This window comes from Ruegeria sp. O6 (genome assembly GCF_056535045.1).
Genome location: NZ_JBQERM010000005.1, coordinates 102,378 through 157,866, shown reverse-complemented (window position 1 = coordinate 157,866; position 55,489 = coordinate 102,378). Strand labels below are relative to the sequence as shown.

General features: G+C 57.5%; 60 protein-coding genes (2 of these 60 only partly in view). 33 read left to right on the top strand and 27 right to left on the bottom strand.

Annotation, left to right across the window (positions count from 1 at the left end):
• On the top strand, positions 1-925 hold the 3' portion of the coding sequence (locus ACR0DY_RS09000) for an amino acid aminotransferase (protein WP_480539449.1). Its footprint begins 260 nt before the window's first position; only the last 925 of its 1,185 coding nucleotides appear in the window; its start codon lies beyond the left edge, outside the window; it ends in the stop codon at positions 923-925.
• A gap of 71 nt (positions 926-996) precedes the next feature.
• Here ACR0DY_RS09000 and ACR0DY_RS08995 read toward each other — a convergent pair whose 3' ends face one another.
• Both ACR0DY_RS08995 and ACR0DY_RS08990 read right to left on the bottom strand, forming a co-directional pair.
• Complete coding sequence (locus ACR0DY_RS08995) at positions 997-2,322, bottom strand: ammonium transporter (RefSeq protein ID WP_480546248.1); 1,326 nt, start codon at positions 2,320-2,322, stop codon at positions 997-999.
• Between the two features lie 33 nt (positions 2,323-2,355).
• The gene (locus tag ACR0DY_RS08990) at positions 2,356-2,694 is read right to left on the bottom strand and encodes a P-II family nitrogen regulator (protein WP_209507249.1); all 339 of its coding nucleotides are present in this window, start codon (positions 2,692-2,694) and stop codon (positions 2,356-2,358) included.
• 259 nt (positions 2,695-2,953) lie between these two features.
• On the opposite strand from ACR0DY_RS08990, the gene ACR0DY_RS08985 reads away from it, so the two are divergent.
• Positions 2,954-5,128, top strand: coding sequence for a transglycosylase domain-containing protein (locus ACR0DY_RS08985; protein ID WP_480483880.1), 2,175 nt, complete (start codon positions 2,954-2,956; stop codon positions 5,126-5,128).
• Between the two features lie 75 nt (positions 5,129-5,203).
• On the opposite strand, the gene leuB is transcribed toward ACR0DY_RS08985, so the two are convergent.
• Positions 5,204-6,307 (bottom strand): 3-isopropylmalate dehydrogenase, encoded by a 1,104-nt coding sequence (leuB, locus tag ACR0DY_RS08980; protein WP_209507247.1) that lies wholly within the window; start codon positions 6,305-6,307, stop codon positions 5,204-5,206.
• Positions 6,308-6,398: 91 nt separating this feature from the next.
• On the opposite strand from leuB, the gene ACR0DY_RS08975 reads away from it, so the two are divergent.
• Positions 6,399-6,926, top strand: coding sequence for a redoxin domain-containing protein (locus ACR0DY_RS08975; RefSeq protein ID WP_267364240.1), 528 nt, complete (start codon positions 6,399-6,401; stop codon positions 6,924-6,926).
• A gap of 3 nt (positions 6,927-6,929) precedes the next feature.
• Here the strand turns inward: ACR0DY_RS08975 and ACR0DY_RS08970 are convergent, their stop codons facing one another.
• Positions 6,930-7,823 carry a LysR family transcriptional regulator gene (locus ACR0DY_RS08970; RefSeq protein ID WP_209599231.1) on the bottom strand — a complete coding sequence of 298 codons (894 nt, stop codon included), beginning with the start codon at positions 7,821-7,823 and terminating at the stop codon, positions 6,930-6,932.
• A gap of 84 nt (positions 7,824-7,907) precedes the next feature.
• On the opposite strand from ACR0DY_RS08970, the gene ACR0DY_RS08965 reads away from it, so the two are divergent.
• On the top strand, positions 7,908-8,810 hold the full coding sequence (locus ACR0DY_RS08965; protein ID WP_480546246.1) for a Rossmann-fold NAD(P)-binding domain-containing protein: 903 nt from the start codon (positions 7,908-7,910) through the stop codon (positions 8,808-8,810).
• Here the strand turns inward: ACR0DY_RS08965 and ACR0DY_RS08960 are convergent.
• From ACR0DY_RS08960 to ACR0DY_RS08935, 6 genes are all read right to left on the bottom strand, one after another.
• Complete coding sequence (locus ACR0DY_RS08960; protein WP_480483883.1) at positions 8,807-9,835, bottom strand: endonuclease/exonuclease/phosphatase family protein; 1,029 nt, start codon at positions 9,833-9,835, stop codon at positions 8,807-8,809. The genes ACR0DY_RS08965 and ACR0DY_RS08960 overlap by 4 nt on opposite strands.
• The gene (locus tag ACR0DY_RS08955; protein ID WP_480546244.1) at positions 9,832-10,662 is read right to left on the bottom strand and encodes a hypothetical protein; all 831 of its coding nucleotides are present in this window, start codon (positions 10,660-10,662) and stop codon (positions 9,832-9,834) included. Before ACR0DY_RS08955 ends, ACR0DY_RS08960 begins: the two co-directional genes overlap by 4 nt.
• Positions 10,663-10,995: 333 nt before the next feature.
• Positions 10,996-11,601, bottom strand: coding sequence for a 3-isopropylmalate dehydratase small subunit (gene leuD, locus ACR0DY_RS08950; protein ID WP_480483885.1), 606 nt, complete (start codon positions 11,599-11,601; stop codon positions 10,996-10,998).
• A gap of 41 nt (positions 11,602-11,642) precedes the next feature.
• A complete protein-coding gene (locus tag ACR0DY_RS08945; RefSeq protein ID WP_480483886.1) occupies positions 11,643-12,185 on the bottom strand; it encodes an HdeD family acid-resistance protein in 543 nt (180 codons plus the stop codon).
• A gap of 37 nt (positions 12,186-12,222) precedes the next feature.
• A complete protein-coding gene (gene leuC / locus ACR0DY_RS08940) occupies positions 12,223-13,626 on the bottom strand; it encodes a 3-isopropylmalate dehydratase large subunit (RefSeq protein WP_480483887.1) in 1,404 nt (467 codons plus the stop codon).
• A gap of 43 nt (positions 13,627-13,669) precedes the next feature.
• A complete protein-coding gene (locus ACR0DY_RS08935) occupies positions 13,670-13,765 on the bottom strand; it encodes an isopropylmalate isomerase (RefSeq protein WP_245220657.1) in 96 nt (31 codons plus the stop codon).
• A 116-nt stretch (positions 13,766-13,881) separates the two neighbouring features.
• On the opposite strand from ACR0DY_RS08935, the gene ACR0DY_RS08930 reads away from it, so the two are divergent.
• The 4 genes from ACR0DY_RS08930 (at position 13,882) to ACR0DY_RS08915 (ending at position 16,760) form a co-directional block, all read left to right on the top strand.
• Positions 13,882-15,234, top strand: a complete 1,353-nt coding sequence (locus ACR0DY_RS08930) for a mechanosensitive ion channel family protein (RefSeq protein ID WP_267365897.1) — start codon at positions 13,882-13,884, stop codon at positions 15,232-15,234.
• Positions 15,235-15,398: 164 nt separating this feature from the next.
• A complete protein-coding gene (rsfS, locus tag ACR0DY_RS08925) occupies positions 15,399-15,758 on the top strand; it encodes a ribosome silencing factor (protein ID WP_209599225.1) in 360 nt (119 codons plus the stop codon).
• 44 nt (positions 15,759-15,802) lie between these two features.
• On the top strand, positions 15,803-16,273 hold the full coding sequence (gene rlmH / locus ACR0DY_RS08920) for a 23S rRNA (pseudouridine(1915)-N(3))-methyltransferase RlmH (protein WP_480520078.1): 471 nt from the start codon (positions 15,803-15,805) through the stop codon (positions 16,271-16,273).
• A 1-nt stretch (position 16,274) separates the two neighbouring features.
• On the top strand, positions 16,275-16,760 hold the full coding sequence (locus tag ACR0DY_RS08915) for a flavodoxin family protein (protein WP_480520076.1): 486 nt from the start codon (positions 16,275-16,277) through the stop codon (positions 16,758-16,760).
• A gap of 3 nt (positions 16,761-16,763) precedes the next feature.
• Here ACR0DY_RS08915 and ACR0DY_RS08910 read toward each other — a convergent pair whose 3' ends face one another.
• Entirely contained in the window at positions 16,764-17,111 is a 348-nt protein-coding gene (locus ACR0DY_RS08910) for a hypothetical protein (RefSeq protein ID WP_480520074.1), read from the bottom strand.
• 35 nt (positions 17,112-17,146) lie between these two features.
• On the bottom strand, positions 17,147-17,857 hold the full coding sequence (locus ACR0DY_RS08905) for a DUF599 domain-containing protein (protein WP_480520150.1): 711 nt from the start codon (positions 17,855-17,857) through the stop codon (positions 17,147-17,149).
• A gap of 80 nt (positions 17,858-17,937) precedes the next feature.
• Here ACR0DY_RS08905 and ACR0DY_RS08900 point away from each other — a divergent pair, with 80 nt between their 5' ends.
• From ACR0DY_RS08900 to ACR0DY_RS08870, 7 genes are all read left to right on the top strand, one after another.
• The gene (locus ACR0DY_RS08900) at positions 17,938-19,377 is read left to right on the top strand and encodes an FAD-linked oxidase C-terminal domain-containing protein (RefSeq protein WP_480546242.1); all 1,440 of its coding nucleotides are present in this window, start codon (positions 17,938-17,940) and stop codon (positions 19,375-19,377) included.
• A gap of 49 nt (positions 19,378-19,426) precedes the next feature.
• On the top strand, positions 19,427-20,527 hold the full coding sequence (glcE, locus tag ACR0DY_RS08895) for a glycolate oxidase subunit GlcE (RefSeq protein ID WP_480483893.1): 1,101 nt from the start codon (positions 19,427-19,429) through the stop codon (positions 20,525-20,527).
• 4 nt (positions 20,528-20,531) lie between these two features.
• Entirely contained in the window at positions 20,532-21,845 is a 1,314-nt protein-coding gene (gene glcF / locus ACR0DY_RS08890) for a glycolate oxidase subunit GlcF (protein WP_480488163.1), read from the top strand.
• A 120-nt stretch (positions 21,846-21,965) separates the two neighbouring features.
• A complete protein-coding gene (locus ACR0DY_RS08885) occupies positions 21,966-22,757 on the top strand; it encodes a trypsin-like serine peptidase (protein ID WP_480483895.1) in 792 nt (263 codons plus the stop codon).
• Entirely contained in the window at positions 22,754-23,569 is an 816-nt protein-coding gene (locus tag ACR0DY_RS08880; protein WP_480483896.1) for a trypsin-like serine peptidase, read from the top strand. Before ACR0DY_RS08885 ends, ACR0DY_RS08880 begins: the two co-directional genes overlap by 4 nt.
• A 122-nt stretch (positions 23,570-23,691) precedes the next feature.
• A complete protein-coding gene (locus ACR0DY_RS08875) occupies positions 23,692-24,159 on the top strand; it encodes an Hsp20 family protein (RefSeq protein ID WP_209599221.1) in 468 nt (155 codons plus the stop codon).
• 170 nt (positions 24,160-24,329) lie between these two features.
• Positions 24,330-25,256: a DMT family transporter gene (locus ACR0DY_RS08870; protein WP_209507228.1), complete on the top strand. Its 927-nt coding sequence runs from the start codon at positions 24,330-24,332 to the stop codon at positions 25,254-25,256.
• Between the two features lie 167 nt (positions 25,257-25,423).
• On the opposite strand, the gene ACR0DY_RS08865 is transcribed toward ACR0DY_RS08870, so the two are convergent.
• Positions 25,424-26,899, bottom strand: a complete 1,476-nt coding sequence (locus ACR0DY_RS08865; protein WP_480483897.1) for an NAD-dependent succinate-semialdehyde dehydrogenase — start codon at positions 26,897-26,899, stop codon at positions 25,424-25,426.
• Positions 26,900-27,184: 285 nt separating this feature from the next.
• On the opposite strand from ACR0DY_RS08865, the gene ACR0DY_RS08860 reads away from it, so the two are divergent.
• From ACR0DY_RS08860 to ACR0DY_RS08835, 6 genes are all read left to right on the top strand, one after another.
• Positions 27,185-28,264: a coiled-coil domain-containing protein gene (locus ACR0DY_RS08860; protein WP_267365200.1), complete on the top strand. Its 1,080-nt coding sequence runs from the start codon at positions 27,185-27,187 to the stop codon at positions 28,262-28,264.
• A gap of 298 nt (positions 28,265-28,562) precedes the next feature.
• Positions 28,563-29,681: a hypothetical protein gene (locus tag ACR0DY_RS08855; protein ID WP_480546240.1), complete on the top strand. Its 1,119-nt coding sequence runs from the start codon at positions 28,563-28,565 to the stop codon at positions 29,679-29,681.
• Between the two features lie 55 nt (positions 29,682-29,736).
• On the top strand, positions 29,737-31,668 hold the full coding sequence (locus ACR0DY_RS08850; RefSeq protein ID WP_480483901.1) for an AAA family ATPase: 1,932 nt from the start codon (positions 29,737-29,739) through the stop codon (positions 31,666-31,668).
• Between the two features lie 417 nt (positions 31,669-32,085).
• Positions 32,086-33,423, top strand: coding sequence for a DUF6638 family protein (locus ACR0DY_RS08845; protein ID WP_480483902.1), 1,338 nt, complete (start codon positions 32,086-32,088; stop codon positions 33,421-33,423).
• 1 nt (position 33,424) lies between these two features.
• Entirely contained in the window at positions 33,425-33,691 is a 267-nt protein-coding gene (locus tag ACR0DY_RS08840; protein WP_480483903.1) for a hypothetical protein, read from the top strand.
• A 10-nt stretch (positions 33,692-33,701) separates the two neighbouring features.
• Positions 33,702-34,346, top strand: a complete 645-nt coding sequence (locus ACR0DY_RS08835) for a DUF1523 family protein (RefSeq protein WP_480483904.1) — start codon at positions 33,702-33,704, stop codon at positions 34,344-34,346.
• A gap of 53 nt (positions 34,347-34,399) precedes the next feature.
• Here the strand turns inward: ACR0DY_RS08835 and ACR0DY_RS08830 are convergent, their stop codons facing one another.
• From ACR0DY_RS08830 to ACR0DY_RS08805, 6 genes are all read right to left on the bottom strand, one after another.
• On the bottom strand, positions 34,400-35,494 hold the full coding sequence (locus ACR0DY_RS08830; RefSeq protein WP_480483905.1) for a flagellar basal body P-ring protein FlgI: 1,095 nt from the start codon (positions 35,492-35,494) through the stop codon (positions 34,400-34,402).
• Positions 35,491-36,498 carry a flagellin gene (locus ACR0DY_RS08825; protein ID WP_480483906.1) on the bottom strand — a complete coding sequence of 336 codons (1,008 nt, stop codon included), beginning with the start codon at positions 36,496-36,498 and terminating at the stop codon, positions 35,491-35,493. Before ACR0DY_RS08825 ends, ACR0DY_RS08830 begins: the two co-directional genes overlap by 4 nt.
• 2 nt (positions 36,499-36,500) lie before the next feature.
• Entirely contained in the window at positions 36,501-37,952 is a 1,452-nt protein-coding gene (gene flgK / locus ACR0DY_RS08820) for a flagellar hook-associated protein FlgK (RefSeq protein ID WP_480898121.1), read from the bottom strand.
• A 33-nt stretch (positions 37,953-37,985) separates the two neighbouring features.
• Positions 37,986-39,281: a flagellar hook protein FlgE gene (locus ACR0DY_RS08815; RefSeq protein ID WP_267366907.1), complete on the bottom strand. Its 1,296-nt coding sequence runs from the start codon at positions 39,279-39,281 to the stop codon at positions 37,986-37,988.
• Between the two features lie 91 nt (positions 39,282-39,372).
• Positions 39,373-40,212 (bottom strand): flagellar motor protein MotB, encoded by an 840-nt coding sequence (locus ACR0DY_RS08810; protein WP_480483908.1) that lies wholly within the window; start codon positions 40,210-40,212, stop codon positions 39,373-39,375.
• 88 nt (positions 40,213-40,300) lie between these two features.
• Positions 40,301-41,638, bottom strand: coding sequence for a FliI/YscN family ATPase (locus ACR0DY_RS08805; RefSeq protein ID WP_480546238.1), 1,338 nt, complete (start codon positions 41,636-41,638; stop codon positions 40,301-40,303).
• A gap of 87 nt (positions 41,639-41,725) precedes the next feature.
• On the opposite strand from ACR0DY_RS08805, the gene ACR0DY_RS08800 reads away from it, so the two are divergent.
• From ACR0DY_RS08800 to ACR0DY_RS08760, 9 genes are read left to right on the top strand one after another with little or no spacing between them, the layout of a single operon-like run.
• Entirely contained in the window at positions 41,726-42,112 is a 387-nt protein-coding gene (locus tag ACR0DY_RS08800) for a FlgB family protein (RefSeq protein WP_480483910.1), read from the top strand.
• Positions 42,113-42,124: 12 nt separating this feature from the next.
• On the top strand, positions 42,125-42,511 hold the full coding sequence (gene flgC, locus ACR0DY_RS08795) for a flagellar basal body rod protein FlgC (RefSeq protein WP_480483911.1): 387 nt from the start codon (positions 42,125-42,127) through the stop codon (positions 42,509-42,511).
• Positions 42,512-42,522: 11 nt separating this feature from the next.
• Positions 42,523-42,813: a flagellar hook-basal body complex protein FliE gene (gene fliE / locus ACR0DY_RS08790; protein WP_480483912.1), complete on the top strand. Its 291-nt coding sequence runs from the start codon at positions 42,523-42,525 to the stop codon at positions 42,811-42,813.
• Positions 42,814-42,817: 4 nt separating this feature from the next.
• On the top strand, positions 42,818-43,090 hold the full coding sequence (locus tag ACR0DY_RS08785) for a flagellar biosynthetic protein FliQ (protein WP_480488141.1): 273 nt from the start codon (positions 42,818-42,820) through the stop codon (positions 43,088-43,090).
• Positions 43,090-43,800 carry a flagellar hook-basal body complex protein gene (locus ACR0DY_RS08780; RefSeq protein WP_480483914.1) on the top strand — a complete coding sequence of 237 codons (711 nt, stop codon included), beginning with the start codon at positions 43,090-43,092 and terminating at the stop codon, positions 43,798-43,800. Before ACR0DY_RS08785 ends, ACR0DY_RS08780 begins: the two co-directional genes overlap by 1 nt.
• 21 nt (positions 43,801-43,821) lie before the next feature.
• The gene (gene flgG, locus ACR0DY_RS08775; protein ID WP_480507187.1) at positions 43,822-44,607 is read left to right on the top strand and encodes a flagellar basal-body rod protein FlgG; all 786 of its coding nucleotides are present in this window, start codon (positions 43,822-43,824) and stop codon (positions 44,605-44,607) included.
• The gene (flgA, locus tag ACR0DY_RS08770) at positions 44,607-45,023 is read left to right on the top strand and encodes a flagellar basal body P-ring formation chaperone FlgA (RefSeq protein ID WP_480539470.1); all 417 of its coding nucleotides are present in this window, start codon (positions 44,607-44,609) and stop codon (positions 45,021-45,023) included. Before flgG ends, flgA begins: the two co-directional genes overlap by 1 nt.
• Complete coding sequence (flgH, locus tag ACR0DY_RS08765; protein WP_480488139.1) at positions 45,023-45,754, top strand: flagellar basal body L-ring protein FlgH; 732 nt, start codon at positions 45,023-45,025, stop codon at positions 45,752-45,754. Before flgA ends, flgH begins: the two co-directional genes overlap by 1 nt.
• Positions 45,755-45,763: 9 nt before the next feature.
• Positions 45,764-46,264, top strand: coding sequence for a flagellar basal body-associated FliL family protein (locus tag ACR0DY_RS08760; RefSeq protein ID WP_480539421.1), 501 nt, complete (start codon positions 45,764-45,766; stop codon positions 46,262-46,264).
• Positions 46,265-46,298: 34 nt separating this feature from the next.
• On the opposite strand, the gene ACR0DY_RS08755 is transcribed toward ACR0DY_RS08760, so the two are convergent.
• From ACR0DY_RS08755 to ACR0DY_RS08720, 8 genes are all read right to left on the bottom strand, one after another.
• Entirely contained in the window at positions 46,299-46,682 is a 384-nt protein-coding gene (locus tag ACR0DY_RS08755) for a hypothetical protein (protein WP_480539419.1), read from the bottom strand.
• On the bottom strand, positions 46,679-47,767 hold the full coding sequence (locus tag ACR0DY_RS08750) for an EscU/YscU/HrcU family type III secretion system export apparatus switch protein (RefSeq protein ID WP_480546235.1): 1,089 nt from the start codon (positions 47,765-47,767) through the stop codon (positions 46,679-46,681). The genes ACR0DY_RS08755 and ACR0DY_RS08750 overlap by 4 nt, the downstream gene beginning before the upstream one ends.
• Complete coding sequence (locus tag ACR0DY_RS08745; RefSeq protein WP_480483920.1) at positions 47,764-48,537, bottom strand: flagellar biosynthetic protein FliR; 774 nt, start codon at positions 48,535-48,537, stop codon at positions 47,764-47,766. The genes ACR0DY_RS08750 and ACR0DY_RS08745 overlap by 4 nt, the downstream gene beginning before the upstream one ends.
• Positions 48,534-50,561 carry a flagellar biosynthesis protein FlhA gene (flhA, locus tag ACR0DY_RS08740; protein ID WP_480483965.1) on the bottom strand — a complete coding sequence of 676 codons (2,028 nt, stop codon included), beginning with the start codon at positions 50,559-50,561 and terminating at the stop codon, positions 48,534-48,536. The genes ACR0DY_RS08745 and flhA overlap by 4 nt, the downstream gene beginning before the upstream one ends.
• 69 nt (positions 50,562-50,630) lie before the next feature.
• Entirely contained in the window at positions 50,631-51,329 is a 699-nt protein-coding gene (locus ACR0DY_RS08735; RefSeq protein ID WP_480483921.1) for a transglycosylase SLT domain-containing protein, read from the bottom strand.
• Positions 51,330-51,401: 72 nt separating this feature from the next.
• A complete protein-coding gene (locus ACR0DY_RS08730; protein ID WP_480474766.1) occupies positions 51,402-51,830 on the bottom strand; it encodes an Lrp/AsnC family transcriptional regulator in 429 nt (142 codons plus the stop codon).
• 52 nt (positions 51,831-51,882) lie between these two features.
• Positions 51,883-53,202, bottom strand: a complete 1,320-nt coding sequence (locus tag ACR0DY_RS08725; RefSeq protein ID WP_480488131.1) for an MFS transporter — start codon at positions 53,200-53,202, stop codon at positions 51,883-51,885.
• Between the two features lie 3 nt (positions 53,203-53,205).
• Positions 53,206-53,463, bottom strand: a complete 258-nt coding sequence (locus ACR0DY_RS08720; RefSeq protein ID WP_480546232.1) for a metal-sensing transcriptional repressor — start codon at positions 53,461-53,463, stop codon at positions 53,206-53,208.
• Between the two features lie 133 nt (positions 53,464-53,596).
• Between ACR0DY_RS08720 and ACR0DY_RS08715 the strand changes: the two genes are divergently transcribed.
• The 3 genes in view from ACR0DY_RS08715 to lptC are tightly spaced (at most 11 nt apart) and all read left to right on the top strand, a layout consistent with a single transcriptional unit that may run on beyond the window.
• Entirely contained in the window at positions 53,597-54,211 is a 615-nt protein-coding gene (locus tag ACR0DY_RS08715) for a ribonuclease D (RefSeq protein WP_480546230.1), read from the top strand.
• Positions 54,208-55,176, top strand: a complete 969-nt coding sequence (locus ACR0DY_RS08710) for a KpsF/GutQ family sugar-phosphate isomerase (protein ID WP_480483924.1) — start codon at positions 54,208-54,210, stop codon at positions 55,174-55,176. Before ACR0DY_RS08715 ends, ACR0DY_RS08710 begins: the two co-directional genes overlap by 4 nt.
• An 11-nt stretch (positions 55,177-55,187) precedes the next feature.
• A protein-coding gene (gene lptC, locus ACR0DY_RS08705) for an LPS export ABC transporter periplasmic protein LptC (protein ID WP_267363092.1) crosses the window boundary here: on the top strand, positions 55,188-55,489 show its 5' portion. Its footprint extends 298 nt past the window's final position; the window shows 302 of its 600 coding nt (coding positions 1-302); it begins with the start codon at positions 55,188-55,190; the stop codon falls past the right edge of the window.

The window sequence follows — 55,489 nt, the reverse complement described above, 5'->3', positions numbered from 1 at the left end:
GCCACGCGGCAACATCGCCGCAGTGGCGACACCGGGAGGCACCGGTGCCTGCCGTCAGGCGTTCGAGTTGATCCGGATGGCGAACCCTTCGGCACGTGTGTTTGTGTCGAACCCGACCTGGCCCAACCATCTGTCGATCCTGAATTACCTTGGGATGGAAACGGTTCAGTATCGTTACTTCGATGAAGACACTCGGGGCGTCGATTTCGATGGGATGATCGCAGACCTGAAAACCGCCAAAGCGGGTGACGTGGTTTTGCTGCATGGCTGCTGCCACAATCCGACCGGTGCCAATCTGAACATGGTGCAATGGCAGGAGGTCGTGAACCTGATCAATGCGCTGGGCCTCGTTGCGATGATCGACATTGCCTATCAGGGCTTTGGTGACGGTCTGGAAGAGGATGCGCAAGGCGTGCGGCTGGTGGCCTCATCGGTAAAGGAATGTCTGATTGCGGCGTCATGTTCGAAAAACTTCGGCGTTTATCGCGAGCGCACCGGGTTGCTGATGGCCGTCAGTGACAACGCGGCTGAAACGGCGTTGAATCAGGCCACGCTGGCGTTTTTGAATCGCCAGAACTACTCCTTCCCGCCGGATCACGGCGCGCGCGTGGTGACGACCATTCTTATGGATGAGGCGTTGCGGGCAGACTGGGCAACTGAGCTGGAAGAGGTTCGCCTGTCCATGCTGGGCCTGCGCCAGCAATTGGCTGACGAGTTGCAGCGTCTGGCCGGATCCGACCGGTTTGGGTTCATCGCCCAGCACCGCGGCATGTTCTCGCGCTTGGGTGCGGCCCCGGAACTGGTCGAGAAACTGCGCGTTGAACACGGTATCTACATGGTCGGCGACAGTCGCCTGAACATTGCCGGGCTGAACGCAGCGACTGTGCCGATTTTGGCCAAAGCAATAGTGGATGTCGGGGTGTAGACGCAGACGCGACATTTGAAACGAAAACCCGGGCGCGAACGCCCGGGTTTTTTGTCAGGTGAAGGCAAGGCTTAGCCTTTCGAGAATTCGGGGTATGCTTCCATTCCCAGTTCAGCCATGTCGAGGCCGTTGATCTCATCCTCTTCGCTGACACGGATGCCGACGGTGGATTTCAGGATCGTCCACAGGATCAGTGCGCCGACAAAGGTGAAAACGCCGTATGCGACGATGCCCAGAAGCTGCGAGCCCAGGCTCGCGTCACCGTAGAAAATGACGGCGATGGTGCCCCAGATGCCACAGAACAGGTGAACCGGGATGGCACCGACAACATCATCGATCTTGAGCTTGTCCAGCATCGGGACCGCGAAGACCACGATGATACCACCCACGGCGCCGATCCACAGGGCACCGAACAGGGTCGGGGCCAGCGGCTCGGCCGTGATCGAGACCAGACCGGCCAGTGCGCCGTTCAGCACCATCGTCAGGTCAGGCTTCCTGTACAGAACCTGGGTCAGGATCAGCGCTGCAACCGAGCCCGAAGCCGCGGCCATGTTGGTGTTGGCAAAGATGCGTGACACGTCCGATACATCGCCCACGGTTCCCATCGCCAGCTGCGAGCCGCCGTTGAATCCGAACCAACCCAGCCACAGGATGAACGTTCCCAGGGTCGCCAGTGCCAGGTTAGAGCCGGGCATCGGGTGAACTTTGCCATCTTTGTACTTGCCGATCCGCGGGCCTAGGATAAGGGCCCCTGCCAGCGCAGCCCAGCCACCGACCGAGTGTACGATGGTCGAACCGGCAAAGTCTGAGAAGCCCTTGGCATCCAGCCAGCCGCCGCCCCATTTCCATGAACCGGAAATCGGGTACATGATGCCTGTCAGCACGATGACGAAGATCAGGAAAGGCCAAAGCTTGATCCGTTCCGCCACGGCGCCGGAAACGATGGATGCGGTCGCGGCCACGAACACAAGCTGGAAGAAGAAGTCTGAACCGACCGAAGCATAGTCCAGTGCCGCATCCGCCGGCGCAACACCAACCGCATCAAGCGTTGTGGTCGAAAAGAACGGGCCAAGCCAGCCCGTGATGGACCAGCCGTCGCCTGGATACATCAGGTTGAATCCGATCAGCCAATACATGATTGCGGCAAATGAAAACAATGCCACGTTCTTGATCATCTGCATGGCAACGTTCTTGGATCGCACCAGACCGCCTTCCAGCATGGCAAAACCTGCAGCCATGAAGAAAACAAGAAAGCCCGCCATCAGAAACAGAAGCGTGGTAAAGATATACTGGGTGTGCTGTGCCGCTTCGCCGGTTGCGGCGGCCTCTTGCGCAAGACCCATCTGCGGCAGCGCAACAATGGCGGCGGCAGGGATGAGAGATTTCATCAGGTTCATTGTCAGTCCTCGAATGATTGTGAGTGGGCGCACTTACAGCGCGTCCTCGTTGGTTTCCCCGGTACGCACACGCATCGCCTGTTCGACATCGAGGACAAAAATCTTGCCGTCACCGATCTTGCCGGTTTTGGCGGTTTTGGTGATGGTCTCGACGATCTGGTCGGCCATTGTCGCAGGCACCACGATCTCAAGCTTGATCTTGGGCACGAAGTTCACCGCATATTCGGCACCACGATAGATTTCGGTGTGACCGGACTGTGAGCCGAAGCCCTTGATCTCGGTTACCATCATGCCGCGCACGCCAGCCTCGGTCAGTGCTTCGCGCACCTCCTCCAGCTTGAACGGCTTGATTGTCGCAATGATCAGTTTCACGTCTTTCCCCTCTGATTGTCCGGTGGGACCGGCTTGTTTGCACCTGCAGAAAAAAAGCGCGCCGCGGCGCAGTAAGAAACGCTTTCGGGGCCAAAACCTGTCGGAAAATAATGCGAAGTTGCACAATTTTTGCACAACACAGCCGTTGCGACTAATAATTGAGCACTATAGAGAGGGGAAATTCCGGAAATTCGGACCTCTACATACTGCGGTTGTCGAGGTATGGTGACCAAAAAGTATAACCGGGCAGAGTTTGAGCATGACTGAGTCCAAGCGCCGCAAGCCGACATTGGTCGCGGATAGACGGTACCCTTCAAAGGGCCGAAAACCGGCGGCGACCAAATGCGCGGCGGGCAAGAAATCGACGGCGCGCAAAACGGCCACGCGCAAAACCACACGCAGGAAAACCCGCAAGTCATCAGGGGGCAAAGGCGGTGGTATCTTTCGCCGTTTGTTCCGGTGGATCTGGCGGCTGATCTGGGGCCTGACCTGGCGTGTCGGTGCGATTTCGGCCATGCTGCTCGCGCTGGCGGTGGGTATCGTCTACGCCACGTTGCCGGATGTGGATGCCTTGCTGGATGGGCGTGCGCGGGGGTCCGTGACCTTGCTGGATCGTGACGGCAAGGTCTTTGCCTGGCGTGGTGATCAGTTTGGTGGCGTGATCACGGCCGATACCGTGTCTCCGCATCTGAAAAACGCGGTTGTCGCAACCGAAGACAAACGATTTTACCGGCATTTCGGGGTCAGCCCGCGTGGTGTCGCCAGCGCGGTCAGCATCAACCTGAAAGAAGGCCGCGGGCCTTTGTCCGGGCATGGCGGATCGACGATCACGCAACAGACCGCGAAACTGCTGTGTCTGGGTGTTCCCTATGATCCCAGCGATTGGGATTCCGAGGCCGCGTATGAGGCCGACTGCCGTCAGGGTTCCTTGTGGCGCAAGGCCAAGGAGGCTGTCTATGCGCTGGCAATGGAGGTGAAATACTCCAAGGACGAGGTCCTGACGATCTACCTGAACCGCGCCTTTCTTGGCGCAGGCGCGCGTGGGTTCGAAGCCGCAAGCCAGCGCTACTTTGGAAAATCTGCCGCCGAGGTTTCGCCCGCAGAGGCCGCGATGCTGGCTGGTCTGCTGGTTGCGCCTACACGCTATGCGCCGACCAACAACCTGCAACGGTCTCAGGATCGGGCGCGGCTGGTTATCGGTCTGATGGAGGATCAGGGATATCTGACCGCCGCACAAGCCAGCGAAGCGCGTACGCGCCCGGCGCAACTGTCTGAAGCGGCTGCTGCCCGAGCGGGCGGCTATTTCGCAGATTGGGTTGTTTCGGAACTTCCCAGTTATTTTGGCGACAACACAACCGAAGATGTTGTGATTCAGACGACTTTGGATCAGCGGATTCAGCGATCGGCGGAAGAGGCTTTGCAATTCATCTTTCAGGAAAAGGTGCGCGAAGGCTCCAAGGCGCAGGCGGCCATCGTGGTTATGTCCGCGGACGGAGCGGTAAGAGCCATGGTCGGCGGCCGAGAAACACGGGTTGCCGGGGTGTTCAACCGGGCCACCATCGCCAAGCGCCAAACCGGTTCGTCCTTCAAACCTTTTGTCTACGCCACCGCGCTGGAACTCGGCTATTCGCCGCTGGATACGGTGATGGATGAACCTTACTGCGTGGACATTCCCGGGTCCGGTCAATGGTGCCCCAAGAACTATACCAACAAGTACTACGGGCGCGTGTCACTGGCGGATGCGTTGAAGAACTCGCTGAATATTCCGGCGGTGAAAGTTGCCGAGATTTCGGGTTTGGATAACGTCCGCACCGTGGCCAGTGGTTTTGGCATTGCCAGCGATCTGGCGCAAGGTCCGGCCTTGGCGCTGGGCGCGTCGGAAAGCACGCTGATTGAGATGACGGGGGCTTATGCAGGTATTCTGAACGGCGGCTCTGCCGTTGAACCTTATGGCCTGACCGAGTTGAAGCTACTGGGTGATGAAGCACCTGTCATGGTTACGACAACCGGTATCGGTGAACGGGTGATTAACGACGCGGCTGCCAAACAGCTGACATGGATGATGGAACGTGTGGTGTCCGAGGGCACAGGTGGACGGGCCAAGTTGCCCGGCTGGCAGGTGGCGGGCAAAACGGGCACAACCCAGGCGGCGCGGGATGCATGGTTCATCGGGTTTACTGCGGATTACGTAACCGGCGTTTGGATGGGCTACGACGACAACACGCCCCTATCTGGTGTGACCGGTGGAGGTTTGCCCGCGGAAATCTGGAGAGAAACCATGCTGCGAGTCACCGAAGGGATGACACCGACACCCTTGCCGATGATGGCACCAGCGCCGCCGGTTCAGGTCGCACAGCCACAACCGCGCCGAAAGCGCGGAGGCTTTGCCGATGATATCAACAATCTTCTGAAGAATATTTTCGGTGGAAACTAGAGCCTTCTCTGAGGGAAAAAACGAAAAAAGGCGGTGCATCGGGCACCGCCTTTTGTCATTTCGCTGTTTCGTGTTTCAGACGCTGGCATCCAAGGCCGCAAGGATCGCGTCGCCCATTTCAGTGGTTGATACGGGCTGAACGCCCTCATCTGCAAGCAGGTCGCCGGTGCGTACACCATCGGCCAGTACTTTCTCGATCGCGGCCTCCAGACGATCCGCTTCTTCGCCCTGATCAAAGCTGTAGCGCAGGGCCATAGCAAAGCTGAGGATACAGGCGATCGGGTTGGCTTTGCCCTGACCGGCGATATCCGGGGCCGAGCCATGGACGGGTTCATACATTGCCTTGGGCCGACCATTAGCCATCGGCGCGCCCAGAGAGGCCGAAGGCAACATGCCCAGCGACCCGGTCAGCATCGCGGCGCAGTCGGACAGGATGTCACCGAACAGGTTGTCGGTCAGGATCACATCAAACTGTTTCGGTGCGCGCACAAGCTGCATCGCGCCGTTGTCAGCGTACATATGGCTCAGCTCAACTTCGGGGTAGTCCGCTGCGACGCGGGTGACGACTTCGCGCCACAGGATGCCCGATTCCATGACGTTGGCTTTTTCCATCGAGCACAGCTTTTTGTTGCGGCGCATTGCCAGTTCAAAAGCCGAGCGCGCGGCGCGTTCGATCTCGGATTCGGTGTAACGCTGGGTGTTGATGCCGACGCGTTCGTTGCCTTCCTCGAAGATGCCGCGCGGCTCACCGAAATAGACGCCCGACGTCAGTTCGCGCACGATCATGATATCCAGACCGGCAACGATGTCTTTCTTCAGCGAAGAGAAATCGGCAAGCGCGTCAAAACACTGCGCGGGGCGCAGGTTCGAATACAGGTCCATTTCCTTACGCAGGCGCAGCAGGCCACGTTCGGGTTTCAGGCTGAAATCCAGATCGTCGTATTTCGGACCGCCGACGGCGCCCAGCAGAACCGCGTCAACCTCTTGCGCCTTTGCCATGGTCTCATCGGACAGAGGCTTGCCGTGGGCGTCATAGGCGGCACCACCCACCAGGTCCTCGCTCACGTCAAATTGAAGACCACGATTGGCACCGAACCAATCGATGATTCTGCGCACTTCGGCCATAACTTCTGGGCCAATTCCGTCTCCGGGCAGGATGAGGAGCGAGGGGTTGGGCATGAAGGGTCTCCTTGCGTTTTGTTGCACAGGCCCTAGCGTCTGCGCAGCATCGGGTCAATGAGACAGACCTGTCAAAACACAAGGAAAACACATGCTGACACCCGGAAATCTGGTTCCTGCGCTGAAAATTGAAACTGTCGCCCATGGCAGTTTCGACCTCGAGACCAACAAGGGCGAAAACGGAACGCTGGTGATTCAATATCGCGGATTGCATTGCCCGATCTGCATCAGGCAGATGACCGAGGCCGAGGCGGCGCTGGACGATTTCGCGGCGCTGGGTGTCGAGGTTATCATGATCACCACCGATACCGCCGAACGTGCCGCTGAAACCGCAGCAAAAGCCAATGTTTCCCGCCTGCGTGTAGGCCACAGCCTGCCCCTGTCTGAGGCACGGGAGGGTTGGGGGCTGAACATCTCGACCAGGCGCGAAGGCAGTGCCGAACCAGACCTGTTTGCGGAACCCGGACATTTTTACATCGCACCTGACCGGACGCTTTATTTTGGGTGGCAGCAGACCACGCCTTTTGGACGTCCGTCGATGTCGGATATCGCGGGTGGTCTGAAGTTCACTTTGGGCAATAACTACCCGGCGCGCGGAACGTATACGGGCCCACTTTGATCCTCAGAGGCTGGCCTTGAGCCCTTCTGCCAGCAAATCCCAGACCCTGCGGATACGTGGGGTCTGGCGCATGGCCTGCGGCGCAGCCAACCACACGGGCAGAACCGGGATTTCAACATCCAGCGGCAAGATTTCGACATCCGGGTCGGCTTCTGCCATCTGGACCTGACTGAAGCCAATGCCGCATCCCGCGCGGATCAGTTCCCAATAGGCGCTTTGCAGATCGCAGCGGGTCGCAAAACTGTTGCGGCTTGCGGGCCATCCTTTTTCGCGCATGGCCTTGATGATTTCCTGATTGGCGTCAAACCCCACAAGGTCGTGGGAAAAAAGTTCCTCGGGTGTCTTGGGGCGTCCCTTACGGTCGAGATAGGACCTGGCCGCGCAGAAGCATAACGGCACCTCACCCAGATAACGCGAAATGATATCCATTTGCGCGGGGCGATACATGCGAACGGCAATATCTGCCTCGCGGTACAACAGGTTTTCCGTGGTATCGGTGGCGACCAGCTCAAGTTGAATGGCGGGTTCCTGCCTTCGGATATTCGCCAGAATCGGTGGCAGCAAGTGATGCGACGCGAAGACCGAAGCGGTGATGCGGACCGAGCCTTCAAGCTGCTGCGACTGCCCTGCGGCGGCAAGGCTGAAGGCAGTCATGGCGCTGTGCATTTGCTGCGCCATTGGCAAGAGTTGGGAACCTGCCACGCTCAGTTTTAGGCCACGCGCGTGCCGGTCGAACAAGGATACGCCCAGTTCGGTCTCAAGGCTTTGTACTTGCCGCCCCAATGTGGGTTGGCTGCGATCAAGGTGCCGAGCAGCGGCAGACAGGGATCCTGTTTCGGCCACGGCCAGAAAGCTTTGGATCAGAGACCAATCCGCATGTGTCAGTGCTTTATCCATTCATAATTGAATACACATTCTACATTTCCCGGCAATTCCATACGTGCATTGAATGGATAGATTGGTCTGAAACAGGAGGCATCAATGACACAAACTGCTCTGATACTCGGCGCGTCGGGCCGGTTTGGGCGCAATGCTGCAAAGGCGTTTCGGAATGCGGGTTGGACCGTGCAGACATTCCGTCGCGGGTCCGGTTCTCTTTCCCAGGCGGCAAAAGGGGTGGATGTCATCGTAAATGGGTGGAACCCGCTCTATCCTGATTGGTCGCGTGAAATGCCCGACCTGACCAGACGCGTGATAGACGCCGCGTCCGAGACCGGAGCCACCGTATTGGTTCCCGGCAACGTCTATGTGTTTGGAGTGGACACGCAAGGCCCATGGTCCGGCCTTACACCGCACTTGGCCACCAATCCGCTTGGCCGTATCCGGATTGAAATGGAGGAGGCGTATCGCGCTTCAACCGTCAGAACGATCCTTCTGCGAGCAGGCGATTTCATTGACACTGAGGCATCTGGAAACTGGTTCGATCAGGTCATGATCAAGCATCTGTCGCGCAATCAATTCGTGTATCCCGGAGATCCGGAGGCCCCGCACGCCTGGGCCTATCTGCCTGATCTGGCCCAAGCTGCCGTCGCGCTATGTGAAATCCGAAAGGATCTGCCGCGGTTCTGCGATGTTCCTTTTGCTGGCTACACCCTGACCGGAGCTGAGATCGCGCAGTCTCTGACGAGAGTGACCGGGCGGGACATATCCGTGAAGCCTATGCAATGGTGGCCATTGCAGCTGGCGCGACCATTCTGGCGCATGTCCTCACACCTGATTGAAATGCGGTACCTGTGGCAGGTGCCACATCAGTTGGACGGATCGTACCTGACCGAGTTGCTGGGTTCCGTGCATCAGACAGATCTGGATGATGCATTGCGTTCTGCGATCTCACCCAGCCTTGTGGCTTTGCCCTATGCGAACGGAGAGTCGGTCACGCCTTAGGGCAGGGTGACGTCAATCCAGACCAATCGGTGCCTGCTGGCGCGCAGGGCGGATTCGTATAGCTTGGTGCCTTCTTCCGGCCACGTTACACCGGCATCCGAAATGCGCAGGTCGGCCGACGGCAACACATAATCCACGCGCATTTCACCCGTGGCCTTCCACGCGACCGTTGAGGTCGAACCTGACGGGTCTTTCGGCAGCGGGTCTTGCAAACGCGGATGGGCCAGAAGGGACTGAATGGCCTGTTTACGGCCCTTTCCACGCGTTGGGTCAAGGTTGGCATCGCCGGCGATTACGAAGGGACCTTTGGGAACTGGCCTCAGTTCACCGTTCAGTAAAACGGACCAGAGCCTGATCTCATCCTGGTTGCGCAATCCGTTTCGATCCTCGGGCCCATCGAAAACGGGTGGCGCGGCATGAAAGGTCATGAGATTGAGCCGCCCATAAGGGGTTTCGATCGGTACAACCCAATGTGCGGTCGAAGACAGGCGTTGTATCTGATGTGCCGCGTCAGACGGGAAGGGGTGCCCGTTTGCTCTAGGCAGGATGGCGCCCGGTAAACTCCGCCACAACAGCTCGGAATAATCCTGAACCTCAGCGGTGATGATTTCGTATCGCGACAACACCGCCAGCCCACCTTGACCTGTGAACTGCCCCCAGCCTTGGGCGTCGCCGGGGCCTTGGGTCTTGCCATCACCGTCCAGATCAAGCGAGGTTTCCAGCCCGGCATTGGGTTGTGCGGCAAGGTAATATCCGTAATCAAGCCCCGCGTTGCGCAGTTTCCCGGTCAGGGCGATTACAGCAGTATTGTTCAGGTCCCAATCGATACCCTGAAGGGCGATTATGTCAGGGCGTGCCGATGCAATAACGTCAACAACGGCCAGAACCTGCGCGTCATCGCGTTGAATGTCGCGAAGCAGTAGGCCAGGACCTTTTTCGCTGAGCTCGGTATTATAGGTGGCGATACGCACGACCTCTGCCTGTGCCGCAAAGGGCAGCAATAGCAGACATAGGGTGCGGATCATGCGGCCTGTGTTGACTCGCTGGTCGAATAAGCGCGGCGTTTTTCCATGATCAAGCCCGCGATCCTAAGGGTCGCCATGCCGCGCATGATCATGCTGGCGGGCAGGAAGGCCCATGCGCTCATGGTCCAGATCAAGGTCTGTGGGTTCCCGAGAGAGATCGGGGCGATCACACTGCTCATCAACTTGATTATCGCCGGAATGAGGAATGGCAGCAGAATGCCGATACAGATGTTCAGGCGGCCATCCCGTTGAAGGCGCGTAACGACATCGCCCCCTTTGGTCGGGTCAAACAGCGGCAGGTTTGTCCAAACATTGAAGGCGCCATTTCCGGTTGGCCATCCCCGAACCCTGACCGCATAGGCAAAGCTGACAATCGTGACCAATGCCGCGACATAAGCCACGCTGGCCGTGATGCGGACCAGTTCAATCAAGGCTTGGCTGGCATCCGGGGGCAACATCAACACGATGAGGCGCACCGGAGAATAGGGGAAGTCCACCACATTTGCGACAGCCAAACCAACCGAATAAGAGAATGTGGTCAACTGCGTTGGTTCAAAGGCGTTTTTGCAGATCAGCGTCAGAAAGGTGACCATCGACATCAGGCCGACAAACCGAAGGCGATTGACCGGGGGCGCGTCGCGGAATTCGATGAAGCTGGGAAAGGCGGAATTGTATTCGGCAAAGGTCAGGATAAACGCGAGGATCGCGAGAAAGACCAGTATCTCGGTCCCGTTCGTAGATGAGACAGGCAGGTACAACGCAGGTGTCAGCACCATAAGTGCAACAAGTATACCGCGTATCGCCGCCCCTGTTGTGCGCGCAATCACTATCCGAACCCTTTTTCAAACCGGATCAGCCGATCTTTGTCGACTTGTTTCCAACTTGTGCCCGTCGCTTCGTCTGACGTTGACGGATGCCTCTTCAGCGTCAACATGAACGATAAGCGGCATTTTGCTCAAGCCGAGGTGCAGAAAACACGGGATTTCGGGCAAAAAGATGGCGCAACTGGTGCGGTATTGCATCATTTTCGACGCAAATCCGACGTGTATCTCAAATTGATATCCACATGTTGTGGTTTTCGAAAAATCAACCCCAAGAATGCGAGCGGGGCCGCCTTGGCGACCCCGTCAGGTTGAGTATCCACAGATTCGTCCCCAGAATCACACCCAGGGGCGGGCCTGACTGGCGTGATCCTCGAACTTGTCGATGTGATGATCTTTTTCCATCGTCAGCCCGATATCATCCAGACCATTCAGCAGGCAGTGCTTGCGGTGAGGATCGATTTCGAAATCGATCACGACGCCGTCCGATGTGGTGATCTGCTGGTCTTCCAGATGTACGGTCATGCGGGCGTTTTCGCCTTTATGCGCATCATCCATCAGGATCGCGTGGTGTTCTGCCCCGACAACAATCGGCAGAATGCCGTTCTTGAAACAGTTGTTGAAGAAGATGTCGGCAAAACTGGTCGAGATCACGACCTTGATGCCGAAATCCTTGATCGCCCAGGGCGCGTGTTCGCGTGAGGACCCACAGCCGAAGTTGTCGCCAGCAACCAGAATCTCGGCCTCGCGATAGGCGGGCTTGTTCAGGACGAATTCTTCATTCTCCTGACCGTCATCGTGATAACGCATCTCGTCGAACAGAACGACACCCAGGCCCGACCGTTTGATGGTTTTCAGGTGCACTTTAGGGATGATCATATCGGTGTCGATATTGATCAGCGGCATTGGGGCGGCCACCCCGTGGACTTTTTCAAACTTATCCATGTTCACACTCCTGCGGGAGAGGGCCGCGCCCAGACCCCGCGTTAAGCTTGTTTCGTTTCTTTTGGTGCGTCCTTGACGAAGAACGCCATGAAGACAAGGCCGAGCCCGTTAAAGATCATCTCGATCCCCAGCAGGATGCCCAGCAATTGCAGCAGCACTGAAGGGTCCATTGCAGCAAAGCGCCAGATCAGGATTGCAAGAACAATCGACATGATGCCCGAGACCAGCGTCGCCCAGAAATACTGTGTTCCACGCATCTGGAACGACAGGATCACGCGGGCAATGCCGCCAGCCATGAACAGGATCAGGCAGACGGTTGCCAGTGTCAGCGTTCCTTGCAGTGGGTGATCCAGAAAGGACCAGCCCAGAAACAGCATCACGACACCCATGATAAGTGACAGTATCTTGTTGCCGGTCCCTTCGACTGTGAAGCCGCCAACAACCTGCAATGCGCCCGAAATCAACAGCAATACACCTGTGAACACCGTCACGGTAATTGATGCCACGACCGGTGCGCCCAGCACAAAGATGCCGAACACGATGGACAGAAGTCCAAGCAATAGCCATTTTGTCCAGTCACTCATGTCTTCAATCCCTCAAATATCCAGTTATGAGGGTAGCTTACATCATTTCACGAACGTCTGTCAGCCGTCCTGTAATTGCCGCTGCGGCGGCCATTGCCGGGCTCAGCAGGTGGGTACGCCCGCCCCGGCCCTGACGGCCTTCGAAGTTGCGGTTTGAAGTCGCGGCGCAGCGTTCACCCGGTTGCAACTGGTCGGGATTCATCGCCAGACACATCGAACATCCTGCCAGACGCCACTCGAAACCGGCTTCTTTGAAGATATCCGCCAGACCTTCTTCTTCGGCCTGCGCGCGGACGAGGCCCGAGCCCGGAACGACCATGGCGCGCATGCCGTCCTTGATCTTTTTGCCTTTCAGAATCTCGGCGGCGGCTCGCAGGTCCTCGATCCTGCCGTTGGTGCACGAGCCGATAAAGACGGTGTCGATCTCAACTTCGCTCAGCTTCTGGCCGACTTTCAGTCCCATATACTCTATGGAGCGGCGGGCTGCATCGACTTTGCCGCCTTCGAAATCCTCGGGGTTCGGGACGGTTGCGGTGATCGGCAGAACGTCCTCGGGGCTGGTGCCCCAGGTCACGACCGGCGCGATGTCTTCGCCGCGCAGAGTGATGACCTTGTCGAAATGCGCGTCTTCGTCGGTGTAAAGCGTTTTCCACCATGTCAGAGCCGCTTCCCACTGCGCCCCTTTCGGCGCGTGCGGGCGGCCTTTGACATAGTCGAACGTTGTTTCATCCGGCGCGATCAGGCCGGCACGAGCCCCGCCTTCAATCGCCATGTTGCAGACGGTCATGCGACCTTCCATCGACAGATCACGGATCGCTTCGCCGCAATACTCGATGACATAGCCGGTACCGCCAGCAGTGCCGGTCTCACCGATCACAGCCAGAGTGATGTCCTTGGCGGTCACGCCCGGTTGCAACTTGCCGGTGATTTCCACCTTCATGTTTTTGGACTTCTTCTGGATCAGCGTTTGCGTGGCCAGAACATGCTCAACCTCGGACGTACCGATGCCGTGGGCCAGCGCGCCGAATGCACCGTGGGTCGCTGTGTGGCTGTCGCCGCAGACAACGGTCATACCCGGCAGGGTCCAACCCTGTTCCGGTCCAACGATGTGGACAATGCCCTGGCGCACGTCATTCACCGGGTAGTAGTGAATGCCGAAATCCTTGGCGTTCTTGTCCAGCGCCTCGACCTGAATGCGTGATTCCGGGTTTTCGATCCCATTCACGCGGTCCGGTGTGGTCGGCACGTTGTGGTCCGGTACAGCGATGGTTTTTTCCGGCGCGCGCACTTTACGGCCTGCCATGCGCAGCCCTTCAAATGCCTGCGGGCTGGTGACTTCGTGCACCAAATGGCGGTCGATATAAAGCAGGCAGGTTCCATCATCGGCTTCGTGCGCGACATGGGCATCCCAGATCTTGTCATAGAGTGTCTTGGGGGACATCGGTCCTCTCCCGTATGTAATGAGAAATAGCTGGCGAGTTGGCTCAGGCGACGGATAGGCGCGCCAGAACCGTGCGGGCAGCGCCAAAGAACCGTTCACGCAAGCGCGCGCGATCTTCCAGATTCTGAAGTTGGGCCACATTGAGTCTCATGCGGTTCAGATATACCGCGCCCTTCCGGCAATCAAGGTTCAAAACCAGTGTCAGGCTTGCATCGCCCTGCATTGCTGTTCAAGCTGACCCCGCAGGAGACGTGCATGAACCAAGACCTGATCCCAAGTACGCTGACCGACCTCTATAACAACATGGTTGCGGCTTTTTCCGCGCAATTCGAGAGGCTGCTTGATCTGATCGTCACGCCGGGCTGGCGACAATATCAACTGCTCATCATCCTGTTGCTGTGGGCGCTGGCTTTGCTGCTGAAATTCCTGACCCAGTCTAGATGGGATGCCTGGGCTCGTTCGCGCACGGGATGGCCGAAATGGCGGCTGCGGGTTCTGGTGCAGCTGATGCGACGGTTGGCGCTGGTCTACTTCATCCTGCTTTCGTGGGCATTGTATCTGACCATGCAGCAACTCACTTGGCCGTCGCGAAGCTATATCATAGGGGTGATAGCTACGTTGGCGGCGGCGTGGCTGGCGATAGCACTGGTCGCGAGACTGGTCCAAAACCGCACACTTCGCCGGATTTTCAAGTGGGCAATGTGGATCTACGCAACGCTTGTCGCGCTGAATCTGACGGATGATGTCGCGGGTTTTCTTGACGGTGTCGCGATTTCCATTGGGGACCTGCATATTTCGGCTCTTGGGATTCTCAAGGCAACTTTGCTGATTGGCATCCTGCTGACACTGGCCCGTATCGGCACGCGCGCAGCCGAACGCGCATTGCAAAGCAATGACGACATAACTCCGTCCATGCAGGTGCTGCTGTCAAAAGGCATACAGGTTCTGCTTTACGGGGCAGTCTTTATGGCTGCGATCCGAACGTTGGGGTTCGATCTGACCGGCATCGCGCTTTTGTCTGGCGCCATCGGCGTGGGTATCGGGTTCGGTTTGCAAAAAGTAGTGTCGAACCTGATATCGGGGATCATCATCCTGATGGACCGCTCGATCAAGCCGGGCGATGTGATCTCGTTGGGGGATACGTTCGGTTGGATCAATGCACTTGGCGCGCGATATGTGTCGGTCGTAACACGGGACGGGCGCGAGTACCTGATACCAAACGAAGATCTGATTACCAACCAGGTGGTGAACTGGTCGCATTCCGACCGGTTCGTGAGATTGGATCTGGATTTTGGTACCAGCTATGACGACGATCCGCATAAAGTGCGCGCAACCGCAATCAGGGCGGTAAAGGCGGTTGCCCGGGTCCTGAGCGGCGGCAAACATGAACCGGTTTGCCACATCACCGGATTTGGTGACAGCAGCGTGGATTATGTGCTGAGGTTCTGGATCAGCGACCCGACAAAGGGGCTGACCAATATCAGGGGCAATGTCTATCTGGCGCTTTGGGACGCATTCAAGGAAGAAGGTATCTCGATCCCCTTCCCACAGCGCGAAATCCGACTGTTACCGGACGGCGCAACTGCGCAACAGATCATCACAGAGTAAGCGTCTGTGGACGCCCTGCGGCGTGCATTTATTGAAATGTTGCATTCCCCTTGCTACCTTATTAGTACCCCGGCGCCGGGGTTTCGCGGCGCGCAGCAAAGGAGGACTATGTCCTGTCTCTACATACACAGGCGGGTTTGCCCGCCGATGATGGGGTCAACATAATGGCCCACTCTCAGTCAATCAGCGACAAGCTGCTTGAACGAATCCTTTCCTCACTTTCCGATGACAAGGCCGAAGACGTCGTGCAGATCAACCTGCAGGGCAAGTCATCGGTTGCGGATCACATGGTGATTGCCTCGGGTCGGTCGACCCGTCAGGTGTCGGCCATGGCGGAAAAGCTGACGGATCGCATCAAGCAGGAATTCGGTTTCACCTCGAAGGTCGAAGGCAAGGATACCGGCGACTGGGTGCTGATCGATACGGGCGACGTCATCGTCCATATCTTCCGCCCCGAAGTGCGTGAATTCTATCAGCTGGAAAAGATGTGGCTGCCTCAGGGCGGCAGCGCCTCGGCGAACTGAGGCGCTATCCCGGCCTGCATTAACAGGCCGGAGGCGAGAGAGACATGCGGATCAGCATAGTTGCGGTCGGGCGATTGCGCGCCGGACCCGAGAAGACACTGCTTGACGATTACCTGACCCGATTTGACCGGACCGGCCGTGCGCTGGGCCTTGGGCCTGCGCAGGTGATCGAGGTTGAAGACAAGAAAAACGCAGGGATGGCAGCCGAGGCCGCGCTGCTGCGTAAGGCCCTGCCCAAAGGGGCGGTGTTGTGCACGCTGGATGAACGGGGGCGGGTCATGTCCTCGCCCGATTTCGCGAAGAAGCTGGGTGATTGGCGCGACGCGGGCCGGCAGGACCTGGCATTTGTTATCGGTGGCGCGGATGGAATCGACCCAGTTCTGCGGGCCGAGGCGGATTTTTCCATTTCATTCGGGTCAATGGTCTGGCCCCATATGCTGGTCCGTGTGATGCTGGCCGAGCAACTTTACCGGGCCGCGACCATTCTGTCAGGTGGCCCCTACCACCGGGTCTGACATGGCGCAGCTTCTGATCGTTTATCACTCCCGCACAGGCGGTGCCCGGCAGATGGCCGAAGCGGCGGCCGAAGCAGCGCGAGGTGAGGCTGACACAAAGCTTATGCCTGCCGATCAAGCCGGGCCGGAAGATCTGCTGGCTGCCGATGGCTACATCTTTTGCGCGCCAGAAAACCTGGCGGCAATTTCGGGTCTGATGAAGGAATTCTTCGACCGCTGCTACTACCCGGTGCTGGGAAAACTAGAAGGCCGACCCTATGCGCAGATGATTTGCGCAGGATCAGATGGCGAAAACGCCGCCCGTCAGATCGCACGGATAGCCACCGGTTGGCGATTGAAAGCTGTTCAGCCTCCGCTGATCATCTGCACCCATGCGCAAACGCCCGAGGCCATTTTGGCCGAAAAGACAATCCCGCAAGACCAGCTGGATCAATGCCGCGAGACAGGAGCCGCTTTGGGTGCGGGTCTGGCCATGGGTATTTTCTGAGGATCAATCCAGTTTGACCACTGTGGTGCCTTCATTCCATCCATCGACGATGCACCGTGCCTGAATTTGCACCTGAGTCATGCCTTCGGGAATGACCACCCCGCCCAGAGAGCGGGTAAAGGGTTGTTCGGTTTCGTGTGGATGGAGCAGGACGCGCATTCCCAACTCGTTTCCATCCATATCCAGAACACGCCAGCCGTCGGCGTAATGGTCCCAACCCGTGTCGGGATGCCGGATCGTCGCATCGAACCGCCATGTTTCGCCGTTCGCACTGGTGCGGACCTGTTCGATTGTTGGTGGGTCGGCAAGGGCGGGGCTCGCCAACATGGCGCAGAGAATCAAGTATCGCATCGCACCAGTGTAACCAGTGTGGCGGTGTGTCGGTATCACGTATCCGTGCTGGCCGCTCGGGCCACCAGTATTTCCCGGGAATGTGAGGTGAACTCGCGCCGATACAAGACGCCAAACGTGACCGCTGTGCCCAAAATGAGCGCGACTGGTCCAAGAAACCACGCCAGCGATGCCAATGCAAAATAGGTGGCGCGCAGGCCACGGTTGAAGCTGCGCGCTGCGGTGACACAGATCTCAGCCGCCTGACCGGCGCGGGGATAGGTTTGCGGGTCTTCGGGGTCGTTTGGAACCGCGGCCATCAACACAGCGCAATACCCGAAAAGGCGGTGCGCCCAGACATATTTCAGAAATGCGTTGGCCAGCAGCAATACGACGAAAAGGATCTTGATCTCCCAGACCATTGCCGGGACACTGCCGATGGCAAGGTCGATTGCGACGCCTGCCAGTCTTTCGGTGTTGCCCAGCAGGGCCAGCCCGCCCCCGATGGCAATCATCGTGGTCGACGCGAAAAATGTACTGCCCTGCCGCATGGCCGCCACGACTTGCGCGTCGAACATGCGCGGTTGGCGGGTCACCATCTCGCGCATCCAGTCGCGCCGGTAATCGTCCATCATAAGGGCTACGGATTGTCTCTGCGGCGACGGATGTTCGATTTTCCACCCGATCCACAGCCACGCACCCAGCAGCAGAAGCAGTGATGCATAGTCCAAAGGGGCAAAAAGAGCGGCGCGTTCGATCCAGGTCATGGCCGCGACAGTAAGGCCGGGCATGGGAACTTGCCAGAGTAAGAAATTGGTAATATTATTTTACCAAAAGGAGTGATGCTATGGAGATGCCAAAGCCAAGCCCGGATGTTCTGAGCCGGAAATCTGCGCTTGTTGCGCGGCTGTCGCGGGTTCTGCCCGAAGATGCGATCATCCATGACCCCGCCGAAACCCGCGCTTACGAGTGTGACGCTTTGACAGCCTATAAATGCCCGCCGATGCTGGTCGTGCTGCCGTCAAGCACACAGCAGGTTTCGGACGTTCTGCGCATTTGTCATGACGAAAACGTGCCTGTGGTGCCGCGCGGCGCGGGCACTTCACTGGCCGGTGGAGCCTTGCCCACGGCGGATTGCGTCATTCTGGGCGTCGCACGGATGAATGAGGTGTTGGAAATCGACTACGACAACCGCTTCATCAGAGTACAGACGGGTCGCACCAATCTGAGCGTTACCGGCGCGGTCGAGGAGGAGGATTTCTTCTACGCCCCCGATCCGTCTTCGCAGCTGGCCTGTGCCATTGCTGGCAATATTGCGATGAACTCGGGCGGAGCGCATTGCCTCAAATATGGGGTAACAACAAACAACCTGTTGGGCGTGACCATGGTCATGATGGACGGCAGCGTTGTCGAAATCGGTGGTGCGCATCTGGATGCACCAGGTCTGGATCTGTTGGGCGTCATCTGTGGGTCCGAAGGTCAACTGGGTGTGGTGACCGAGGCCACGCTGCGTATTCTTCGCAAGCCCGAGGGCGCACGACCGGTCCTGATGGGTTTTAATGACAATGAGGTTGCGGGGCAGTGTGTCTCGGACATCATCCAATCGGGCATATTGCCGGTCGCGATCGAGTTCATGGATACATTGTGCATCAGGGCCTGCGAAAACTTTGCCCATGCCGGGTATCCCGATTGCAACGCGCTGCTGATCGTCGAAGTGGAGGGGTCTGACGCTGAAATAGATTTTCAGCTTTCGAAAATCATCGAGATAGCAAAACGCCATGACCCGGTTGAATTGCGCGAAAGCCAGTCGGCTGAGGAAAGCGCTAAGATCTGGTTGGGTCGGAAATCTGCATTCGGTGCCATGGGACAATTGAACGATTATATGTGTCTGGATGGCACGATCCCGGTGTCAGCCCTACCAACCGTTCTGCGTCGTATCGGAGAATTGAGTGAGGAGTTTGGGTTGCTGGTCGGAAATGTGTTCCACGCGGGCGACGGAAATATGCATCCGCTGATCTTGTTCGATGCCAACAAACCCGGCGATCTGGAAAAATGCGAAGCTTTTGGGGCAGAGATTCTGAAGCTGTGTGTTGACGAGGGTGGCTGTCTGACTGGGGAACATGGTGTGGGGATCGAAAAGCGGGATCTGATGTCTCATCAATATTCACCTGCCGACCTTGAGGCGCAGATGGCGGTTAAGGACGTTTTCGATCCTAAATGGCTGCTGAACGCGGCCAAAGTGTTTCCGCTCGACGTGTCGGAGCCGCGGCGTATGGCTGCAGAATAAGGGGGCGCTGCCCCCTTGCCCCCGGAGTATTTTGGAAAAGATGAAGCCAATGAGACCTGAGACTGAGGCCGATCTGGCAAAGCTGGTGGCCGGGTTGGAAAACCCTGTACGCATTGTCGGAGGCGGGACGCGTGGAATTGCCGGCCCGCACGCGGAAATCGAAACCGGAGCTTTGCGCGGTATCACGCTTTATGAACCCGGGGCGCTGACCCTTGTTGCACGGGCAGGGACGCCCTTGGCCGAGATCACGGCAGTGCTGGAAGCAGAGGGCCAGCACCTCGCATTTGAGCCGATGGATCATCGCGGATTGCTGGGGACTCAGGGTGAACCGACCATTGGCGGCGTCGTCGCGGCCAATATTTCGGGCCCGCGACGGACTCAGGCCGGGGCCTGCCGGGATTTTCTGCTTGGGGTACGCTATGTCGATGGGTGCGGGCAGGTGATCAAGAACGGTGGCCGCGTGATGAAGAACGTCACCGGGTACGATCTGGTCAAATTGATGGGTGGGTCCTGGGGTACTTTAGGAGTTTTGACCGAAGTTTCGCTGAAGGTGCTTCCAAAACCAGAACGGGTGGCAACATTATCTGTTGGGGTCCGGGATGCTGGTACTGCGGTTCGGGTTCTGTCCGCCGCGCTGAGATCTCCGTTCGAGGTAACGGGGGCTGCGTATGATCCTGACGCCGGGAAAGCCCTGCTTAGGCTCGAAGGTTTCACGGACGCGGTTGCATATCGCACAGGCAGATTGACGGCTGAACTGTCCCGGTTTGGTGAGATTTCAGAAGAAGCAGGTGCAGACACGCTTTGGGCTGGTATCCGCGATGCTCATCCGTTTCAGAGGCAGGACGGGGATGTCTGGCGGCTTTCCGTAAAACCCGGAGATGCGGCCGAAGTTTCTGCGCGTGCTGAAGCGGATCAGTTACTGTTTGACTGGGGCGGCGGACTTGTCTGGCTGCGCGTCCCTAAGGGCACGGATCTGCGCGCGCGCCTAGGTGTGTTTTCTGGCCACGCGACACTTGTACGAGCGGATGCAGAAACAGTCGCGCGACTGGGGCGCTTTCAACCGGAGACCGCGGCCGTCTCGACCCTGACAAAGGGATTGCGCGCGAAGTTTGACCCACGTGGTTTGTTCAATCCAGGGCTGATGGGATAGGTTTATGCAGACATCATTCACTGAACGGCAGCTGCAAGACCCGGCAACCAAGCGCGCAAACGAAATTCTGCGAAATTGCGTCCATTGCGGATTCTGCACGGCGACTTGCCCGACTTATCAGGTTCTTGGCGACGAGTTGGACAGTCCGCGCGGGCGCATCTATCTGATCAAGGATATGCTCGAAAACGAGCGGCAGCCCGACGAAAAGACGGTCAAACATATCGACCGGTGCCTGTCCTGTCTGGCTTGCATGACCACTTGCCCGTCAGGTGTGCACTATATGCATCTGGTCGATCACGCGCGGGAATATATCGAGGCGAATTACAAACGCCCTTTGACGGATCGCATTTTGCGTTGGGTTCTTGCGCAGATCCTGCCCTATCCGATGCGCTTTCGCTGGGCCCTGATCGGGGCGAAACTGGGTCGCCCGTTTCGGTTTCTCATGCCAGATGCCCGGTTGCGTGCCATGCTGGACATGGCGCCCAAGAACATTCCGTCGGTCAGCCGTAATGATGATCCACAAAGCTTTGCGCCCGAAGGCGAGCGGAAAAAGCGGGTGACCCTGATGACGGGCTGCGCGCAGAAAGCGCTGAATACCGACATAAATGACGCCACGATCCGTCTGCTGACCCGGCTGGGATGTGAGGTTGTGGTGGCTGAGGGTGCTGGATGTTGTGGAGCACTGACCCATCACATGGGAAAGGTGAAAGACAGCCATGCAGCCGCAATCGCTAATATCAGAGCCTGGGTTCGCGAGATGGACGGCGACGGATTGGACGCCATCGTGATCAACACCTCGGGTTGTGGGACGACGGTCAAGGATTACGGGCATATGTTCCGGAACGACACGCTATCGGATGATGCTGCACGGGTCTCGGGTATCGCGATGGATATCAGTGAGCTGGTTATGCAACTGAATTTGCCCGAAGGGCGTGATCAGGACCTCACAGTTGCGTATCACGCAGCGTGTTCGCTGCAGCATGGGCAGAAGATCAAGACCTATCCCAAAGACCTGCTGAAACGTGCCGGGTTCCAAGTGGTCGAGCCCGCCGACAGCCATTTGTGTTGCGGCAGCGCGGGGACTTACAACCTGATGCAGCCGGAAATCTCGGGTCAGTTGAAGCAGCGCAAAATCAAAACACTTGAGGCGAAGAAGCCCGATATCATCGCCGCAGGCAATATCGGTTGCATGATGCAAATCGGGTCCGGCACCCAAGTGCCAGTCGTTCATACGGTCGAGTTGCTGGATTGGGCAACAGGGGGGCCGAAACCACCCGCGTTGCAACGGGCAGGAGATTCTGTTCCAATTTTGCGATAAGCCACTCTGATGCCGCCCCGCATCATTTCCTCAGGAAATTCACCTGAACACCGATCGCCCTATTTTTGCCCAACGTGACACGTAGGACAAAAGCTTCAGAGTGAGTCCCCGGAGACCCGAGTGCGCAAATGGATTAAGGCGATTGTTCTTTGTGCTTTGCCGATGGCGGCTACAGCACAGGACACCAGGCTGGAAAGCCTGGAGACCTCGGATTCCGGGCGCGAATGGATGGCTGTCGGTCGTCTGGATATTGCCGGAAAAGGGTTCTGCACCGGAACGCTTGTGTCGCCGACCCTTGTGCTGACAGCGGCGCACTGCCTGTTCGACAAGGTGTCCGGGCAGCGGGTGAACCCGTCCGATATCGAATTTCTGGCCGGGTGGCGGCTGGGCCGCGCTTTGGCTTATCGAACGGCAAGACAAGCTGTAATTCACCCGGATTATCAATTCAGTGCTGAGTCGTCGACGGACCGTGTCGGCGCAGATGTCGCCCTGATCGAGCTTTGGCAGCCGATCCGCAACACATCGGTCATTCCGTTTGAATCAGGAGATCAGCCGCGCCGGGGTGCGGAAGTAGGCGTGGTGTCATATGCACATGACCGGTCAGAAGCGCCTTCGTTGCAACAGGTTTGTTCGGTCATGAACCGGCAGGCAGGCGTTATGATCATGTCTTGCGACGTCGACTTCGGGTCTTCAGGAGCACCGGTTTTTTCTTTTACAGGCGCGCGCCCTCAGATCGTGTCGGTTGTGGCGGCAAAGGCCAGCATGGATGGCCAGAGCGTTGCGATCGGAACTGCGGTTGAACATTCGCTGCAATTGCTGCGAGACGAGCTGTCTGCCGGGCACGGATTTGGATTGTCGACCTCCGGTTCGGGGACGGGCAAGAACGTCGGTGCAAGGTTTATCCGGCCATGACCAAGGTCTTTCTAAGTCTGCTTTTGGGCCTGAGTGTTCTGGCGACCGCATCCCATGCGCAAGCCAACAAACGCAAGCTGACAGACCGGGACGACCTTTACGGTTGGGAAGCAATCGGGCGGCTGGATGTGCGCGAAGAGTCCTATTGCACAGGTACTCTGATCGCGCAGGACATGGTGCTGACCGCTGCCCATTGTGCTGTCGACCGCCGTACCGGGGAAACATACGCGCCCGAAGACATCACGTTTCGTGCGGGTCTGAGCAACGGCAGCGCGTTGGCCGAGCGTCAGATTACGCAAATTGCCGTTCTGCCCGGCTACGCTTCAAATAACCCGCTTTCGCACGAAGGCGTTCGGATGGATGTCGCCCTGATGCGGCTGAATGAGCCCATCCCGTATTCGATTGCCGATCCTTTCGTGTTGCACAGCGGGCGAGTTTCGGGAAACGAGATCAGCATAGCCTCGTATGGGCGCGGACGATCCGAGGCGATCACGCGGGAAAGGTCGTGCCGCGTATTGGATCGCAGGCAGGGCCTGATCACTTTTGATTGCGACGTCACCTTCGGGTCTTCCGGATCCGCCATTCTGGCAAAAAACGGCTCGCGCTGGCAGGTTTTGTCCGTGGTTTCAGCGGTAGGCACGAACGGTCGCAGAAAGGTGGGGTTCGGCATGGAGCTTGACGAGATAGTGGCCGAACTCAAGTCTATCATGCGGCGCGATGCGCCAAAACCAACGGCTACGATCCGCCGGTTACAGGCTGGGTCCGGCACGTCCGGGTCTGGTGCGAAATTCATCAGCTCCGGCGGGGGTTGAACTCGGTCAAATCGCTTCCCATGTCACTGATATCGGATCGCCACAACGGGGTCCGTCATTAACATTGGTCCGTCCAGCCGGAGGGCCAGATCGTGAATCGCTCAAGACTGAGGATATGACACATGCGTACATTTGATTTTGCACCGCTGCACCGCGCCACCATTGGCTTTGACCAGATCGCCGACATGATGGATCGCGTTCTGACCAATGATGTGGCACAGCCAAGCTATCCGCCCTACAACATCGAAAAAACCGATGTCGACACGTACCGTATCTCGGTGGCCGTCGCTGGTTTTTCGGAAAGCGACCTGTCCGTTGAAGTGAAAGAAAACTCGCTGGTTGTTGCCGGTAAGAAGGCATCCGAGGACAAGAGCCGCAGCTATCTGCATCGCGGCATCGCAACCCGCGCGTTCGAGCGTCGCTTTGCTCTGGCCGATCATGTCCGTGTCACCGGCGCAAGCCATGAAAACGGAATGCTGAACATCGACCTGAAGCGAGAAGTGCCCGAGGCCCTGAAACCGCGCCGGATCGAAATTACCTCGGCTAAAGCCATCGAAAAAGACGTGGTTGACGCCAAGGCCGTGAACTGAGGCTTTGAAAGCCTGGCGGCAGTCTCCTCCTCCCGGACTGCCGCAACACCCGCGCCCCGCGTTCCTCCAGACGCGGGGCGTTGTTTTTTGATGTCAGCGCCTATGCTCATCAATGCGTCGGCCCGGTAAACTCGGCTACACTCATCGCGAACCTGTGCTAGAACTTGCAGATGTCGACGACATCCACGCAGACCAGACCGGCTATTCCGCAACCGCTTGCGGTTGTTGGCGTTCTTTTTGCTTCAATCTGTTTCGGGCTTGTTCCCTATTTCAGCAGGGGGCTGACTGAGCAGGGCGTTGCACCTTTCGCGGTCGCATTCTATCGCTACATCGTTCCAGCGGTTTTGTTACTGCCAGTGCTCATCGTACACCGAAAAGCCTGGCGCGAGATTTGTTGGGGTCTTGCGGTCGGAGTGGTGATGGGGCTTGGCTGGATTGGATATGTCACAGCCTTAAAGACACTGCCCGCATCGACGGTGGGCGTGCTCTATATGACATATCCGGTTTTCACGTTGATCATTGCGTGGGCTTTGTTCGCAGATACTCCCACAAGGCGCGCGTTTCTTGCGTCTGGCCTCATCATTCTGGCTGCCATCATAGCAGGCTCGCCAGCATCCGTTCCGTTCGAGCACATTCCTACGCTTTTAATCTCGCTGGCTGCGCCATTTGGTTTTGGCTTCGGGATTTCTGTTTTGGTCCACAGGTTGTCCCGAATTGCGCCACTTGCACGTATCGCCTCGGTGTCGCTGGGATCGGTTCTTGGGCTTTTGCCTTTGATGCTGAGTGCAGACGTTTCCACGCTGCTTCCTGACGGTCAGTCCGATTGGGTTCTGATCATTGGAATTGGATTGGTCACGGCGCTTGTGCCGCAGCTTGTCTACACGATCTGTTCGCCGCTGATCGGCGCTTCTCAAACTGCAGTTGTCGGAAGCATTGAATTGCCCACGATGTTTGCAGTCGGGTTCTTTGCGTTTGGAGAAGCAATCACTACTGCGCAAGCCATAGCCTGTGCTTTGGTTTTAGGAGCGATTGCAATCACCAGAAGTCGGGTGACGCGCACCGTAACGACCGTGATAGCCAAAGAGGAGAAGACGTAAGTTTGGGATCGGATCGGGCCTATAGAAAAGTCCCCACGAAGCTTGCCCGCAGGGAATTCATGCTTGGTGAAATAAGGTCATTGCCCAGCCGTCACCGGCCCGTTTGACCGGAACAACGCTTCGCCTGTGGGCAGAATGGCCACCGCCCCAAGGCGATGGCCGCCAGATCAGACCGACATGCAGACGTATTTCATCTCAAGATAGTCTTCCATGCCGTGGTGGCTGCCTTCGCGACCCAGACCGGATTGCTTGACGCCGCCGAACGGGCCCAACTCGGTCGAGATGATGCCGGTGTTCACGCCGACAATGCCATATTCCAGCGCTTCGGCCACTTTGTAGACGCGGCTCAGATCTTTTGCATAGAAATACGAGGCCAGGCCAAAGATTGTGTCATTCGCCATTGCGATCACGTCATCTTCATCCTCGAACTTGAACAGCGGGGCCAGCGGGCCAAAGGTTTCGTCCTGCGCCACCATCATGTCCTGAGTCACTCCGGTCACGATGGTCGGCTGAAAGAACGTACCGCCCAGATCGTGAGGCAAGCCGCCGGTCAGAACGGCGCCGCCCTTGTCCGTAACATCCTTGATATGCTCTTCCACCTTGGCGACCGCATCGGCATTGATCAGCGGACCGGTTGTGGTGCCCTCGGCCAGACCGTCGCCGATTTTCAGGGCTTCGACCGCCGCTTTCAGTTTGGCAGCGAACGCGTCGTAAACACCGGCCTGTACATAGATGCGGTTGGCACAGACACAGGTCTGGCCGTTATTGCGAAATTTGCACAGCATCGCGCCTTCGACCGCAGCATCCAGATCCGCGTCATCAAACACGATAAAGGGTGCATTGCCGCCCAGTTCCATCGAACATTTCATGACCTGATCAGCAGCTTGCCGCAGCAGGATGCGCCCCACCTCGGTCGAGCCGGTAAAGGTCAGCTTGCGTACACCGGGGTTTTCGCAAAACTCCTTGCCGATCTCGCTGGCCTGGGAAGAAGGCACTACGTTGAACACGCCAGCTGGCACGCCGGCTTGTTCCGCCAGACGCGCCAGAACCAGCGCGGAAAGTGGCGTTTCTGCCGCCGGGCGGGCAACAAAAGCACACCCCGCCGCCAGCGCAGGTCCTGCTTTGCGAGTGATCATGGCGTTGGGAAAGTTCCAGGGTGTGATCGAGGCCGCTACACCAATGGGCTGTTTCAGCACCATGATCCGTTTGTCGCGCTGATGCCCCGGGATGGTCTCGCCATACACGCGCTTGGCCTCTTCCCCGAAAAATTCGATGAAGGAGGCACCATAGCCGACTTCGCCGATGGCCTCAGCCAGTGGTTTGCCCTGCTCCGCGGTCAGGATCTTGCCCAGATCTTCGGCGTTCTCCATCATCAGGTCGAACCAGCGCCGCAGGATCACCGCTCGTTCCTTGCCGGTCAACTTGGCCCATTCCTTTTGCGCGGCTTCGGCCTGTGCAATTGCTCCGGCGACTTGCGCTCGGCTGACATCGGCCACTTTGGCCACCACATCGCCCCGGGCCGGGTTGGTCACGTCGAAAGTTCCGTTGTCACCGTCCACCCACTGACCACCGATATAGGCTTTGGTTACAAGCAAGTCAGGATTCTTCAGAATTGATTTCAGATCGGTCGTTGCGTCCAGCATGTCATTCTCCGCGCAGAAGTTGAGTTGCCGCACCCAATCAGGTGTTGAGGGCTTTGTCTATGTCCACCGATGCGGGTCGATCAGCCCAGATTTGATCAAATTATTTTCAGGCCCAATCGTTGCAGCATAGTCGCAGCGTTGAGTTCTACGTCAGGTTGCGATCACGTGGCTTTCCTTTCCACCCCAAGTTTGCCAGAGTTTGCGTGATTTTTGGACTCAAGGGGATGTAAATGACCGTAACATTCCCTATCTTATTGGGTAATTAAAGAAAAAAGGACAGCAGAGATGTCGAACCAGCAATTCGAAGCGCTTATCAAAGAAACGCAAACGAAAGTGCGCGAAAGCCAGTCGCAGATTGAGGGGCTGACCTCACGGATCGAAGCGGCGCGGGCCAAGATTGGAACGGCCGAGGCCGATATCGACATCGAAAATGCCACGCTTGAGGATGTTCACGCCCATACTGAGGTGATGAACGCCAACATCGCCGAGCTGATCATGGGTCTGGACGATGTTACCAACGCGTTTTCCAAGGATTTCGACGAGATGCGCTCGAAAACCGGGTGGGAGTCGTTTGTCGGCATCTTTTCCAAGGGAAAATCCGAGTCGCTCCGGCAAGAGCGGATGCGAACGGCCAATATCGACGACAAATTGCAGGACCTGATCGCCAAATCCGATGTGATCGTGAAGCTGTTGCAAGGGCAGCTGACTGTGCTGGAAGAGCAACGCGTAAAGGTCGAGGATAACCTGACAGGCACGCTGGACGATCGCGAGGCAACCGTGGCCGAACTGGAAGCACTGCGGGCCGAGATCCAGGGCATGGACCCGGCGATTATCACGCTGGAAAACAAGATCAGTGTCGAACAGGACGCCGCCGCGCGCACCCAGCTGGAAACTCAGCTGGCCGAGCTGAACAAGCAATACAACGCCAAGGTTCAGGAAGAGCAGGTCAAGTTGGCCAAGTCTCAGACGCTGGAGCGTTATATCGAAAAGGGTAAGACCTGGGTCGATTCACTCCAGAACCAGGCGGCGACGCAGATGGTGCTGATCAACAAGCTGCAGACAGACACGCAACAACGCGTGGTGCTGTATGACGCCCTGACAAAATCGCTGAAAACCGCGCAGCAACAGGACGTGGCCCACCGCATCAACGAGATCGGCGTGCAGACGGACCAAGAGGCGCAGACGGCGATGGCCGCCATCGGCACCGCGACCAACCAGAAGATGGCCGACATGCTTGAGGCACACGAGGACCACATGGTCTTTGCTCGCGATGTGCTGGAGAAAAAGGCCAAGGCGGATGAACGCTTTGCCCGCCGGTTTGCCTCGATTGTCGAGAAGCATGATAAGAATTTGTATGGTGGGTAATGCTCAGAAACCCCGTAGTCAAATACATCGGAGTTTTGGCAGCATTAGTCTTGTCGCTTTACTTTGCTTACTTGGCGAAAGACCTTCCGGTGTTCCAACTTGAAGGTTCTGCCAAGTACCTTTGGTACATTCCCGCAGCGATATGGACGATAGGTTTTGCGTATCTGTTTGTGCAGACGTGGTTTGGGATAGTTTGGGTGTTTGTTACCAACCTAAAACTCTTGGACAGAATGACAGCTAGTTGGCCGCCGTCCTTAAGGAATTTGTTTGGCATCCAAGACTTTGGATCTAAAAGAAAATGACTAACCCCACCCAAGACCATGTCGGCCTGACCGACACCTTCGCCTCGCGCCGCTATTTCCGCAAATTCGAGGTGATCACCGTCCACCTCCTGCGCGTGGCGGCGACGATGGAGGCCGAGGGCGCGATCAGCAAGCAAGAGGTGCGGATCGTGTCGCGCTACCTCTCGGGGCTGCTCTACACCTTTCGCGCGCTTAGCATGAAATACCTGCTGGTTGGGCGCGATACGGGGCGGTTCTTTGGCAGCCTCGCCATGGACAAGCGCGACAGCGGGTTTCCGGTGGCTGCCGAGTTGCTGACCATGGCCAATGACGCGCAACAGGCGCATGTGCATTTGGCGAATATGCCCTCGGAAGATGACCTGAAAACCGACATGGTCCGCACGATCATTGGCGACCGGGAAATTCCAACCAAGCTGCAGTTTGCGCTGTCGCAAAGGCTCTATTACGAAGAGTTGCTTAAGGGTCAGTTGTTCTGGGCGCGCAACGATCCCGAATGTCACTGGATCGGGAATGAGGGCGAGCGGCGCAAGTTCATGATCCACTGGGCGGTCTATGACAGTCAGGTCAACCTGCCCGTCATCTATCTGATGCAGCTGGAGGACACAGGCAAAACCGCCCTGCCCAAGGACCAACGCCGCTGGCCCGAAGTGCAGGCCCATCTGATGGCGCAATCCTTGGGCGGGCTGAAACTGGTGACGATCGCCAAGGGCTTTGATCAGGATTTCGACGACCTGCACCCCAAACACCTGCGTCGCATCCATGTGGGGCCGATGTATTCCTCGGCCTATACCGAACAATCCGGCCCTTTGCGGCAGGTGTTGGAGGATGCGCAATCTCCGCAAGGGCAGGATTGGGCGCTGGCCTGGACCACCGAAGAGCTGCACAGCGAAGAGGTCATCGAGGAGCGCGCGGGCTGGTTTTCAACTGTCGAGCGCGAGGTCTTTGCGCTGGATCCTTTCGGCGGGCAGGGGGCCGAAACCGGCGCCACCCGCACCCAACGCTCGATCATCCTGCCACAGCGCCCGTTTCAGGTGCTGGCTGAACGCAACCCGCCGGGGTTTGCAGATGTGCGCAAGTTCGTCGTCAGCAATGCGGGGCAGGTTTTGAGGTACTAATTTTCGCCTTCGGCGAGAGTATTTTAGAAAAGATGAAGCAAGGGCGGTTTTTGAGATGAGTTTGACGTCAGATCAGATGGAATTGCGCGAAGACGACATTCGCAAGCATTATCCGGCAGCAACCGCTTTGCTGAACGGGTTCGAACACGCGCCGCGGATTGCCAAAGCCGTGGAAACCACCGTTGAACGCTCACCAGGCGTATCGACTGGTCGGCGGTTTCGCTCGACGACACCGGGGTTGGTGACACGCCGGACCGTGCGCGCAGACGGGGTGCATCTGGTTGAGAGGATCGAAGCCTCGGACGATGGTGACGCCTTGGTTTCGCCGCCGCAGGCAACTGCACAACAGGCGATCCGCCGCGCCATCGCAATCGCTTTGGCCGTGGCCGATACTTATGCGGAACAGACCCCGCTTGCCGATCTGAAACGCGCGAACCTTGCCGGGGATCTGCCTACCGCGCGGAAGACCGAGTTTTCAGAGGTTCTGACAGCCGAAGCGCTGATCACGATGCACACGTTCGGCAATGCGCTGGCCTATCTGTTGTCCTCGCATCTGGGTGAGACCACGGTTGATATTGGTGAGATCGAAGAGGTCCTGACAGACAACGGCCAACTTGCCCTGCACGGCGCGTTGTGGGAACTGGACCAGACGCTGGCCAAATACGCCTCGGACGATGCCCACCTGATCGCCGCCACCAGTGCCTATGCCGAGCAACTGATGGAGAAGTCAGCCCTGCGCGCAGGGTCCGCAGGTTACCTGGCCCCGTTCCAGAACGCAGCCTGGCATATCGAGGCCGACGATCTGACGATCCGGGGGTTCGAGCCGGCCTCCAAGGCCAAATCCACCACCTTGACCATGACGTTCAAGAAGCCGAACGAAGTGGTCGGCAACCATATCGCCAAATATCAGGCGATGAAGCTGGCCAAGATGGTGATGGCCTATGATTTCGACCGCCGCCTGAACCCGTTTGCGGAACTTGGCGGGTTCATCTTTACCTTCATGGGTGACGGAAAGCCGGGCACCGGTAAGACCACGCTGATCCAGATGATGGCCGGGCTGATCAACGAGTATTGCCAGAACGCAGGCTATCCGTTCCGCTATCAGAACCTGAGCACCGACAATATCGACAGTTATCAGGGCAAATCCGGCCAGAACGCCAAGGCCTTTATCAACACGATCATCGACCCCTCGGTCATCGGGTTCGGCACCATCGACGATATCGACCAGCTCGCGGGCAAGCGCGGCGACCGGCAGTCGTCAGCCGGGCAGCTGGAGATTACCGCCGTGCTAATGGAGAGCTTTGCCGGTGCCAATACCGTCGTGCGCGGCAACTGTACCTTTGGCATGTTCTCGAACTACCCCGAGAATGTGGACGACGCCCTGCGCCAGCGGGCGGGCGCCCGGTTTCTGGTGGACGGGCCGCAGACGCGCGAGGATTACATCGACATCCTGCACCTGCTGATGGGTCGCAACCACGACATCCCGCTGGGCGAACACGAGGCTTACGCCGCGCAGGAAATCAAAAAGGCCGTCGCCGCCAGTTTCGAAAGCCATTCCCGCCCGCATGAGGATGCTTTGTTGCAGGTCTATGACCGGGTCTCGGGCGTGATCGGTCAGATGGACACAATCGCCAAGCTGGGCACCTACCTCAAGGCGATCCAGCAGGCGGATGAGCGCTTTACCGGTCGCGCGATCAAGAACATCACCGACGCAGTCAAGGTGCGCGCGATGGATTTCGAACTGCCCGACGAATGGATGGAAAACCCCGACCTGTTCCTGTTCCGCGACTACGACACCAAGAAGGCGATGATCGAAGATCTACGCCAGCCTATCACGGTGGAAATGGTGATACAGGAGATCAATCGCTACGCCGACAGCGAGTTCCGCTATGCCGACAAGAGCGACGAGGTCGCCATCGACTACGCGGTGCGTGAGATGGGCCGGATGGAAGAGGCCAAGCGGCGGTATCTGGAGGGGAAGGGGTGACTTTTTGGACCGTCTTCCAACCTTATTTTTTCGCCTTAGTACTTCTCTCGCTTTTGAGTTTCGCTTTTGCGGCGCTTTTTTGGTTCAAGTCACTCGAAAAAGTGCACATTGTTTTGGCGGTAGTAACCGACGTTGTGCTCACAACTTTGGTCATGACAATATTGACATTCTTCGCTTACGTCTATGCAACCGTGTTCGCTAGAGGGCCTTGCGGCGATCCATTTACGAGTGGATTGCCTTGCCCAGTTTTCGATGAGTACGAACAGTTTGGTTGGGCGATAGTTCTATGGCTTCCTGTGTTTTTCATCGCCTTGACAATTAGGCTAAGAAGAGCTTTCCGCGATAATAGGAGTGCCTCGTAATGGGTCATTGCAAGTCGGAAACCGCACGCCTTAAGAACAACAGTAAGCTCACGCCATGATCCGCCTCATCAAAAAAGGCCTGATGTTTGGCAACCTCATCCACATCTCCAGCCCGGCCTTAGTCGAGCGGTATAACCGCGCGCTGCAGCATCTGGCGGGCAAGACCACTCAGCTTTCGGATTTTCATGTCGATATCTCGGGCTATTCGCCGGAGGTGGGGATTGAGTTGGAGGATGAGCTCTACCTCAACCCCAACGGGGTCAACCGGCAGTTCATCCTGCTGACGACCGAGCAGAAACGCGCGCCTTTGCTGAACGTCAAATTCTCGACCTCGCGCGATATCCTGCGCGAATTCATCGAGATGAATGAGGCGCAGTTGTTTGCCCTGACCGCCACTGATGCGGTGGCCGGAGAGCTGGTGAACTCGGTCTTCAAGCTCAGCAGTCCCCGTGATTTGTTTAATCTGCGCAAGATCGAGATTGAGGCCGACACCGCAGGCGGCACCTTGCGCAAGGCGCAGCAATTGGCGGGTATGGTCGAACGCTTCAAAACCGCCGAGGACGCCTGGTTCGACGATGTGCTGATCGCCAGGATGATCGAGACCGCCAAGGAGACCGGCGACGTCACGCGCAACCCCGTCCATCTGCGCCACACGGATTTTGAGCAACGCAACTTCTGGACGGCGCATTTCGGCGGGCTGTACTTGTTCCCGGACCTGGATCACCCGGCGGCGATCTGCATGGGTGAAAAACCTGGCGATTTGCCGATCAAATACGTTTTTGACCCGTTGCAGCGGAACCAGATTGCCAAGTTTCTGGATTACAATGATCTGGTCGAACCCATCGTCAAGGCGCGCGGTGTAGACGCCGCCGCAATCCTGCAGCAGAAGATGGATTTCCTGACTGTCGATGCGGCGGCGGATGCGGATGTCGACCTGACCGGGCTGGACCGAAGCGATATGCGGCGGTTGGCGCGCACTCACTCGGATGGCTTGCCCGAAGCCTATCACGGCCTTGCGCAACTGTTGCGCTGGGCAAGCGACGGGGGGCCGTGGCCGCGTATCACGTCGGATCATCCGGCTTATTTCTACACTTTGCGCGCCGCTGACACGCCGAACCGTGATCTGGTGAACATGCTGCTGGCCGAACTGGCCCCGCTGGACCCGCGCCAGATGTTCATTTGCCACAAAGAGCTGTTCTATAGCACCTATTCCAGATGGCCCGAGAGCAAGAAAGCCTATGTTGCCGACTTCCTCGCGCGCGAGTATCAGGTGGACAAGCAAGGGGCCCGTGCCGCGCTGTTCGGCCATGAGCCGGATATGAGCGGAGAAGACCGGGTCAGCGATGACATAATCGCGCGTGTTGGTCCGTGGGGTTCGGTAAGGAAAGGCTGAAATGTTCGGGTTATTGCGCCTTTTGCTGATCTTGTTGGTGATCCAGTCGATCGCCTATGTCGCGCTGTCTTTCTACTCGCGCGGGATACGCCGTCGCAAACTGGAAAGCTGGTGGGATGAGAAGGGCAAGACAGGCAACAAGGACGCTTTTGTCGAACGCGGATTGCATGTGTATGACAATTCGTTCCGGCGCAAACTGATCCTGGGTGTCTATATTGTGCCATGGGTGGCGATTGGCGCACTGATCTACATCGTGAATTACATGTGAGGGTTTAGGCATGGCCTATGTGAAATGGGCGTTCATCATCATCTTCTGGGGAACGATCGCCGTGATCCTGCAATACTCGCTGCCGCAACATGATGTTGTGCGTATCGTAAACACCTACGAAGAGCGGCAGGATCTGAACGACTGGACACGGATTTTCTGGTCCGAACCCGAAGACCAATCCACCAGCCTGTCCAACCGGGATGTGCAATTCATTCAGGCTGTGCGCGAAAATGGCAAGCCGATCGTGTACCGAAACGAAGACACCGGGTGGGGGTGGCCACCCTACTTCAAGTTCGACACGGCGAACCTTTACACCGAAGCCAATGATGCGAAATCGACCAAGGAAAACCCGAAATGGGTGGTCGTGACCCATTACGGGTGGCGCAACGAGTTCATGTCGATCTTTCCCAACGCCATTTTCATCAAACATGTGGACGGGCCGGATGTGCAGGTTATTCCCTGGTTCAACATCATTTTCCTGACAATTTTCGCCGCGCTGGTCTGGGCGGTTTGGGTGCGCTGGCGCAGGTTCCGAAAGGCCCGAATTGATCCGATGATCGAGAATGTGGAAGACGGCTTTTATGCGGCCGGTGACGCGATTGAAGAACGCCGAAACAGATTTCAGCGCTGGCTGGACAGCTGGAAATCGAAATAGGCCTTAACGTCACGGGCGTGTTTGTGGCACACCCGTTGGACCAAAGATATCGGCTACCTGACAACAAATTCTGCGTGCAAGGCGCCCGCCGCTTTGATGGTTTTCAAGATATCGATCATATCCTGGGGCGATACCCCCAGCGCATTCAGACCTGCGACAACCTCGGACAGGGTCGTAGCTTCGGGGATTTCGGCAAGGCCGGTTCCTTCTTCCTCTTCGATCCCTGCAATAGTGCGCGGAACGACCACTGTTTCGCCCCTGGCAAACGGATTGGGTTGCACGGCAATCGGTGCTTCCTGAACTGTCAGGGTCAGATTACCCTGAGAGACAGCCACACGCGATATCCGGACTTCCTGCCCCATTACGATGGTGCCAGAGCGCTGATCGACCACCACACGCGCCTTTGCTTCCGGCTCGACCAGAATATTCTCGATACGCCCAATGGCATGGGCCGTCGACACTGCCTGAGTTGCAGCAATGTTGAGTTCAACCGTGCCTGAATCGCGCATGATTGCTACAGCTCTGTTGAACTCGGTGTTTATGGCGAATTCGATACGCGCGGCCGTGGTGAAATCGGGTTCTCTCAACGCAAGGCGCATTTGGGTTAAAGTTGACAAGTCGAACTCAATTTCACGCTCAACACGCGCGCCGGACGGGATTACACCCGAGGTTGGCACCCCACGCACGACCGACGCAGCCTCTCCTTCAGCGGAAACGCCACCTGCAAGGATTGTGCCTTGTGCAACCGCATAGATTTGCCCGTCTGCTGCGTTTAGTGGGGTCATAACCAGTGTCCCACCCAACAGACTGTTTGAATCGCCTATCGCCGAAACCGTTACATCAATTTGGCCGCCGACTCTGGCGAAAGGCGGCAGACTGGCTGTCACCAAAACCGCTGCCACATTCTTGGGCCGGAAATCCTCGCCCGTTACGTTGACACCCAAACGCTCCAAGATGTTGGACATGATCTCTTCGGTGAAAGGAGAGTTGCGCAATCCGTCGCCGGTTCCGTTCAAACCGACAACCAGGCCATAACCCACAAGATCATTACCCCGTACACCGTCGAAATCGACAAGGTCCTTGAGGCGGATTGCCCCCGCCCAGGCTATACCGGGAACAAGGATCAGGAGAAGTATCAGCGCCCTCATCTCAGGAAATTCACCAGCGAAAGGTTCGCATTGCGAACGGTTACCGAATAGAGGCTTTCCAACTGAAACTGCACCGTTTGCAATTTCGCCGCTGTTTCATAAGGATCTGCTGCGATCAGCTCGTTCCGGCTGAATTCCAGACTGGTTCGGGCCATCGAATTTCGCGTGGCGGCCTGTTCGATGCGGCCCTCGGCGCTGCCGACCTGGGCCCGCAAGTTTACTGTGGCATCCTGTGCGTTGGCCAGATCGACGCCCAGCTGGGTGAACAGGGCGGTGCGCTGGTCGGAAGAAAGAGCCAACGTATTGTCGGTGGCTAATGCCGCTGTTGCAACATCCCTTAGGGCCGCCTTGAATGCCGGGTCGGTTGCCGTGAGTGGCAGCGTAACGCTTTCATTTTCCGAGATCTGCATAGGAGAGAGTGTGGTGCTCGCACCCTGATAAATCATGGCGTCAAACCCGGCAGGGCTATTGAACCATGTGTCGGCAGCCAAGCGTATGTCGGCGACGGTCACAGCCCCCGTCAGTTGTGTCTTCAACGCAGCCAACAGCGTGTCAGTCGAGGGCAGTGGCGAGACATCCGTGGCTGTACCCGAAAACAGACTGCGCCCACCAACTCGCGTGTTGAGCGCCGATACCATCGTGTCGAGCTCATTCCTGGCATGATCTGACGCCTGCGCATGATTTACCGGCTGATTGGCCGTTCCGTAGGCCAACAGAGACGCGGTTATTTCGCCAACCGAATCTCCAAATGTCTTCAGGCTCAACTGCATGGCATCCGTGAACAGGGCCGCTTCGGCTGTGGCGATGCCAAAGGCGTCGAGTCTGGCAAGCGAACGGTCCAGGTCCAGGATCTGAGAGTAATCTCCGCCAAGTCGGCCGGATATGTCCTGCACTTTGCCGGTGGACATCTCGTAAGAGAGAGTTTCAATCTGTGTTTTGATTTCAGTGGCGCGGGTGCGAAGGGTCATACCGCGCGCCAGATCGCCGATAGCAGTCAAGTTCATGCTCATAACCTCAGAAGCGTTTCCATAAGCTCATCGACGACCGAAATGACACGCGCGTTTGCTGCGTATGTCTGTTCGATCTGCATGAGGCGCTGTAATTCCTGATCCGTATCGACGCCTTGTTCGGCCTCAATCTGTGACATTTGTTGTTGGCTGTTGCTGGCAAAAACCTTCCGCTGCTCTGCAGCGTGGGATTGCGCCCCGGCTTTCGACATAAGCGCCTCGGTCAACTCGGCGGCGCGCATGTTTCCAGTGCCAAACAGCCCGCCAGGTACGGTGCGCGCATCATTCAGAATGGCACCGAAAGCACGCAGTTGCGACGCTTGTCCGGGATCGCCCGGCGTAGCGGCACCCAGCCCGGCGCGGAGCTTCCAGCTGTTCCCGCCGTTGTCGGGGTCCGCAACCGAATTCATCGAAATGCGCGATGACAGCCCGACAAAGGTTGTCGGGTCGAACCGATTTCCGTTGTCTGTGAACAGACCGGGATCTGTCGCAAGTGCCGTGGGATCCAAGCCCGGCGTTTCAAATCGTTCGATAAGATCGCGGGCAACGGTATCAAGCTGCAGCTGCGCCTCAACCGCCAATTCATCGCGAATTGAAAACTGGGCCATCAACGCGCCGCCACGGATTTGCGCAGTGTCCCCGCTGGTGCGTACCGGGTTGCCGTTCATAGCCAATCCGGACAGGAGACCATTTGCAACCGTCATGTGGGGTTTCGTCTCACCGGTCGTGGAAAAGGTGAACTCGGACGCCTTACCTTCAAGAAGTATCAACCCGCCGTCTGAATAGAGCGATACCTGATCGTTGGCACGTGGCACAACGTTGACCGGGATCAAAGTATTGACCTGATCGATCAGGACTTGCCGTTGATCCAGCAAGGCCCCGATATCGCCGCCGGAATTTTGAATGGCCGGAATCTTTGCGTTCAGAACTTCGATGTCTTTCAGAACCAGGTTCAGGCTTTCGATCTGATCGCCTATCTTGCGGTCCGCGTCCGAGCGTGCCTGTCGCACACCCTCAGAAGCCGCGTTAAGCTCTGCCGTAAGGTCGCGCGCCGCGCGCGCCACTTGATCAAGTCTTTCGATCGAGTCGGGTAGACTGGCTGCGGTGATGAAGCTGTTTTCCAAGGCAGACATACGGCTGGCAAGGGATGGCGTGCTGTCTGCTGTTCCTACAAGGTTTTCGAACCGTGAGCGGAAATCCGAAATGGAGGATTGAAAGGCAAGCTCGGCGTCTGACGACCGTCTGTTGGCCGTCAGAACCGGGTCCTGATGCCGGATTACCCCAACCGCACGCACGCCATTGCCAGATATGGGACTTGTCGCCAGTTCAAGGGACCTGCGCGCATAGTCCGGTGTCAGGGCATTCGCGATATTCCCCGAGACCACAGCCGCCCCGCGACTGGCCGCTGTCAGCCCACCCAATGCGTTATTGAGTGCCGTCGACATATTCATGAGGCCGCTCCTTTCCTTTGGTCAGCGCCTGGATCAGCGCTTCAAGTTGGTCGTTTCCTGAAGCATCTCGTCCACCGTCTGGATCACCGTGGCACTGGATGAATAGGCGCGTTGTGTCTGGATCAGAGATGTCAGCTCGGTTGCCACATCCGTGGTGGATTCTTCGCGTGCGAAGGAAACGATATCACCGGTTGGGCCTTCGCCCGCGTTCCACAGAAAGAACGTGCCGCTTTCGCGGGAAGGCGCGTAGGTTTGACTGTCCAGCGCTGTCAGGCCGTTGGGATTGGGAACATCGGCCAGCGGGATCTGGAACATTCGGCGGCTGACACCGGTATCGTAGAATGCATAGACATAGCCACTTTCATCGACCTGAACGCTGGTCATCGTACCAACGGCAGATCCATCGCGCGTGATTGAAACCGGAGCAAATGTATCGGATAGCTGAGTAATGCCATCGGAATCGCCGATCAGTCCGATATTGACCTCCATCGGGCCGCCAGCGACATTGACCATGACACTGCCGGTTACCGGATCGTAAGCGCCACCGGATACAGGAGTGACGCTGGCCAGCGTACCACCAGCCGTTCGATTATCGGTAAAGGTCAAAGTGTACTCCCCGATAATCGCGCCACCGGATGCTGAATCGCGCAGAACCATGGTCCATTCATTGCTGCTGCCAGTTGCGGGAACGGTCGGGATCAGCTGAATATCAATACTTTCGGATTTCCCGAGATTGTCGAAATACTCGACCGATAAAGGCTGTGTGTCGCCCGGCGCACCCGCATCTGTTGCCGTTGCGGGAAGGTTCATACGCAGGTTCATCTTTGTTGTCGGGGCACCGGACAACTGGTTGACGCTCAACTGAATTGGTTCAAGCGCGGCGGGCGTGTCGCGTGGAACGGGCGGGATGGACCCGTCTGCCGCAGCACGCCATCCCAAAAGAACAAGGCCGGATTCGGTCACCAGATATCCTTCGTCGTTAGTCCGGAAGGAACCTGTGGTCGTCAGCAACATCTCGTTCGAATTTGCGCCGACCTGCGAGCTGGATCGTACCGGCAACATGCCGCGTCCGCGCACTGCAAGATCGGTAGAGTTGCTGGTGGTCACCAGTGATCCGCGCTGATCAATCATGCGCTGGCTGGTCGTGCGCACGCCCCCTGCCGAGTAACTGCCACCCTGGCCAGACGTGACCATCGAATGAAAGTCAGTTTCCACTCGTTTGTATCCGTAGGTCGAAGAGTTTGCGATGTTGTCGGAAATCGTTGCCAACCTGTTGGCGTTGGCCTTCAACGCCGCCACACCGGCATTCAGCGAAGAGGAAATTGTCATTGGCGCGCCCTTCTGTTGCGTCAAGCTTCGATGCAACAGGTAACGCGCTGCCCCTTAACAGCGCGCTAACAGGTAAAATGCGTTCTATCCTTTAGGGTCGCCGCAGAAATATCACTTCGATTCTGTTGTTCCGAACCGCCATCGGATTGTCGGTGAAGAGTTTTCGGTCAGCATGACCTGTGACGCGATCCATCCGGCTTGCCGCTACGCCTTTGTCCTGTAACAGCTGGCGGACTGATTGCGCCCGGGCAGTGGACAGTTCCCAGGCGGTATTGCGAACCTGCACAACAGGAGATGCGCTGACATGGCCTGTGACAGCAATCGGGTTGGTCACGAGATCCGAAGAACGCGCTATGATCAAAGCAAGCGCCCGCAAGATCCCGGTTGGTTTCCCTGAACCGGGGTCGAACAGTGGCTGGGTGTCCGTATCGAATAGCTCAACAACGAATCCTTCGTCGGTGACGCGTGTCACGATATGCCTGAGAAGCTTGTCCGACACCTCGCTTTCACCGGTTCGCCCCAAAAGCTGAGCTTCAAGCGTCGAGAAGTCTTCGGTGTCACCTTTGCCACCACCGATGGCATCCAAACCGGTTGACCCGCGTGCCTGACGGGATTCAGTTGCGTGTTTGGTGCTGGCCCCGGCACCATCCCGCAGCAATGTCTTTTCCGACAACATGCTGTCGCCGCCAAAAGCACCGTCTCCGCCGCCGGATTCGGGGCTCAGGGGGATTGTCGGGGCGAAGTAATCCGCCAACCCTTTGCGTTGCTGTTCAGTTGTCGCGTTCAGCAGCCACATCAACATGAAGAAGGCCATCATGGCCGTGACAAAGTCGGCATATGCAACTTTCCACGCACCGCCGTGGTGACCATCACCACCCGACACACGCTTCTTCTTGATGATGATTGGCGCCGCATTGGTCTGCGCACCCATCTCCACCACCTATATTATCACCCGACTTTTTGCCTAGCAGCGCAGGTCTTAAGGTGGCCTTAATACTTAAAACTGTTTGGAATTCTGCCTAGCGTGGCAAGCTGATCGATGCACGACGCAGTATCAATGACAAGCGGTTAAAGCTGTTTTCGATTCCCTCAGCTTCCGGTTTGGCAAAAAAGGCGTCCAATTCCTCGTGAACGCGAACGGCCTGATCCAGCAGCGGATCAGACCCTTCGGCGTATAGCCCGGCCTTGATCATCACTTCGGACTGCTCGTAACTGCCCACGAGTTTTCGGGTTTCTGTGATCATCTGGTTCTCGGCCTCGGATGCGGCTCCCGGCAGGCTCCGCGACACAGATCTGCTGACGTCAATGGCCGGGAAACGCCCCCGTTCGGCGATGTCGCGGCTGAGTACAATGTGCCCGTCCAAAACGCCGCGCAGAATGTCAGCGATGGGTTCATCCATGTCCGAGCCGGCCACCAAAACGCTGAATACCGCGGTAATATCCCCCTGTTCCTGCGTTCCGGGACCTGCGCGTTCGCAAAGACTGGCGATCAGGGGGGTGACAGAGGGTGGATATCCCCGCAAAGACGGGGATTCCCCCATAGAAACAGCGATTTCACGATGCGCCTCGGCGAAGCGGGTCACGGAATCAGCCAGAAAAAGAACGTTCAAACCCAGATCCCGCAGATACTCGGCTGTCGACATGGCCGACCAGGCACACCGCCTGCGCGCCAATGCCGACTGGTCAGAGGTGGCGGCCACCACGATTGTGCGTTTCATGGCTTCGGGGCCAATGGCCTGCGCGACAAATTCATTCACCTCGCGTCCGCGCTCGCCAATCAGAGCGACTACGACGACATCGGCCTGCATGGACCGGGCCAGTGTGGAAAGCAGGGTCGACTTACCGACACCCGACCCGGCAAACAACCCCACCCGCTGCCCGCGTACGACGGGCAACACAGTGTTGAGAACCGACAAGCCGGTGGCCATCCTCTGCCCCAAAGGTTTGCGTGCCACGGCTGGTGGAGGGGCCTGCATGATATCGCGCGTCTGCGATCCGCTCAGCAACGGTTTTCCATCCAAGGGTCTGCCAAAGGGGTCGATTACCCGTCCAAGCCAGTGCAATCCTGGTGCAAAATCTGGTGATGGGTCAAGGTAGACGCGATCCCCCAGGCTCACGCCGTCGGGCGCCGCATTGGGAAGCATTTTGATATGGCCAGCACTGACATGAAGCACCTCGCCCGCAAGATCGGACCCGACGCGCCGCCGCAATGTCAGCAAATCCCCGACCCGGGCATGCGTGTTCAAACCACCGATTTCGATCAGACCCTGTGCGACGCCGGTAACCAGCCCCACGTGACGGACTGCGGTCATCCTGTCGAGTTCGTGTTTCAGAAGTACCGGGTCGAGATCAGACATCGTGGAGTCTCCAACTGAGTTCTGAAAACGGTTTCTAAAGGAATCAGGGTTAAGCCTTGATTGAAATTGATCGAGGGAGAAGCCCCGATGTTCTATGACCTGAACGTCTTTAAGACAGCGTACGCAATGGCAACCCATGCCGGGCAACGGCAAGCGGTCATTGCACGCAACATGGCCAATGCGGATACGCCGGGCTATCAGCCGCGCGATATCGAGGCCTTTCAGAAAGCTTTCGAAACCACCGGGCATGACGTGACCATGGACGCCACGCGGCCGGGCCATCTGCATGGCAGTATCGGTGCGCAAACCTGGGCTGAGGTTGAAGCTGTCCCATCAGGTGATCCCAATGGCAATGGTGTGTCGCTTGAGGAAGAGATGCTTAAATCGGTCGAGGTCAAACGACAGCACGACCGAGCGCTGGCGATCTACAAATCCTCAATGGACATTCTGCGCACCAGTTTGGGTCGCGGATAAGGGGCGGCAGGTATGAGCGATTTTTCCCATTCCCTTGTTGCGTCAGCCAGTGCTTTGCGCGCGCAATCCGCGCGGTTGCGGCATGTGTCCGAAAACATCTCGAACGCGGACACGCCCGGCTATCGACGCAAAACCGTACCGTTTGAAACCGTGCAGAAAAACGGTGGGGACATGGTGCAGGCTGGCCGAGTGACGCTTGACCAGCGTTCGCTGAGCCGCATCTACGACCCCGGTCATCCGTTGGCAGATGAAAGTGGTCACTACCAGGGCTCAAACGTCGATTTGATGATTGAAATCGCGGACGCCCGGGAAGCCCAGCGCAGTTATGAGGCCAACCTAAAGATGTTTGATCAGACGCGGCAGATGTCGTCGTCGCTGATGGAATTGCTCAGAAAATAAGGACTGCCAGAATGGATATCCGATCACTCAACGCCGCGCAGAATTATGCCGGCGCACGCTCTGCCACACAGGCCGATCCCGATCATGGCGGGGCGGCACAAGGATTGAGGGCGACCTTTCAGGACTTTGCAGCCACGCTCAGACACAGCGAACAGATGTCTCAGTCTGCGATGGTCGGTCAGGCTGATCCCCATGCACTGGTTCAGGCGCTGGCCCAGACCGAACTGGCGGTAGAAACCGCAGTGATCGTCCGCAACAAAGTGGTCGAAGCCTATCAGGAAATCCTGAGAATGCCGGTCTGACCCGATGCTCAGCGAAGGGCTTTTTTATGACATCGTTCGTCAGGCGTTGTGGGTTGCGGTCATTACATCCGTCCCGATCCTTGCCGTGGCTCTGGTTTCTGGCCTGATTGTCGGTCTGTTCCAGGCGCTGACCTCGATACAAGAGATGACCCTGACCTTCGTTCCCAAATTGATCGCCATTGTCATCGTGTTCTGGATTTCGATGGGGTTCATGACTCAGACCCTTGTTACGTTTTTTACCGGAACGCTTGTTCCCTTGATTGCAGGAGGCCGCTGATGGACACGGCTTACGTCACCCTGTCCCGCCAGTCCGGGCTAATGAATGAAATGCGACTGGTGGCGAATAACATCGCAAATGCCAACACGACCGGATATCGCCAGCAGGGGCTGGTGTTTTCGGAATACGTGCGGGACATTCCGAACAATCCGTCCCTCTCCATGAGCCGGGCCGAGGCGCGCAACACATCGTTGCAACAAGGTGTGCTTACGAAAACCGGAGGGCAGTTTGATTTCGCCATCGAAGGGGACGGGTTTTTCATGGTTGAAACCCCGGATGGCAACCGGCTGACGCGTGCGGGCAGTTTCTCGCCAAATGCCGAAGGCGATCTGGTTGCGATGGATGGTGCGCGTGTTCTGGATGCCAACGGTGCCCCGGTCTTTATCCCGCCCGATGCAGCTTCGATTGATGTCGGCAGTGATGGGACGTTGAGTGTCAACGGCCAGTTTCTGGGCCAGTTGGGCGTTTTCAATGTCGCTGATCCGCAGGAGCTGGTCCGCGAAGGAAATACGCGGTTTCGTGCCAATGGTGCGATAGACCCGGTTGATGAACCCGTTGTTTTGCATCGCTTTCTCGAAGGTTCGAACGTCAACGCTATGCAGCAGGTGACCCGCTTGGTGGAAATCCAGCGCGCCTATGAGCTGGGACAAAGCTTTCTTGACAGCGAAGACGAACGCGTGCGCGGGGCGCTCAAGGCGCTGATGCGCTGAACGGTAAAAGGAGAGTTTGACATGAGAGCCTTGAAAATTGCCGCCACCGGAATGACCGCGCAACAGATGCGGGTCGAGACGATTTCCAACAACCTGGCAAACATGAACACCACTGGCTACAACGCCCGCCGGGCCGAATTTGCCGATCTGCATTATCAACAGATGGCGCGCGCCGGAACTGTAAACGCCTCGGACGGAACAGTATTGCCGACAGGTATTCAACTTGGTCTGGGCGTGCGGCCCGCAGCTGTTACCGTGCAACTGGAACAAGGTGCTTTGTCAGCCACCGGCAGTGATCTTGACGTGGCGATCGAAGGGCGCGGATATCTGGAAGTTACGCTGCCCAGCGGTCAGTCCGCGTATACGCGTGACGGCAGCCTCAAGCGGTCGGCAGAGGGTCTCATTGTCACCTCCGACGGTTATGCGGTTTCGCCGGAACTCACCGTTCCCGACGACGCACGGTCAATTTCGATCAATGCCGCTGGCGAGGTCTATGCATATTTCGACGACACTCCCGAGGGGCAATTGCTGGGTGAGTTTGTGCTTGCCAGCTTTTCGAATGCCAAGGGGCTGGAAGCCGTTGGCAGCAATCTGTTCAAGGAGACCGAGGCGTCGGGTGCCCCGGTGCTGGGAACTCCGGGAAGTGATGGGCTGGGTACATTGCGACAGGGTTATCTGGAAGACAGCTCGGTCGATGCAGTGCGCGAGGTAACCGAACTTATCGAGGCGCAGCGCGGCTACGAGATGAATGCCAAAGTCATCTCGGCTGTGGATCAAATGATGAGCGCGACAACGCAGGTGCGATGATGCGAGGGATCGGCATATGTTTGGCACTACTGGCTCCAATCGCAGCACAGGCTGACATTGTGGTTCCAACCCGCACGATCCGGGCCAAGGAAATCATTTCCGCAGCGGATTTGAAAACAAGCTCGACGGATGTCCTAGGTGCGGTGACTGACCCTGATCTTCTGATCGGGCAAGAGGCGCGAGTGGCACTGTATCCCGGCAGGCCGGTCCGAGAAATTGATGTACGCCCCCCCGCCATCGTTGACCGCAACGATCTGGTCGTCCTGATATTCGACCGCCAAGCCTTGTCGATAACTGCGGAAGGCCGCGCCTTGGGGCGTGGCGCTGCTGGGGATCGCATCCGGGTCATGAACCTGTCGTCCAGAACAACTGTAACCGGCCAAATCCGCGCGGATGGCCAAGTCGAGGTTAAGTGATGACCGGACTGTCGAAAACTCTCCTTCTCATAGCTTTGTCTTTGGCCGCGTGTGGTCGTCTGGATCATCTTGGCAAGCCCCCGAGTTTTACACCAAACGAAGAATCTCCCGAGCAGGTTGCCATGCTGTGGCCGGGTCTGCCCTTGCACACGCAACCACAACGCACCGTTGACCGCTCATCTCTTTGGAGCGGAGGGCAGCAATCCTTGCTGGGCGATCAGCGGGCGATCAAGAAAGGTGACATACTAACAGTTGTCATCGAGTTGGATGAAAAAGCTGAGATATCAAACAACACCAGACGGTCCAGATCAGGCTCGGAAAACCTTGAGGTTCCTGGCCTCTTTGGTTTGCCCCAGCGCGTGCAAAAACACTTACCTGACGGGGCATCGCTGGATGAAGCCGTGTCCATCGAAGCGGATTCCTCAAGTTCTGGGCGGGGATCTGTGAGGCGAAACGAGAAACTAACCCTGCGTGTCGCCGCGACGGTTCTGGATGTTCTGCCGAACGGGGTTCTTTCGATTTCCGGCTCGCAGGAGTTGCGGGTCAATTTTGAGCTGCGCGAGCTTTTGGTGGCCGGGTATGTCCGCCCTCAGGATATCTCGCGACAAAACGAAGTCACCTACGACAAGATCGCCTCGGCGCGGGTGTCTTATGGTGGAAGAGGTCAGATTACGGATGTCCAGCAACCCCGATACGGCCAGCAAGTTCTTGATTCACTCTTGCCGTTCTGAGGTGCGACCGTGATTGCAAAACTGGTTCCAGTCGTTTTCCTGATTGTCGGCCTGGGTGCGGGTATCGGTGCCGGGCTGTTTCTGTCACCTTCGGGCGAGCCCGACAAAACAGCCGCCGAAAAAGAAGTGGCAAAAGAAGAGAAGGCCGGTCACGTGAAGTCTGAAAAGTCCAAGGAAAAAAAGCCAGCCTATGGGTATCTAAAGTTGACCAAACATTTTGTCGTTCCGGTGGTTGGGGATGACGAAATCGAAGCGATGGTCACTTTGTCTCTCAGCATTGAGGCGAACACAGCAATTGAAGAAACGTTTTATTCCATTGAACCCAAGCTGCGGGATGCCTTTCTTCAGGTTCTGTTTGATCACGCAAATAACGGGGGTTTTGATGGGACGTTCACCGAATCCCGAAATCTGGATGTCTTGCGTAAGTCCCTGTTGGAAGAGGCAAAAAAAGAACTGGGTGAAGATGTTTCAAAAGTGCTGATCATGAGCGTGAACCGTCAAGATACCTGACGAAGGTCGCTTCACGGTACGGATCCGGCCAGCATTAACGGGTTTGCTTTCGGGCAACGGCCTGCCGATGGCTTTTCAGCTGCTGCTCCCGCAGGGTTGCGACGGCTTGTTTGCGGCCAAACGCAATTCTGAGCGACTCCAGACCGGCCAGTTTCTGAGCGCGCGTTTGGGCAAGTCGCATGTTCAACGCGCGGCGCGTGGCAGATTCCCAGCCATTCCAAAGAATGTCGGCCCCGGATATCTGATATCCTTCTGTCCAACCGCTGGCTTTGCGCACCTGGTCAAGCTGATGATCCAGTTTCGCCAATTGGTTCTGAATTCTGGCCTCGGCCTCGAGGATTGGGCGGAGTGTCTGAAATTGCTTCTGGAAAGCGACGTCGGCTATTTTGTCCAGCCCGCTTAACTGAGTGTCCTTCATCGGATCTGCTCCTTTGCACGTTTCCGCATCGCTTCGGCGAACCTGATTGCAGCGGCAACGGGGCGAAAATGTTCTTCGGAGATCTCCTGCCCGATGTCGACAGTTGCGTGAAGCGCACGCGCCGTCGGAGGATCCGAGCGGATCGGAACGCCGGCCTGAGCCGCAGCAGAACGGATGGAAGCGGCTACTGCATCCACACCTTTGGCAACACAAACAGGTGCGCTGCCAGTAGCCCTGGTCCATTTCAGTGCAACAGCAAAATGGGTGGGGTTTACGATAACAACATCCGCGCCCGGAACATCTGCCATCATCTGGCTCGAGGCGATCTCCTGTGCACGTTGACGGCGGTGTTGCTTTACATACGGGTCGCCTTCGGCGTCCTTAGTTTCATCCTGGATCTCTTTGCGCGACATGCGGTTCTTGCGCATGTGCTCGGCGTATTGCCACAGAAAGTCGATAACGCCGATGCCGAGTGCGATGGCAACCACAATGAACAGGAAGCGAAACAACAGGTTCATCATCAGCAGTATGGATGACTTTGCCGGGGCCGCGCTGGCAGACAGAATTTCGGCCAGATTCGACTTGATGAAAAGTGCGAGGCACAGGCTGTAAATCGCCAGTTTGGTTGCACTCTTGGCGAACTCGAACAAGCCACCGCGCCCGAACTTGTTTTTGGCATTCGAAACAAGGGAAATCCGCGAAAGCTTTGGTTTCAGTTTGCTGGGGGCGAACACCAGCGTGCGTTGGGCAATCAGGTTTAGCAGAACGGCCACCGCGGGCAGGCAGAAAAGCACGGCAATGGGTGGTAACGCGCCATTCAGAATTCCGGCAACCGTCGCTGTCGCAGGTCCCATGTTCAGAAGGTTCGCGATCTGGTCGGATTGGTCGATCAGGACCATGAACAGAGTTCCCAATTGCGCGACCGCGTACTGCCCTGCCGCCAACAATGCGATCAGCAGTCCGGTATATGCCGCAACAACCGACAAGTCGTTGGACTTGGGAACTTCACCCTTTTCACGGGCTTTTTGGAGCTTTTGCGGCGTCGGCTCGTATGACTTGTCGCTGTCGTCATCGGCACCGCTCATCGCTGGCCTCCGATCGGGTTCATGAAGAAGGCAATCAGCGCGTCAGACCAAACAGAGAGGATCAATGGTGCGCCCGTAAACAGCAGAAACAGCCCGGCAAACGTTATTGCTGGCGCGCCCACGAAGGCGACCATCAATTGCGGCATGGCCCGGTTGATAACCCCAAGTGCAAGATTGTAGATCAACGAGGCGATGACGAATGGCGTTGCCAGCGAGAAGGCCAACCCAAAGCTGCGTGAGATTTGTCGCACTCCCCAATGGGACAAATCTGCCGAGCTTGGCACCAACCCCATGGGGAATAGGGCATAACTCTGGATCAGGAATTGCGCGGCCCGTACGTGCAAGCCCATGATGACGGCAAGCGTTAGCCCCGCGATCGTTAGCAGGTATCCCATTGCCGGAACAGGATCAGTGGCCGCCGCACCCAGCAATTGCGACAATGACGTGGATTGCGCGGCAATGGATCCGGCGGTTTGCAGCGCCAAAACAAACAGCCGCAGCCCGGTTCCAAGCGCCAGCCCAATCAGGATTTCTGTCCCAACCAACCGCCCCAGCGTCCACAGGTTGAGAGACAGGTCCAAAGGTTGGGTTGCCGGAAAAATGATCAGGGTAAAGGCGACGGATATCCCCAGTTTCATCCGTGTTGGAATGCTGCGCTCGCCGAAAGCAGGCAGCAGCGAAACCAAAGCAGAGACGCGCAGAAAAACCGCGAAGGCCTGCCAGAGCGGTTCGACCAGCTGCGTCAACAATTCTGGCGGCAGAGCGATCACGCGGGAACAGTTCCTACCAGCGCGGGTTTGGCTTCCAACCCGATTTCCTCAAAAGAAAGGACCGGGTTTGGAACACCGCGCGCATGCATGATCGTACGCAACAACCGGCGTCGCCGGGTCGAGGTCACGACAGCAGGAAACAAACCGTTATCAGCAGATCTGGCGATACAGCTGACCATGCCGTCGGCCAGCTTGTTAAACAGGTTCGGCGGTAGCGCGACATCCAGTCCGGCGCTGGGCGCGTCGACCTGATAGGTGGTGAACGTTTCCTCCCACTCGGGGGCCAGTTGGATCAGCGGGATCGAGCCATCCTCACGCTTCATATCGGCGACCAGTTGAAATCCGAGACGCTGGCGTACCAATTCGCAGATGCCTTCAGGCTGGGTGGTTGTCAGCCGTGCTTCGGCAACGCTTTCAAGGATCAGGGCCATGTTCCGGATCGAAACCCGTTCCTCCAGAAGCAGTCGCAGAACGGCGTGCAATGTGTCCATTGGCACTTTGTCGGGGATCAATTCATCCAGCAACTTGCGGTTTGCCTCAGCCCGAACTGGGTCGCTCAGGCGGGTCATTTCGGTCAGCAGGCGGCGCAGGGATTTCAACGTCAGCAAGCGCGAGAAGTTCTGCTTGATAATCTCTAGCAGATGCGTGGCCAGGATCTCGGGCGGTGAGACGATAGTGGCCCCGTTCAGCGCTGCGTCCTCCTGATGTTTGGGCAGGATCCAGCGGGCAGGCGCGCCGTAAACCGGCTCGGTCACGTCATTGCCTTCGGGCAACAGATCGAACCCGTCCTGAACCAGAGCCAGAACCAGATCGGGGTTCAGAACGCCGCGCGCCTGTTCGACCCCCTGAACCTTGATCACATAGGTTCCGGTTGGCAGGTCGGCTCGATCAGTCAGGCGAATTTCGGGCAGGATCAATCCGAAGGTAGACGCCACGTAGTTGCGCATATTGGCGATGCGGGCATCCAACCCGGTTCCGGGATTCAAAACCAAGCTTACCAGATCGGGTGCGAATTCAAGGTGCACGTCATCCAAGTCCAGAATATCACCAATAGCCTGCGAGACCGACACCTCGGTTTCGGTCGCCTGCGAATGCAATGACGGGTCTGTTTCTTTCTGCTTTTTCCGAACTCTGTAGGCCGCATAACCAAGTACAGCTGCACCGAGGATGAACGGCAGGAAAGGCAGGCCGGGCACCAGCGCAAACAGAACCATAAGAACCGCCACGGTAGACAGCGCAGCCGGATGCCGCCCGAGTTGGGAGAAAATGGCATTGTCGGTGGCACCCTGTGTTCCGCCGCGCGCCAGCAGCAATGCAGAGGCAATCGAGATGATAACCGCAGGGATTTGCGAGACCAGACCATCACCGACGGTCAGGATTGCATAAGTCTCGAACGCGAAAGCCACCGGCATTCCGTGCACGATCACCCCCATGACCAAACCCATAACAAGGTTCAAAAGAGTGATCAGAAGGCCGGCAACGGCATCACCTTTGACAAATTTCGACGCACCGTCGAGCGAGCCGAAGAATGTCGTTTCCTGCTGTTCGCGTTCTCGCCGTTCCTTGGCTTGCTGATGGTCGATGGCCCCGGCTGACATGTCGCTGTCGATGGCAAGCTGCTTGCCCGGCATCCCGTCCAAGGCAAAGCGCGCGCCGACCTCGGCCATACGGGCGGCCCCTTTGGTGATGACCATGAAATTCACGATCAGCAGTACGCCGAAAACCACAAGACCCAGAAAGATGCTGCCGCCCATGACGAAATTGGCGAACCCTTCAATCACGTCACCAGCTGCGTTGGGTCCAGTATGCCCCTGACCGATGATCAGTTTGGTCGACGAGACGTTCAGCGACAGGCGCAGCATCAGCGATGCCAGCAGGATCGTTGGGAAGGACGAGAAATCCAGCGGACGTTCGATGAACAGCGTCAGAGTGAAAATCAGGATGGCCAGCGCGAAAGAGGCGGCTAGCCCCACATCCAGCACCCAGGCAGGCATGGGCAGGATCATCATGACGATGACGGTCATCAGCGCCAGCGCCAGCAGGACAGTGGGTGAAAACAGGGACCGGATGTCAAACTGGGGCACGAAGGTTTCCTAATTGAAAGGGATGAAGGCAGTAACTGTGTCGTTGGTCGGCACCAGAGAGCCCAGGGCAGTGGTGGCGGGTGCGGCCACTAGCATCGGAATCAAGGGCGTTCCGGCCCTTGTGAACGGATCGGGTGACTTGCCAGAAAACCCGTGCGAGGGCGGGTTGTCCAATTGAGCCATCACTGTCTGGAACCGACCACGATAAGCTTCGGCCAGAGCATTCGTTCGGGAATGATACGCCCCGGCCGCAGCCGGCCACGAACCAAGCTCGAAATAAAGGTCTTTCAGGAAGCGGGCGGCGTAGGTTGCGTTCGCATCCGGATCAAACATCGCATCGATCGAGCGGAAGGCCTTGCCATGCCAGCGATAATTGACCTGGAAACACCCGACGTCAAAGCTGCGAGAGCCTGCTTTGAAAATTTTGAAAACATAGGCCTTGGCCTCGGCCTCGGACTTGAACCAATACCCCTGACCTTCGGCATTTATGGCCCAAGGCCAGGGCTGCAACTGCCCGTCTATCTGTCGGCCGGTTTCGACGCGAGTTATGGCGCGCAGCACGTCCAGCGGAACATCTTCGGACAGTGCCGCACGGTGCGCGGCCTGATCACAAAGCCCGCCTGTCGGTGCTGCGTGCGTAGCAGAACCCGCCTGCGCCAACAGCACAAGCAGTATCATGAAAGCAATCGGTATTCTGCGAATTGGCATTCTGCCGGTCCGGGATTCTGGTGTTCCCGGCCAAGCTAGCCGCCGATCGGTTTACAGAGGGTTATCGCAGCCTCAGTTTCGGTCGATCCTGCGCCCGAAAACAACGCTTGTATTGGTGCGCAGGACGCCGGGGATCTTCGCCAGATCGTCCACCAGAATGTCCAGATCCTCCAGCCTCGGGGCATCTGCGGTCAGCATCAGATCGAATTCGCCGTTGATCGACAGGCACAGTTTGACCTCGGGATAGGCCTCGAGCCGTTTAAGGATCCGGTTGGTTTCCTTCTGCTGCACTTCCAGCATGACGATGACCTGCACTTTGGGCGTGTCTTCTGTGGACCCAAGGCGCACGGTGTATCCCGTGATTACGCCGCGATGCTCCAGCCGACTGATCCGTTCATGCACAGTTGTGCGGGCCACACCCAGCGAGGCCGCGATCTGCGTGGTCGAGGCACGCGCATTGGCTTGCAGGGCGGCGATGATACGGCGGTCTAGCTGGTCCATTGGGGCTCCGGTTTGCGGTAAGTCCGGGTTTAGATCAGATTGACGCCCTTTCTCAAGGCTCACGCGGTATGCGTGGGTGCAGGTCGTCGATTATGATCGGGTGCGCGTGCGGGCCCGCCCCGGCCAGATGCGGATGATCGGCTGGCAGATCGGGGTGAGTGTGAACAACCGGTTCCTGATCGTCACGCGGCCAAAGGCTGACTGCCACAATCACGCCTGCCACGGACAGAATGGACATACTGCCGAGCGCAACAGTCGGCCCATAGACGGTCATTATCCATCCAGCCAGCGGATACAGCACCAACCAGCAACCGTGTGACAGAGTAAACTGTGCGGCAAAGACAGCTGGGCGGTCTTCGGGATGGGCCGAACGGGTCAACAAACGACCCGAAGGCGTAAGGGTTGTAGAATACCCAAAGCCAGTAAAAGCCCAAAAAACGGCAAGGACACCCAGCGTAAGCGGGATCGTCGCGGTCAGAACCGAGGCGACGGCCATAGCGCCCGACGCAAGAATGGCTCCGGACAGCATAACCTTGCGATCCTCGATCCGATCCAGCAGTCGGGGCAGAGTAAACGCCGCCAGCATCGACCCGCCGCCAAATCCGGCCAGTGCAATGGCCACGGCGCTTTCTGACAGGCCAAGGGTGGCCCGCACGATGACCACTGTGTTGACGATTACCATCGAACTCAGCGCTGCGGCGCTCCAATTAAGCGCAAGCAGCCCCCTCAGCCGGGGCGTTTTCAGGTAGATGCGAATTCCGCGTGTCGTGCGGTCATAGATTCCGCGTGGTTTGCTGGGCTTGGGCGAGGGCAGGACGACCGAGACCACCAGCAATGCCGAGGCAACAAACCCCAGCGCTGTGCCCCAGAACAGGCTGTTGAAGCTGACCAGCAACAGAAGTGCCGCGGCAAACATCGGGCTCAGCAGGCTTTCCATGTCGTAGGCAAGACGTGACAGTGACAAAGCGCGGGTATACTCGTTTTCGTCCGGCAAGACGTCCGGGATCGTTGCCTGAAAAGCAGGCGTAAAGCCTGCCGAGGCGGATTGTAGCACGAAGATCAGCACATAGATTTGCCAGACCTCGGTCACGAAAGGCAGGCATACCGCGACTGCGGCGCGGATCAGGTCCAGAAGAACCAGCATCTTCCGACGGTCAAGCCGTTCAGCAAATGCAGCGGCTAGGGGGGCCACGGTGACATAGGCCACCATCTTGATCGTTAGCGCGGTGCCCAGCACAAGGCCAGCAGCGTCTCCGGCCAGATCAAAGGCCAGCAGCCCAAGCGCGACTGTGGCCAGCCCGGTTCCGGTCAGGGCGACGATCTGGGCAGCAAACAGGTGGCGGTAGGTCCGGTTTTTTAGAATGCTCAGCATGGTTCAGAGGTATTTCGTAATGGCTTTGAAATCCTCGATCCCGCCGCTATCGCCATCGGAAGACAGGCAATGGTCGATGTGATCATGGATCAAGGCGCGCTTGGCGTTGGTGACCGCTTTTTCAACGGCAAACAGCTGTTGGGCGATGTCAGAACAGGGCGCCTGACCTTCAAGCATGGCAATGACCTTTGCCAGATGCCCGTGGGCCCGTTTCAGCCTTGCCGTGATATGCGGATGCGACTCGCGGGGTACATTTGTCATGATGTATCCCTATCCCCCCCATGAGGATATTGTCAATCTTGTTGCGGGGATTTGCCCGTGACTTTTGGACGGCGTTGAGTTTATGGACCAAACCGCCTATCTCGGAGGCGATACCGCACAAAGGAATAGTCGGGTGGCGAACCATTTGTACAAAAACGACCTGCCGGACGGGCTGGATCTGGGCCCTGTTGTGGCTATTGACTGTGAAACCATGGGTCTGAACCCACATCGGGACCGCTTGTGCGTGATTCAGATGTCGGGTGGTGACGGCAACAGCCATATCGTGCAGGTGGAAAAAGGCCAGACTGAGGCGCCGAACCTATGTGCCCTGCTGGAAAACCCTGACATTCTGAAGCTGTTCCATTTCGGGCGCTTCGACATCGCCGCCATGTACCATACATTTGGTGCTCTGGCCGCGCCGGTCTATTGCACCAAGATCGCCAGCCGCCTGGTGCGGACCTATACGGACCGGCATGGGCTCAAGAACCTGTGCCAGGAACTCATCAGTGTCGATATTTCCAAACAGCAACAAATGAGCGACTGGGGCGCAGTCTCACTTACGGACGCTCAATTGGATTATGCTGCGTCTGACGTTCTTTATCTGCATCAGCTGCGCGATGCGCTAAACATTCGGCTGGCTCGCGAGGACCGGACTGAAATGGCGCAGGCCTGTTTTGACTTCCTGCCGATGCGTGCGAAACTGGACCTCGCCGGTTGGCCCGAAACGGATATCTTTGCGCACTCATGACCGATACCGAAGCATTCCTGAAAACCGCCCGTCAGGTGGTGACTGACGAAGCCCGCGCGCTGGACGTACTTGCCGACAGTCTGGACGCGCATTTTGCTGAAGCCGTGCAGCTGATCCTTCAGGCCACCGGGCGCATCATAATCAGCGGCATCGGCAAGTCAGGCCACATAGGTCACAAGATTGCGGCCACGCTGGCCAGCACCGGAACGCCTGCCTATTTCGTGCATCCGGCCGAGGCCAGCCATGGTGATCTTGGCATGGTCTCCAAGGGTGATGTGGTTCTGGCGATTTCGAATTCGGGCGAGGCACCGGAACTTGCCAATCTGCTGGCCTTTACGCGCCGCTTTGGCATTCGGCTGATTGGATTGTCCAGCAAACCTGACAGCACATTGATGAAACAGGCCGACGTACATCTTCTGATCCCGTCGATGGGCGAGGCCTGCGGTTTTGGTATGGTGCCGTCGATCTCCACAACGCTGACCCTTGCCATGGGGGATGCACTGGCGATTGCCCTCATGAAATACCGCGATTTCCGGCCCGAGGATTTCCGTGCCTTCCATCCCGGTGGCAAACTGGGCGCTCGGCTGAGCACAGTACAGGATCTGATGCATGTCGGAGAGGCCCTGCCTCTGGTTGCGGCACATACTCCGATGAGCGATGCGCTGATCGAAATCAGCCAGAAGGGGTTTGGTGTTGCTGGCGTAACAGACCCGCAGGGTCAATTGGCAGGGATCATTACAGACGGTGACTTGCGGCGCCACATGGATGGGCTGCTGAACAAAACGACCGAGCAGGTCATGACCCCCAACCCCACAACCATATCCCCGGGTGCGTTGGCGGAAGAAGCGGTAGCAATCATGAATGACCGTAAGATCACCTCGCTCTTCGTGGTTGACGAGGCGACATCAGGTCAGGCTTTGGGGCTGCTTCACATCCACGATTGCCTGCGCGTCGGTCTGGGCTGAGGGAGGCTGAAGTGGACAGATATTCCCGCATGGTGCAGTTCCTGAAGGTGCTGTTGCCGCTTGCGGCTATTGTGATGTTGTCCACGGTATTCCTGCTGTCCCGCAGCATCGAAACAAACGTTTCCGTGCCTTTCGCGCAGAAAGACATTGATGAGAGACTGGCACAACAGGTGGTAACGCGGCCGGATTACCGCGGAACGACCCGCAAGGGAGAGACCGTGCATATCGAGGCGGTGCAAGCCACGCAGGGCACCGAGGCGTCGGTTCCGACCGCGTCCGAGTTTCGCGGCCGATTTGGGCTGCTCAATGGCGG

Coding starts and splice junctions, on each gene's coding strand:
- ACR0DY_RS08995 (WP_480546248.1), bottom strand. CDS start 2,322: ATGAACCTGATGAAATCTCTCATCCCTGCCGCCGCCATTGTTGCGCTG.
- ACR0DY_RS08985 (WP_480483880.1), top strand. CDS start 2,954: ATGACTGAGTCCAAGCGCCGCAAGCCGACATTGGTCGCGGATAGACGG.
- leuB (WP_209507247.1), bottom strand. CDS start 6,307: ATGCCCAACCCCTCGCTCCTCATCCTGCCCGGAGACGGAATTGGCCCA.
- ACR0DY_RS08975 (WP_267364240.1), top strand. CDS start 6,399: ATGCTGACACCCGGAAATCTGGTTCCTGCGCTGAAAATTGAAACTGTC.
- ACR0DY_RS08970 (WP_209599231.1), bottom strand. CDS start 7,823: ATGGATAAAGCACTGACACATGCGGATTGGTCTCTGATCCAAAGCTTT.
- ACR0DY_RS08965 (WP_480546246.1), top strand. CDS start 7,908: ATGACACAAACTGCTCTGATACTCGGCGCGTCGGGCCGGTTTGGGCGC.
- ACR0DY_RS08960 (WP_480483883.1), bottom strand. CDS start 9,835: ATGATCCGCACCCTATGTCTGCTATTGCTGCCCTTTGCGGCACAGGCA.
- leuD (WP_480483885.1), bottom strand. CDS start 11,601: ATGGATAAGTTTGAAAAAGTCCACGGGGTGGCCGCCCCAATGCCGCTG.
- ACR0DY_RS08945 (WP_480483886.1), bottom strand. CDS start 12,185: ATGAGTGACTGGACAAAATGGCTATTGCTTGGACTTCTGTCCATCGTG.
- leuC (WP_480483887.1), bottom strand. CDS start 13,626: ATGTCCCCCAAGACACTCTATGACAAGATCTGGGATGCCCATGTCGCG.
- ACR0DY_RS08930 (WP_267365897.1), top strand. CDS start 13,882: ATGAACCAAGACCTGATCCCAAGTACGCTGACCGACCTCTATAACAAC.
- rsfS (WP_209599225.1), top strand. CDS start 15,399: ATGGCCCACTCTCAGTCAATCAGCGACAAGCTGCTTGAACGAATCCTT.
- rlmH (WP_480520078.1), top strand. CDS start 15,803: ATGCGGATCAGCATAGTTGCGGTCGGGCGATTGCGCGCCGGACCCGAG.
- ACR0DY_RS08915 (WP_480520076.1), top strand. CDS start 16,275: ATGGCGCAGCTTCTGATCGTTTATCACTCCCGCACAGGCGGTGCCCGG.
- ACR0DY_RS08910 (WP_480520074.1), bottom strand. CDS start 17,111: ATGCGATACTTGATTCTCTGCGCCATGTTGGCGAGCCCCGCCCTTGCC.
- ACR0DY_RS08905 (WP_480520150.1), bottom strand. CDS start 17,857: ATGACCTGGATCGAACGCGCCGCTCTTTTTGCCCCTTTGGACTATGCA.
- ACR0DY_RS08900 (WP_480546242.1), top strand. CDS start 17,938: ATGGAGATGCCAAAGCCAAGCCCGGATGTTCTGAGCCGGAAATCTGCG.
- glcE (WP_480483893.1), top strand. CDS start 19,427: ATGAGACCTGAGACTGAGGCCGATCTGGCAAAGCTGGTGGCCGGGTTG.
- glcF (WP_480488163.1), top strand. CDS start 20,532: ATGCAGACATCATTCACTGAACGGCAGCTGCAAGACCCGGCAACCAAG.
- ACR0DY_RS08880 (WP_480483896.1), top strand. CDS start 22,754: ATGACCAAGGTCTTTCTAAGTCTGCTTTTGGGCCTGAGTGTTCTGGCG.
- ACR0DY_RS08875 (WP_209599221.1), top strand. CDS start 23,692: ATGCGTACATTTGATTTTGCACCGCTGCACCGCGCCACCATTGGCTTT.
- ACR0DY_RS08870 (WP_209507228.1), top strand. CDS start 24,330: ATGTCGACGACATCCACGCAGACCAGACCGGCTATTCCGCAACCGCTT.
- ACR0DY_RS08865 (WP_480483897.1), bottom strand. CDS start 26,899: ATGCTGGACGCAACGACCGATCTGAAATCAATTCTGAAGAATCCTGAC.
- ACR0DY_RS08860 (WP_267365200.1), top strand. CDS start 27,185: ATGTCGAACCAGCAATTCGAAGCGCTTATCAAAGAAACGCAAACGAAA.
- ACR0DY_RS08855 (WP_480546240.1), top strand. CDS start 28,563: ATGACTAACCCCACCCAAGACCATGTCGGCCTGACCGACACCTTCGCC.
- ACR0DY_RS08850 (WP_480483901.1), top strand. CDS start 29,737: ATGAGTTTGACGTCAGATCAGATGGAATTGCGCGAAGACGACATTCGC.
- ACR0DY_RS08845 (WP_480483902.1), top strand. CDS start 32,086: ATGATCCGCCTCATCAAAAAAGGCCTGATGTTTGGCAACCTCATCCAC.
- ACR0DY_RS08840 (WP_480483903.1), top strand. CDS start 33,425: ATGTTCGGGTTATTGCGCCTTTTGCTGATCTTGTTGGTGATCCAGTCG.
- ACR0DY_RS08835 (WP_480483904.1), top strand. CDS start 33,702: ATGGCCTATGTGAAATGGGCGTTCATCATCATCTTCTGGGGAACGATC.
- ACR0DY_RS08830 (WP_480483905.1), bottom strand. CDS start 35,494: ATGAGGGCGCTGATACTTCTCCTGATCCTTGTTCCCGGTATAGCCTGG.
- ACR0DY_RS08825 (WP_480483906.1), bottom strand. CDS start 36,498: ATGAACTTGACTGCTATCGGCGATCTGGCGCGCGGTATGACCCTTCGC.
- flgK (WP_480898121.1), bottom strand. CDS start 37,952: ATGAATATGTCGACGGCACTCAATAACGCATTGGGTGGGCTGACAGCG.
- ACR0DY_RS08815 (WP_267366907.1), bottom strand. CDS start 39,281: ATGACAATTTCCTCTTCGCTGAATGCCGGTGTGGCGGCGTTGAAGGCC.
- ACR0DY_RS08810 (WP_480483908.1), bottom strand. CDS start 40,212: ATGGGTGCGCAGACCAATGCGGCGCCAATCATCATCAAGAAGAAGCGT.
- ACR0DY_RS08805 (WP_480546238.1), bottom strand. CDS start 41,638: ATGTCTGATCTCGACCCGGTACTTCTGAAACACGAACTCGACAGGATG.
- ACR0DY_RS08800 (WP_480483910.1), top strand. CDS start 41,726: ATGTTCTATGACCTGAACGTCTTTAAGACAGCGTACGCAATGGCAACC.
- flgC (WP_480483911.1), top strand. CDS start 42,125: ATGAGCGATTTTTCCCATTCCCTTGTTGCGTCAGCCAGTGCTTTGCGC.
- fliE (WP_480483912.1), top strand. CDS start 42,523: ATGGATATCCGATCACTCAACGCCGCGCAGAATTATGCCGGCGCACGC.
- ACR0DY_RS08785 (WP_480488141.1), top strand. CDS start 42,818: ATGCTCAGCGAAGGGCTTTTTTATGACATCGTTCGTCAGGCGTTGTGG.
- ACR0DY_RS08780 (WP_480483914.1), top strand. CDS start 43,090: ATGGACACGGCTTACGTCACCCTGTCCCGCCAGTCCGGGCTAATGAAT.
- flgG (WP_480507187.1), top strand. CDS start 43,822: ATGAGAGCCTTGAAAATTGCCGCCACCGGAATGACCGCGCAACAGATG.
- flgA (WP_480539470.1), top strand. CDS start 44,607: ATGCGAGGGATCGGCATATGTTTGGCACTACTGGCTCCAATCGCAGCA.
- flgH (WP_480488139.1), top strand. CDS start 45,023: ATGACCGGACTGTCGAAAACTCTCCTTCTCATAGCTTTGTCTTTGGCC.
- ACR0DY_RS08755 (WP_480539419.1), bottom strand. CDS start 46,682: ATGAAGGACACTCAGTTAAGCGGGCTGGACAAAATAGCCGACGTCGCT.
- ACR0DY_RS08750 (WP_480546235.1), bottom strand. CDS start 47,767: ATGAGCGGTGCCGATGACGACAGCGACAAGTCATACGAGCCGACGCCG.
- flhA (WP_480483965.1), bottom strand. CDS start 50,561: ATGACCGTCATCGTCATGATGATCCTGCCCATGCCTGCCTGGGTGCTG.
- ACR0DY_RS08735 (WP_480483921.1), bottom strand. CDS start 51,329: ATGCCAATTCGCAGAATACCGATTGCTTTCATGATACTGCTTGTGCTG.
- ACR0DY_RS08730 (WP_480474766.1), bottom strand. CDS start 51,830: ATGGACCAGCTAGACCGCCGTATCATCGCCGCCCTGCAAGCCAATGCG.
- ACR0DY_RS08725 (WP_480488131.1), bottom strand. CDS start 53,202: ATGCTGAGCATTCTAAAAAACCGGACCTACCGCCACCTGTTTGCTGCC.
- ACR0DY_RS08720 (WP_480546232.1), bottom strand. CDS start 53,463: ATGACAAATGTACCCCGCGAGTCGCATCCGCATATCACGGCAAGGCTG.
- ACR0DY_RS08710 (WP_480483924.1), top strand. CDS start 54,208: ATGACCGATACCGAAGCATTCCTGAAAACCGCCCGTCAGGTGGTGACT.